General features: G+C 61.2%; 52 protein-coding genes and 1 other RNA gene (2 of these 53 only partly in view). 29 read left to right on the forward strand and 24 right to left on the reverse strand.

Annotated features, from left to right (window positions below):
- The 11 genes from AB4Z19_RS25485 to gyrA form a co-directional block, all read right to left on the reverse strand.
- Positions 1–52, reverse strand: partial view of a LapA family protein gene (locus AB4Z19_RS25485; protein WP_442022263.1) — the start only. It extends 254 nt beyond the left edge of the window; 52 of the gene's 306 nt are visible here — the first part of the coding sequence; its start codon is at positions 50–52; its stop codon lies beyond the left edge, outside the window.
- Between the two features lie 176 nt (positions 53–228).
- On the reverse strand, positions 229–534 hold the full coding sequence (locus AB4Z19_RS25490; RefSeq protein WP_107141261.1) for an integration host factor subunit beta: 306 nt from the start codon (positions 532–534) through the stop codon (positions 229–231).
- 16 nt (positions 535–550) lie between these two features.
- Complete coding sequence (gene rpsA / locus AB4Z19_RS25495) at positions 551–2,227, reverse strand: 30S ribosomal protein S1 (protein ID WP_442022265.1); 1,677 nt, start codon at positions 2,225–2,227, stop codon at positions 551–553.
- An 86-nt stretch (positions 2,228–2,313) separates the two neighbouring features.
- Positions 2,314–2,982: a (d)CMP kinase gene (gene cmk, locus AB4Z19_RS25500; RefSeq protein ID WP_442022267.1), complete on the reverse strand. Its 669-nt coding sequence runs from the start codon at positions 2,980–2,982 to the stop codon at positions 2,314–2,316.
- A gap of 85 nt (positions 2,983–3,067) precedes the next feature.
- A complete protein-coding gene (aroA, locus tag AB4Z19_RS25505; RefSeq protein ID WP_442036470.1) occupies positions 3,068–4,417 on the reverse strand; it encodes a 3-phosphoshikimate 1-carboxyvinyltransferase in 1,350 nt (449 codons plus the stop codon).
- A 15-nt stretch (positions 4,418–4,432) separates the two neighbouring features.
- A complete protein-coding gene (locus AB4Z19_RS25510) occupies positions 4,433–5,410 on the reverse strand; it encodes a prephenate dehydrogenase (protein WP_442022271.1) in 978 nt (325 codons plus the stop codon).
- A complete protein-coding gene (hisC, locus tag AB4Z19_RS25515) occupies positions 5,403–6,521 on the reverse strand; it encodes a histidinol-phosphate transaminase (RefSeq protein ID WP_442022273.1) in 1,119 nt (372 codons plus the stop codon). Before hisC ends, AB4Z19_RS25510 begins: the two co-directional genes overlap by 8 nt.
- Positions 6,522–6,538: 17 nt before the next feature.
- Entirely contained in the window at positions 6,539–7,612 is a 1,074-nt protein-coding gene (pheA, locus tag AB4Z19_RS25520; RefSeq protein ID WP_442022275.1) for a prephenate dehydratase, read from the reverse strand.
- A 108-nt stretch (positions 7,613–7,720) separates the two neighbouring features.
- A complete protein-coding gene (gene serC / locus AB4Z19_RS25525) occupies positions 7,721–8,803 on the reverse strand; it encodes a 3-phosphoserine/phosphohydroxythreonine transaminase (RefSeq protein WP_442022277.1) in 1,083 nt (360 codons plus the stop codon).
- A 17-nt stretch (positions 8,804–8,820) separates the two neighbouring features.
- The gene (locus tag AB4Z19_RS25530) at positions 8,821–9,372 is read right to left on the reverse strand and encodes a DUF2059 domain-containing protein (RefSeq protein ID WP_442022279.1); all 552 of its coding nucleotides are present in this window, start codon (positions 9,370–9,372) and stop codon (positions 8,821–8,823) included.
- Positions 9,373–9,440: 68 nt separating this feature from the next.
- Positions 9,441–12,077: a DNA gyrase subunit A gene (gene gyrA / locus AB4Z19_RS25535; protein WP_442022281.1), complete on the reverse strand. Its 2,637-nt coding sequence runs from the start codon at positions 12,075–12,077 to the stop codon at positions 9,441–9,443.
- Between the two features lie 274 nt (positions 12,078–12,351).
- Between gyrA and ompA the strand changes: the two genes are divergently transcribed.
- The 6 genes from ompA to AB4Z19_RS25565 all read left to right on the forward strand — a co-directional run bounded on the left by ompA (position 12,352) and on the right by AB4Z19_RS25565 (position 17,356).
- On the forward strand, positions 12,352–13,071 hold the full coding sequence (gene ompA, locus AB4Z19_RS25540) for an outer membrane protein OmpA (RefSeq protein ID WP_442022283.1): 720 nt from the start codon (positions 12,352–12,354) through the stop codon (positions 13,069–13,071).
- A gap of 171 nt (positions 13,072–13,242) precedes the next feature.
- The gene (locus tag AB4Z19_RS25545; protein WP_442036472.1) at positions 13,243–13,977 is read left to right on the forward strand and encodes a MerR family transcriptional regulator; all 735 of its coding nucleotides are present in this window, start codon (positions 13,243–13,245) and stop codon (positions 13,975–13,977) included.
- A 77-nt stretch (positions 13,978–14,054) separates the two neighbouring features.
- Positions 14,055–14,753, forward strand: coding sequence for a DUF899 family protein (locus tag AB4Z19_RS25550; RefSeq protein ID WP_442022287.1), 699 nt, complete (start codon positions 14,055–14,057; stop codon positions 14,751–14,753).
- Between the two features lie 118 nt (positions 14,754–14,871).
- Positions 14,872–15,567, forward strand: a complete 696-nt coding sequence (gene ubiG / locus AB4Z19_RS25555; RefSeq protein WP_442022289.1) for a bifunctional 2-polyprenyl-6-hydroxyphenol methylase/3-demethylubiquinol 3-O-methyltransferase UbiG — start codon at positions 14,872–14,874, stop codon at positions 15,565–15,567.
- A 3-nt stretch (positions 15,568–15,570) separates the two neighbouring features.
- Positions 15,571–16,263: an HAD family hydrolase gene (locus tag AB4Z19_RS25560; protein ID WP_442022291.1), complete on the forward strand. Its 693-nt coding sequence runs from the start codon at positions 15,571–15,573 to the stop codon at positions 16,261–16,263.
- A gap of 121 nt (positions 16,264–16,384) precedes the next feature.
- Positions 16,385–17,356, forward strand: a complete 972-nt coding sequence (locus AB4Z19_RS25565; protein ID WP_442022293.1) for a hypothetical protein — start codon at positions 16,385–16,387, stop codon at positions 17,354–17,356.
- Between the two features lie 10 nt (positions 17,357–17,366).
- On the opposite strand, the gene AB4Z19_RS25570 is transcribed toward AB4Z19_RS25565, so the two are convergent.
- On the reverse strand, positions 17,367–17,774 hold the full coding sequence (locus tag AB4Z19_RS25570) for an STY0301 family protein (protein ID WP_442022295.1): 408 nt from the start codon (positions 17,772–17,774) through the stop codon (positions 17,367–17,369).
- 24 nt (positions 17,775–17,798) lie between these two features.
- Positions 17,799–18,185, reverse strand: a complete 387-nt coding sequence (locus AB4Z19_RS25575) for a BPSL0067 family protein (protein ID WP_442022297.1) — start codon at positions 18,183–18,185, stop codon at positions 17,799–17,801.
- A gap of 137 nt (positions 18,186–18,322) precedes the next feature.
- Between AB4Z19_RS25575 and ssrA the strand changes: the two genes are divergently transcribed.
- From ssrA to AB4Z19_RS25590, 3 genes are all read left to right on the forward strand, one after another.
- Positions 18,323–18,681, forward strand: a transfer-messenger RNA (tmRNA) gene (gene ssrA, locus AB4Z19_RS25580).
- A gap of 381 nt (positions 18,682–19,062) precedes the next feature.
- The gene (locus AB4Z19_RS25585; RefSeq protein ID WP_442022299.1) at positions 19,063–19,419 is read left to right on the forward strand and encodes a hypothetical protein; all 357 of its coding nucleotides are present in this window, start codon (positions 19,063–19,065) and stop codon (positions 19,417–19,419) included.
- A gap of 392 nt (positions 19,420–19,811) precedes the next feature.
- Positions 19,812–20,948 (forward strand): TIGR03118 family protein, encoded by a 1,137-nt coding sequence (locus AB4Z19_RS25590; protein ID WP_442036474.1) that lies wholly within the window; start codon positions 19,812–19,814, stop codon positions 20,946–20,948.
- A 53-nt stretch (positions 20,949–21,001) separates the two neighbouring features.
- Here the strand turns inward: AB4Z19_RS25590 and AB4Z19_RS25595 are convergent, their stop codons facing one another.
- On the reverse strand, positions 21,002–21,232 hold the full coding sequence (locus AB4Z19_RS25595) for a hypothetical protein (RefSeq protein ID WP_442022303.1): 231 nt from the start codon (positions 21,230–21,232) through the stop codon (positions 21,002–21,004).
- A 55-nt stretch (positions 21,233–21,287) separates the two neighbouring features.
- Between AB4Z19_RS25595 and AB4Z19_RS25600 the strand changes: the two genes are divergently transcribed.
- The 4 genes from AB4Z19_RS25600 to AB4Z19_RS25615 all read left to right on the forward strand — a co-directional run bounded on the left by AB4Z19_RS25600 (position 21,288) and on the right by AB4Z19_RS25615 (position 24,935).
- Positions 21,288–21,980 (forward strand): alpha/beta fold hydrolase, encoded by a 693-nt coding sequence (locus AB4Z19_RS25600; RefSeq protein WP_442022305.1) that lies wholly within the window; start codon positions 21,288–21,290, stop codon positions 21,978–21,980.
- A gap of 161 nt (positions 21,981–22,141) precedes the next feature.
- Positions 22,142–24,112, forward strand: coding sequence for a thiamine pyrophosphate-dependent enzyme (locus tag AB4Z19_RS25605; RefSeq protein WP_442036476.1), 1,971 nt, complete (start codon positions 22,142–22,144; stop codon positions 24,110–24,112).
- Positions 24,113–24,122: 10 nt separating this feature from the next.
- Positions 24,123–24,608, forward strand: a complete 486-nt coding sequence (locus tag AB4Z19_RS25610) for a hypothetical protein (RefSeq protein ID WP_442026677.1) — start codon at positions 24,123–24,125, stop codon at positions 24,606–24,608.
- A gap of 3 nt (positions 24,609–24,611) precedes the next feature.
- On the forward strand, positions 24,612–24,935 hold the full coding sequence (locus AB4Z19_RS25615) for a hypothetical protein (protein WP_442026676.1): 324 nt from the start codon (positions 24,612–24,614) through the stop codon (positions 24,933–24,935).
- 17 nt (positions 24,936–24,952) lie between these two features.
- Here the strand turns inward: AB4Z19_RS25615 and AB4Z19_RS25620 are convergent, their stop codons facing one another.
- Together AB4Z19_RS25620 and AB4Z19_RS25625 are read right to left on the reverse strand one after the other, a co-directional pair.
- Positions 24,953–25,306 carry a nuclear transport factor 2 family protein gene (locus tag AB4Z19_RS25620; protein ID WP_442026675.1) on the reverse strand — a complete coding sequence of 118 codons (354 nt, stop codon included), beginning with the start codon at positions 25,304–25,306 and terminating at the stop codon, positions 24,953–24,955.
- A 15-nt stretch (positions 25,307–25,321) separates the two neighbouring features.
- A complete protein-coding gene (locus AB4Z19_RS25625) occupies positions 25,322–26,083 on the reverse strand; it encodes an SDR family oxidoreductase (protein ID WP_442026674.1) in 762 nt (253 codons plus the stop codon).
- 127 nt (positions 26,084–26,210) lie between these two features.
- Here AB4Z19_RS25625 and AB4Z19_RS25630 point away from each other — a divergent pair, with 127 nt between their 5' ends.
- From AB4Z19_RS25630 to AB4Z19_RS25640, 3 genes are all read left to right on the forward strand, one after another.
- Complete coding sequence (locus AB4Z19_RS25630) at positions 26,211–27,122, forward strand: LysR substrate-binding domain-containing protein (protein WP_442026672.1); 912 nt, start codon at positions 26,211–26,213, stop codon at positions 27,120–27,122.
- A gap of 90 nt (positions 27,123–27,212) precedes the next feature.
- A complete protein-coding gene (locus AB4Z19_RS25635; RefSeq protein WP_442026671.1) occupies positions 27,213–27,920 on the forward strand; it encodes a DNA-binding protein in 708 nt (235 codons plus the stop codon).
- A 90-nt stretch (positions 27,921–28,010) separates the two neighbouring features.
- On the forward strand, positions 28,011–28,418 hold the full coding sequence (locus AB4Z19_RS25640; protein ID WP_442026670.1) for an ACT domain-containing protein: 408 nt from the start codon (positions 28,011–28,013) through the stop codon (positions 28,416–28,418).
- A gap of 59 nt (positions 28,419–28,477) precedes the next feature.
- Here the strand turns inward: AB4Z19_RS25640 and AB4Z19_RS25645 are convergent, their stop codons facing one another.
- Positions 28,478–29,161, reverse strand: a complete 684-nt coding sequence (locus tag AB4Z19_RS25645; RefSeq protein ID WP_442036478.1) for a PEP-CTERM sorting domain-containing protein — start codon at positions 29,159–29,161, stop codon at positions 28,478–28,480.
- Between the two features lie 88 nt (positions 29,162–29,249).
- On the opposite strand from AB4Z19_RS25645, the gene AB4Z19_RS25650 reads away from it, so the two are divergent.
- The gene (locus AB4Z19_RS25650) at positions 29,250–30,797 is read left to right on the forward strand and encodes a GH39 family glycosyl hydrolase (RefSeq protein ID WP_442029179.1); all 1,548 of its coding nucleotides are present in this window, start codon (positions 29,250–29,252) and stop codon (positions 30,795–30,797) included.
- A gap of 2 nt (positions 30,798–30,799) precedes the next feature.
- Here the strand turns inward: AB4Z19_RS25650 and AB4Z19_RS25655 are convergent, their stop codons facing one another.
- A complete protein-coding gene (locus tag AB4Z19_RS25655; RefSeq protein ID WP_442036480.1) occupies positions 30,800–32,455 on the reverse strand; it encodes a methyl-accepting chemotaxis protein in 1,656 nt (551 codons plus the stop codon).
- A gap of 395 nt (positions 32,456–32,850) precedes the next feature.
- Here AB4Z19_RS25655 and AB4Z19_RS25660 point away from each other — a divergent pair, with 395 nt between their 5' ends.
- Both AB4Z19_RS25660 and AB4Z19_RS25665 read left to right on the forward strand, forming a co-directional pair.
- Positions 32,851–33,834 carry a TauD/TfdA family dioxygenase gene (locus tag AB4Z19_RS25660; protein WP_442036482.1) on the forward strand — a complete coding sequence of 328 codons (984 nt, stop codon included), beginning with the start codon at positions 32,851–32,853 and terminating at the stop codon, positions 33,832–33,834.
- Between the two features lie 3 nt (positions 33,835–33,837).
- The gene (locus AB4Z19_RS25665) at positions 33,838–34,755 is read left to right on the forward strand and encodes an AEC family transporter (RefSeq protein ID WP_442027946.1); all 918 of its coding nucleotides are present in this window, start codon (positions 33,838–33,840) and stop codon (positions 34,753–34,755) included.
- On the opposite strand, the gene AB4Z19_RS25670 is transcribed toward AB4Z19_RS25665, so the two are convergent.
- The 4 genes from AB4Z19_RS25670 to AB4Z19_RS25685 all read right to left on the reverse strand — a co-directional run bounded on the left by AB4Z19_RS25670 (position 34,741) and on the right by AB4Z19_RS25685 (position 44,133).
- Entirely contained in the window at positions 34,741–36,351 is a 1,611-nt protein-coding gene (locus AB4Z19_RS25670) for a glycoside hydrolase family 43 protein (RefSeq protein WP_442027945.1), read from the reverse strand. The genes AB4Z19_RS25665 and AB4Z19_RS25670 overlap by 15 nt on opposite strands.
- Complete coding sequence (locus AB4Z19_RS25675) at positions 36,348–39,542, reverse strand: glycoside hydrolase family 2 TIM barrel-domain containing protein (protein WP_442036484.1); 3,195 nt, start codon at positions 39,540–39,542, stop codon at positions 36,348–36,350. Before AB4Z19_RS25675 ends, AB4Z19_RS25670 begins: the two co-directional genes overlap by 4 nt.
- A 136-nt stretch (positions 39,543–39,678) precedes the next feature.
- Positions 39,679–42,594 carry a TonB-dependent receptor gene (locus AB4Z19_RS25680; RefSeq protein WP_442036486.1) on the reverse strand — a complete coding sequence of 972 codons (2,916 nt, stop codon included), beginning with the start codon at positions 42,592–42,594 and terminating at the stop codon, positions 39,679–39,681.
- 84 nt (positions 42,595–42,678) lie between these two features.
- Positions 42,679–44,133, reverse strand: coding sequence for a hypothetical protein (locus tag AB4Z19_RS25685; RefSeq protein ID WP_442022839.1), 1,455 nt, complete (start codon positions 44,131–44,133; stop codon positions 42,679–42,681).
- Between the two features lie 295 nt (positions 44,134–44,428).
- Here AB4Z19_RS25685 and kduI point away from each other — a divergent pair, with 295 nt between their 5' ends.
- From kduI to AB4Z19_RS25730, 9 genes are read left to right on the forward strand one after another with little or no spacing between them, the layout of a single operon-like run.
- Positions 44,429–45,277: a 5-dehydro-4-deoxy-D-glucuronate isomerase gene (gene kduI, locus AB4Z19_RS25690; RefSeq protein WP_442022840.1), complete on the forward strand. Its 849-nt coding sequence runs from the start codon at positions 44,429–44,431 to the stop codon at positions 45,275–45,277.
- A 10-nt stretch (positions 45,278–45,287) separates the two neighbouring features.
- Positions 45,288–46,043: a 2-dehydro-3-deoxy-D-gluconate 5-dehydrogenase KduD gene (kduD, locus tag AB4Z19_RS25695; RefSeq protein WP_442022841.1), complete on the forward strand. Its 756-nt coding sequence runs from the start codon at positions 45,288–45,290 to the stop codon at positions 46,041–46,043.
- Positions 46,040–47,035: a sugar kinase gene (locus AB4Z19_RS25700; protein WP_442022842.1), complete on the forward strand. Its 996-nt coding sequence runs from the start codon at positions 46,040–46,042 to the stop codon at positions 47,033–47,035. The genes kduD and AB4Z19_RS25700 overlap by 4 nt, the downstream gene beginning before the upstream one ends.
- On the forward strand, positions 47,022–48,038 hold the full coding sequence (locus AB4Z19_RS25705) for a hypothetical protein (RefSeq protein ID WP_442022843.1): 1,017 nt from the start codon (positions 47,022–47,024) through the stop codon (positions 48,036–48,038). The genes AB4Z19_RS25700 and AB4Z19_RS25705 overlap by 14 nt, the downstream gene beginning before the upstream one ends.
- A gap of 11 nt (positions 48,039–48,049) precedes the next feature.
- Positions 48,050–49,264, forward strand: coding sequence for an AGE family epimerase/isomerase (locus AB4Z19_RS25710; RefSeq protein ID WP_442036488.1), 1,215 nt, complete (start codon positions 48,050–48,052; stop codon positions 49,262–49,264).
- The gene (locus AB4Z19_RS25715) at positions 49,261–50,172 is read left to right on the forward strand and encodes a carbohydrate kinase family protein (protein WP_442036490.1); all 912 of its coding nucleotides are present in this window, start codon (positions 49,261–49,263) and stop codon (positions 50,170–50,172) included. The genes AB4Z19_RS25710 and AB4Z19_RS25715 overlap by 4 nt, the downstream gene beginning before the upstream one ends.
- Positions 50,169–52,058: a glycoside hydrolase family 97 N-terminal domain-containing protein gene (locus tag AB4Z19_RS25720; protein WP_442036492.1), complete on the forward strand. Its 1,890-nt coding sequence runs from the start codon at positions 50,169–50,171 to the stop codon at positions 52,056–52,058. Before AB4Z19_RS25715 ends, AB4Z19_RS25720 begins: the two co-directional genes overlap by 4 nt.
- Before the next feature lie 10 nt (positions 52,059–52,068).
- Positions 52,069–53,319 (forward strand): oligosaccharide MFS transporter, encoded by a 1,251-nt coding sequence (locus AB4Z19_RS25725; protein ID WP_442022847.1) that lies wholly within the window; start codon positions 52,069–52,071, stop codon positions 53,317–53,319.
- Positions 53,316–54,494: a glycoside hydrolase family 88 protein gene (locus tag AB4Z19_RS25730; protein ID WP_442036494.1), complete on the forward strand. Its 1,179-nt coding sequence runs from the start codon at positions 53,316–53,318 to the stop codon at positions 54,492–54,494. The genes AB4Z19_RS25725 and AB4Z19_RS25730 overlap by 4 nt, the downstream gene beginning before the upstream one ends.
- Before the next feature lies 1 nt (position 54,495).
- Here the strand turns inward: AB4Z19_RS25730 and AB4Z19_RS25735 are convergent, their stop codons facing one another.
- Positions 54,496–55,539: a LacI family DNA-binding transcriptional regulator gene (locus AB4Z19_RS25735; protein ID WP_442022849.1), complete on the reverse strand. Its 1,044-nt coding sequence runs from the start codon at positions 55,537–55,539 to the stop codon at positions 54,496–54,498.
- A 37-nt stretch (positions 55,540–55,576) separates the two neighbouring features.
- Positions 55,577–55,951, reverse strand: a complete 375-nt coding sequence (locus AB4Z19_RS25740) for a four-helix bundle copper-binding protein (protein WP_442022850.1) — start codon at positions 55,949–55,951, stop codon at positions 55,577–55,579.
- A gap of 139 nt (positions 55,952–56,090) precedes the next feature.
- Between AB4Z19_RS25740 and AB4Z19_RS25745 the strand changes: the two genes are divergently transcribed.
- Positions 56,091–56,565, forward strand: the start of a protein-coding gene (locus tag AB4Z19_RS25745; protein ID WP_442036496.1) for a methyl-accepting chemotaxis protein. 1,130 nt of this gene lie beyond the right edge of the window; the window shows 475 of its 1,605 coding nt (coding positions 1–475); the start codon lies at positions 56,091–56,093; its stop codon lies beyond the right edge, outside the window.

The following is a 56,565-nucleotide window of genomic DNA, read 5'->3' on the forward strand; positions in this document are numbered from 1 at the left end:
CGAAGAACAGGACAAATACAACAACGCCAATGGCGGTGGAAATAAATTTCATCGTCGTTCCAGTTAAACCCACTTCAAATGCAGGTGGCAGGCACGGCGTGCCAGCCCCCCTCGTCGGCGCCAATACAGGTGGCGGGCACCTCGTGCCTGCCACCAGCTTTTGCCGCTGGTTTTCTCAACAAAAAAGGGGCAGGCAAAAGCCCGCCCCTCCATTCTCCTTGCAGAGACTCAGTCCTCGATGATCGGTTGCCCGACCATCGCATCGACCCGCTCGCGCAATTGCTTGCCTGGCTTGAAGTGCGGCACCCGTTTTTCAGGGACCATCACTTTGTCGCCGGACTTCGGATTGCGTCCAATGCGCGGCGGCCGCGAATTCAGAGCAAAGCTGCCAAAACCGCGGATCTCGATGCGCTGGCCGCTCGCGAGAGCGGTGGTCATTGCATCGAGAATGGTCTTGACGGCGTACTCCGCATCTTTGGCCACCAGCTGAGAATAACGCTCAGCCAGGCGGTTGATCAATTCGGACTTCGTCATCTAAGCGCTCGGTAGATTAGTTCTTGTTGTCGAACTTGGCCTTCAGCAGTGCGCCCAGGCTGGTGGTGCCGGAAGCAGCGCTGGAGTCAGCGGACAGCTTCTGCATCGCTTCAGCGGTGTCAGCATTGTCTTTAGCCTTGATCGACAGCTGGATCGAACGTGCCTTGCGATCGATGTTGATCACCAGGGCTTCCACGGAATCACCAACCTTCAGGTGGGTGCCGGCATCTTCCACGCGGTCGCGGGAGATTTCGGAAGCGCGCAGGTAGCCTTCAACTTCTTCGGACAGCTGGATCACGGCGCCTTTAGGCTCAACAGCCTTGACGGTACCGGTTACCAGGGAGCCCTTGTCGTTCATGGCTGCGAAGTTGTTGAAAGGATCACCTTCCAGCTGCTTCACGCCCAGGGACACGCGCTCGCGTTCCACGTCGATCGCCAGAACAACAGCTTCCAGCTCGTCGCCCTTCTTGAACTTGCGCACGGCTTCTTCGCCAGCTTCGGTCCAGGACAGGTCGGACAGGTGCACCAGGCCGTCGATGTTGCCTGGCAGGCCGATGAACACGCCGAAGTCGGTGATCGACTTGATTGCGCCCTTGACCTTGTCGCCCTTCTTGTGGCTCATGCCGAAGTCGTCCCAAGGATTGGCCTTGCACTGCTTCATGCCCAGCGAAATACGACGACGCTCTTCGTCGATTTCCAGAACCATGACTTCCACTTCGTCGCCCAGTTGAACAACTTTGTTTGGCGCCACGTTCTTGTTGGTCCAGTCCATTTCGGACACGTGAACCAGGCCTTCGATGCCCTGTTCCACTTCAACGAACGCACCGTAGTCGGTCAGGTTGGTGACTTTACCGAACAGGCGGGTGCCTTGTGGGTAACGACGGGACAGACCGGTCCAAGGATCGTCGCCCAGCTGCTTCACGCCCAGGGACACACGGTTCTTCTCTTGATCGTACTTCAGGACCTTCGCGGTGATCTCTTGACCAACGGTCAGCACTTCCGATGGGTGACGCACACGACGCCATGCCAGGTCGGTGATGTGCAGCAGGCCGTCGATGCCGCCCAGATCCACGAACGCGCCGTAGTCGGTGATGTTCTTCACAACGCCGGTCACCACGGTGCCTTCTTTCAGGGTTTCCATCAGCTTCTGACGCTCTTCGCCCATCGATGCTTCGATGACAGCGCGGCGGGACAGCACGACGTTGTTACGCTTGCGATCCAGCTTGATGACCTTGAACTCCAGGGTCTTGCCTTCGTACGGGGTGGTGTCTTTCACCGGACGGGTGTCTACCAGCGAACCTGGCAGGAAAGCACGGATGCCGTTGGTCAGAACGGTCAGGCCGCCCTTGACTTTGCCATTGACGGTACCAACGACGATCTCGCCGGATTCCATTGCTTTTTCCAATGCCAGCCACGATGCCAGGCGCTTAGCCTTGTCACGGGACAGGATGGTATCGCCGAAACCATTTTCCAGCGATTCGATGGCCACGGAAACGAAGTCACCTACTTTGACTTCCAGTTCGCCTTGGTCATTCTTGAATTCTTCAACAGGGATGAAAGCTTCCGATTTCAGGCCGGCGTTGACGATAACAAAGTTGTGGTCCAAACGCACGACTTCAGCGGAGATCACTTCGCCAGAGCGCATGTCTTGACGCGACAGGGACTCTTCGAAGAGGGCTGCAAAACTTTCCATTGTTAATTCCAGGTTAGCCAGTAAGGCCCGCACGATGCGGCTTCAACTGGGTTGAGGGTTGAACAAAACTGCGCACAAACAGCTACTTATTTGCTGCCGGCTGCATACCATTTCAAGACCTGCTCGACCGCTTCATCAGCCGTCATCGCAGAGGTATCCAGCACATGGGCATCCGCCGCCGGCGCCAGCGGCGCGATGGCCCGGTTCATATCCCGGTCGTCGCGCGCTTTCAAATCCGTCAGCAGATCTAGCATATTAGCAGAAATTCCCTTACCGATCAATTGCTTATAGCGACGTTCGGCCCGCGCTTCGACGGAAGCGGTCAAAAACACCTTCAAAGGGGCGTGCGGGAAGATCACCGTGCCCATGTCGCGGCCGTCCGCCACCAGGCCCGGGGTCTTGCGGAAGCTCAGCTGCAAGCCATACAGCGCCTGGCGCACGGCGGGCAGCGCCGCGATTTTCGATGCCGTATTGCCAACTTCTTCCGCGCGGATGGCGTCAGTGACGTTTTCTTGCGACAGGAAGATGGCTTCGCCCGTGAAATGGATGTTCAGGTGCTCGGCCAGCTTGGCGATGCCGTGTTCGTCGTCCAGCCGGGTGCCGCGGCGCAGGGCTTGCAGCGCGGTCAGGCGGTACAGGGCGCCGGAATCAAGAAGGTGGAAACCCAGTTTGTCCGCGACCTTGTGGGCCACGGTGCCCTTGCCGCTAGCGGTAGGGCCGTCGATGGTGATGACAGGGATGTGGGATGTCGGCATGAATGTCAATATATCAAACTAAAACCCAAGGCTTGAACCTGGTGGCTGCCACGGCGTGGCAGCCACCCGTTTTACGCCTCTGGTTTTAAAAACTTTCGCGGCGCGCAATGGCGGCGAAGGCGGCGAAATACTCAGGGAAAGTCTTGGCGACGCATTTCGGATCGTTGATACGCACCTCGGTGCCGCGGCGGATCGCGCCGTCCAGCGAAGCGAGGGAGAAGCACATCGCCATGCGGTGGTCGTCGTAGGTGTCGATTTCGGCCGGCTGCATGGATGGCGGCGGCGTCACTTTCAGGTAGTCGGCGCCCTCCTCTACTTCCGCGCCCAGCTTGCGCAGCTCGGTCGCCATGGCCGACAGGCGGTCGGTTTCCTTCACGCGCCACGAAGCGATATTGCGCAGAGTGCTGGGGCCATCGGCATACAGGGCGGCGACCGCAATGGTCATGGCTGCATCAGGAATATGGTTGAAGTCCATGTCGATGGCCTTCAGCGGGCCACTCGGTGCACGCGATTCGATCCAGTTGTCGCCCATGGTGATCTGCGCCCCCATCTTTTCCAGCGCATGCGCGAAACGCACATCGCCCTGGATGGAGTCGCGGCCGACGCCTTCCACGCGCACCGGACCACCGGCAATCGCGCCGGCTGCCATGAAGTAGGACGCGCTGGAGGCGTCGCCTTCCACGTGGATATTGCCGGGGCTCTGGTACACCTGGCCTGCGGGGATGGTGAACGATTCCCAGCCATCCTGCTCAACGGTGACGCCAAAGCGGCGCATCAGGTTCAGGGTGATTTCGATGTAAGGCTTGGAAATCAGCTCGCCCTCAACCGTGATGGTGATGGCTTTATCGCGCGCCATCAGCGGCGACACCATCAGCAGCGCCGTCAGGAACTGGCTGGACACATTGCCGCGCACCGACAGTTTATTGGTGGTGAACGCGCCGGTGTGGATGTGCAGCGGCGGGAAGCCTTTGTTGCCGGTGTATTCGATGTTGGCGCCGACAGCATTCAGCGCGTCCACCAGGTCGCCGATCGGGCGCTCGTGCATGCGCGGCACACCGTGGATCTTGAAGTCGCCGCCAATCACGGCCAGGGCCGCAGTCAGCGGACGGATGGCGGTGCCGGCATTGCCCATGAACAGATCGGCAGTGCGGTTCGGGAAGGACCCGGCCACGCCCTGTACGCGGTGAATGGTCTGCGCGTTGCCGTGCACGGCGGACGGCGCTTCTTCCTGCCATTCCACGCCCAGCGAACGCAGTGCGGCCAGCATCACGGCGGTGTCATCGGACGCGAGCAGATCGACGATCTTGGTCTCGCCTTCCGCCAGCGCGGCCAGCAGCAGGATGCGGTTGGAAATACTTTTCGAACCTGGCAGGCGTACCACGCCTTCAACGTGGCTGACCGGCTGCAGGTCGAGGTAATGCGGGTAATCGGTCATGCTTGTTCCTTGCGTTTATTCAGCGGCCGAATCCTTCGGCTGCGGCGTTTCGGCGGCCTCGATGGCTTCGATCCATTGCTTGCGCGCACGTTGCGCGCTGGCATACACGGATTCGAGGGAGGCGGCGTCGCCGGCGGCCAGGCTGGCGCGCAAACGGGTTAATTGTGCCAGATATGCATCCAGCTCAGTCAGGAGAGCGGCCTGGTTGGCGAGGCTGATGTCGCGCCACATTTCAGGCGAGCTGCCGGCGATACGGGTGAAGTCGCGGAATCCGCTGGCAGCATATTGGAACAGCAGGCCTGAGTGGGGCTTGTTCGCAATGTCATCCACCAGCGCGTAGGCCAGCAGATGGGGTAAGTGGCTGACGGCGGCGAAGACTTTGTCGTGCTCCTCCGGCGTCAAGGTATGGATGATCGCGCCGCAGGCTTTCCAGGCGGCGGCGACGCGGTCGACGTCTTCTTGCGCGTTTTCGGGCAGCGGCGTCAGCACGGCTTTTTTGCCGACGTAGAGGTTGTCGATGGCGGCATCCGGGCCGTTGGTTTCGCGGCCTGCGATCGGGTGCCCGGGGACGAACTGGCGCACACGCTCGCCCAGCGCGCGGCGCGCGGCGGCGACGACGTCGGACTTGGTGCTGCCGCCGTCGGTGACGATGGTGCGTGCGTCCAGGTGCGGCAGGATGGCGGCCAGGATGCGCTCGGTCTGCGCGACCGGCGCGGCGAGGAAGACCAGGTCGGCGTCCCGCAGCGCTTCTTCCAACCCAAGTCTTAAACCTGGTGGCTGCCACGTCGTGGCAGCCACCTGCTTCACGCCGCTGGTTTCGGTTTGAGCCGGCAGCACGCAGCTGTCGATGATGCCCAGCTCCAGCGCGCGCCCCAGGAAAGCGGGCGAACGGTCAACGCCGACGATATGCTTTGCTGCGCCGGCCTTTTTCAGCGATCGCGCAAACGATCCACCGATCAGGCCGACGCCGAAGATGACTACCTTGTTAAGCACGGTCCTCCGCCAGCGCCTTCTGCAGCGCGGTAATCAGCACCGCGTTCTCCTGCGGCAGGCCGATGGAGATGCGCAGCCACTGCGGCAGGCCGTAGTTGCCCACCGGACGAACGATCACGCCCTGCTTCAGCAGCGCCAGGTTCACGCGCGCACCAGCGCCAGCGTCGTTGCCGACTTTGACCAGCACGAAGTTGCCGTGCGAAGGCACGTACTCCAGGCCCAGCTCCTTGAAAGCCTGAACGAACTGCTCGTAACCGGCAGCGTTGTTCTGCGCCGACTTGGCCAGGAATTCCTTGTCGTTCAGCGCCGCAATCGCAGCGGCCTGCGCCAGCGAGTTCACGTTGAACGGCTGGCGGATGCGGTTCATCAGATCGGTCAGTTCCGGCTGCGCCAGCGAGAAGCCCACGCGTAAGCCTGCCAGGCCGTAAGCCTTGGAGAAGGTACGCGACACCAGCAGGTTTGGATACTGTTTCACCCAGACCGCGGACTCGTACTGGTCCTCAGCGGACAGGAATTCGTTGTAAGCCTCGTCCAGCACTACCACCACATTCGACGGCACCTTCTTCAGGAAGGCTTCGATCTGCGGACCAGGAATAAACGTGCCGGTCGGATTGTTCGGATTAGCGATGAAGACAACCTTGGTGTCGGCTTCAATGGCAGCGGCCATGGCATCCAGATCATGGCCATAATCCTTGGCCTTCACCACGATGTGGCGCGCGCCAACACCCTGGGTCGCCAGTGCGTACACTGCGAAGGAGTATTCGGAATACACGATCGACTGGCCGCGTTCGCAGAAAGCGTGGGCCGCGATTTCCAGAATATCGTTGGAGCCGTTGCCCAGGGTGATCCAGTCCATTGGCACGTCATAGCGCTTGGACAGAGCAACCTTCAGATCGTAGGCATTGGCATCAGGATAGCGGCCCAGTTCCGCCGCAGCGGCGACCATGGCCTTTTGCGCCGATTCCGGCACACCAAATGGATTTTCGTTCGAAGCCAGTTTAACGATGGCTTCTTCGTTCAGGCCAAACTCGCGTGCCACTTCAGAGATGGGCTTACCTGCTTGATAGGGAGCGATTGCACGAACGTATTCAGGACCGTATTGCTTGGACATGTTCAATTCTCTTGGTTTCAGGTGAGGCTGGTCGGGTAAGAGCCCAGCACTTTGAAGAAGGCGGCGTTGTCCTTGAGTTCAGCCAGCGCCTTGGCCACGGCCGGGTTCTGGACGTGTCCTTCGATATCAACGTAAAAATAATACTCCCAGGTGCCCATGCGGGCCGGGCGGGATTCGAAGCGCGTCATCGACACGCCGTGCGTGGCCAATGGCGCCAGCAGCTGATACACGGCACCCGCCTTGTTCGGCACCGCCAGCACCAGCGAGGTGTGGTCGCTGCCGGAAGGACCGGTCTGCAGCTTGCCGATCACGGCGAAACGCGTGCGGTTGTGCGGGTCGTCCTGGATATGGCCTTTCACCACACCCAGGCCGTACTTGCCGCCTGCCAGTTCGCTGGCAATCGCCGCGATGCTGGCGTCGTCGCCCGCCATGCGCGCCGCTTCCGCGTTGGACGCAACGGCACGGCGCTCGATGTTCGGGTAATTCTGGTTCAGCCATACCTGGCATTGCGCCAGCGCCTGCGAATGAGCGCAGATGGCGGTGACGCCGTCCATGGTGCCGGTCTTCGACATCAGGCTGTGGTGCACGGCAATCGCCACTTCGCCACTGATGATGCAAGGCGTCGTCAGCAGCAGGTCCAGCGTGCGGTTGATGGCGCCTTCGGACGAGTTCTCGACCGGCACCACGCCGAAATCGGCGGTGCCGGCTTCCGTCGCTCGGAACACTTCATCGATGGACTGGCAAGGCAGGCCTTCCACGGCCGTGCCGAATTGCGCATACACCGCTTGCTCGCTGAAAGTGCCGGCCGGGCCGAGATAGGCCACGGTCACGCGGCGCTCCAGCGCGCGGCAGGAGGACATGATTTCGCGGAAGATGGACTGCACTTCCTTGTCGCCCAACGGACCCGGATTGCGCTCGGCCACGCCGCGCAGCACCTGGGCTTCGCGTTCGGGACGGAACACAGGCGCGTTGGTTTCGGCCTTCACATGGCCGACTTCCTGCGCGACTTTGGCCCGCTGGTTCAATAAATCGAGGAGCTGCGCGTCGATCGCATCGATCTTCTCGCGCAGGGGCTTCAGTTTGTCTGTCATTCGTTAACGTATTTAAAGTGCCGTTGGCTTCTTTTAAAACCCACGGCTGAAACCTGGTGGCTGCCACGCCGTGGCAGCCACCTGCTTTACGCCGTGGGTTCTAAGAACTCAGCGGCCCGCAAACTCATTCAGGTAGTCGACCAGGGCTTGCACGCCCTCGATCGGCATCGCGTTATAGATCGATGCCCGCATACCACCGACGGACTTGTGGCCCTTCAGCTGCAGCAGCCCGCGCGCCTTCGCGCCGGCCAGGAATGCTTCGTTCTTCGACTCGTCACGCAGATAAAACGGTACGTTCATCCGCGAACGGTTCTCTTTCGCGACACGATTCTGGTAGAAGTCGTCCGCGTCCAGTGCCGCATACAGCAGCTCTGCTTTTTCAATATTACGCTTTTCCATAGCCGCTACACCACCCTGCTGCTTCAGCCATTTGAAGACCAGGCCCGCAATGTAGATGCCGTAGGTAGGCGGCGTGTTGAACATGGAGTCGTTCTCGGCCACCGTCTGGAAGTTCATCGCCGCCGGCGTAATCGGCAGCGCTTTACCCAGCAGGTCGTCGCGGATAATGACTACCGTGACGCCAGCCGGACCGATATTTTTCTGCGCGCCGCCGAAGATCACGCCGTACTTGCTGACGTCCACAGGGCGCGACAGGATGTGCGAAGACATGTCCGCCACCAGCGGCACATCGCCCTGCACGGTCGGGACGAAGTTGTATTCGACGCCGTCGATCGTCTCATTGGTGCAAATATGCACGTACGCGGCATCGCGGGAGAGCTTCCACGATTCCTGCGGCGGTACGCGCGTGAAGCTTTCCGCCTGGGCCGATGCCGCCACGTTCACCGTCGCATAGCGCGCCGCCTCCTTCAGCGATTTGCCGGACCAGGAACCTGTGTGCACGAAATCGACCGTGCGGCCGGCCGTGCCGACCAGATTCATCGGCACAATCGCGTTCTGCGACAAGCCGCCGCCCTGCATGAACAGGATCTTGTAATTGGCCGGCACCGACAGCAGCTCGCGCAAGTCGTGTTCGGCCTCGCGGTAGATGGACAGGAACTCCGGACCGCGGTGGCTCATCTCCATGACGGACATTCCGCTGCCATGCCAATCCAGCATTTCGGCAGCTGCCTGCTGCAGCACTTCTTTCGGCAGCACGGCCGGACCAGCAGAGAAGTTGTAGATGTTCGTCACGTCAAATCCTCGTCAAATCATTTGTTGTTCTTCAACTGCTGCAAAGCCTTCTGGATGCGTGGACCAGCAATGCGCTGGCCGATGCTCATCGCTTCCTGCATGATCTGCGGGATCACCTTCAGGGTCTTGGCGCCGACCGGGGTGCGGTAGAAAGCGGCCATCTGCTTCAGTTCATCCACGGTGAAATGGCGGGCATACAGCGGAACCATTTCCTTTTCCATGTCTGCCACCAGGCTCGGATCGGCGAACACGGTCTGCAATGCCGAAGACACTTTTGGCAGCTCGGCTTCCACGGATGCCAGCTTCTCGGCCTTCTGCTTGTCATCCAGCTGAGGGTTGGCCTTGATGGCCGCTTCGGCCTGACGATGCATCATTTCCGGCATGGACTTCGCCATCTGATCGAAAGCGGCGCGCGTGGTTTCCTTGTAATGCATGGCATCCATCAGGTCGCGCACGGCGGCGATGGTCTTTGCATCAGCCTGGGGCTGGGGTGCGGCCTGCTGTGCTGCGGCAGGGGCGCCATATGCGATGGACAGAGAAGCGAACAGGATTGCGGCGATTTTTTTCATAATGTCGGTCCTAAAATGATTAACGGGCCCGGTCCGATCACTCAGACGGGGCCCGCCGGGCTACTGCTTTATTCGGCTTGCGGTTCGGGCGCGCCGCCGGTATCTCCGGCTTCCACTTCCGGTTCGTCCAGGTCGGCTTCCACAATACGCTGCAGGCCGGACAGCTTGGTACCGTCCTCCACTGCGATCAGGGTCACGCCCTGGGTCGCGCGGCCCATCTCGCGGATCTCGGAAACGCGGGTGCGGATCAGCACACCGCCGGTCGTGATCAGCATGATCTCGTCCGCCGAATCGACCAGGGTCGCGGCCACCACCTTGCCGTTACGCTCGGAAGTCTGGATCGCGATCATGCCCTTGGTACCACGGCCGTGGCGGGTGTACTCGGTGATCGGCGTACGCTTGCCGAAGCCGTTCTCCGTCGCGGTCAGTACGGACTGCTGCTCGTTTTCCGCAACCAGCAGCGCGATCACGTTCTGGCCTTCTTCCAGGTTCATGCCGCGCACACCGCGCGCGGTACGGCCCATCGGACGCACATCGTTTTCGTCGAAGCGCACTGCCTTGCCGGCGTCGGAGAACAGCATCACGTCATGCGCACCATCGGTCAGCGCGGCGCCGATCAGGAAGTCGCCCTCGTCCAGGTCGACGGCAATGATGCCGGCCTTACGCGGGTTGCTGAAGTCCTTCAGCGGCGTCTTCTTCACGGTGCCCAGGCTGGTAGACATGAAGACGTAGTGATCTTCCGGGAAGGTGCGGTTTTCGCCGGACAGCGGCAGCACCACGGTGATCTTCTCGTTGTCCTGCAGCGGGAACATGTTCACGATCGGCTTGCCGCGCGACGTACGCGAGCCTTGCGGCACTTCCCACACCTTCAGCCAGTACAGGCGGCCGCGGTTGGAGAAGCACAGGATGTAGTCGTGCGTGTTGGCGATGAACAGCTGGTCGATCCAGTCTTCGTCCTTGGTCGCTGCCGCCTGCTTGCCGCGGCCGCCGCGCTTCTGCGCTCGGTATTCGGACAGCGGCTGGGCCTTCATATAGCCCATGTGGGACAGGGTCACGACCATGTCCTGCGGCGTGATCAGGTCTTCGGTTTCCAGATCGGTCGCGTTGTTCTCGATGTTCGAACGGCGTGGGTCCTTCTCGCCGTATTCGTTCTTCGCCAGGGTCAGTTCGTCGGTGATGATCGCGGTCACACGGGCCGGCTTGGCCAGAATGTCCAGCAGGTCGGCGATCAGGGACATCACGTCCTTGTATTCGTTAACGATCTTGTCCTGTTCCAGACCGGTCAGGCGCTGCAGACGCATTTGCAGGATTTCGCCTGCCTGGTCATCGGACAGCTTGTACAGGCCATCGGCCTGCATGCCGTAGTGCTTCGGCAGGTGCTCAGGACGGAAGGCGTCGATGCCCGCCTGGCCTTCTTCGCCGGTACGCGCCAGCATCTCGCGCACCAGGGACGAATCCCAGGCCTTGGCCATCAGCTCTGCCTTCGCGATCGGCGGCGTTGGCGCAGCCTTGATGATGGCGATGAATTCGTCGATGTTGGCCAGCGCAACTGCCAGGCCCTCCAGCACGTGGCCGCGTTCGCGCGCCTTGCGCAGTTCGAACACGGTACGGCGGGTGACCACTTCGCGGCGGTGCGAGAGGAAGGTCGCCAGCATGTCCTTCAGGTTCATCAGCTTCGGCTGGCCGTCCACCAGGGCGACCATGTTCATGCCGAAGGTGTCCTGCAACTGGGTCTGCTTGTACAGGTTGTTCAGCACCACTTCCGGTACTTCACCGCGCTTCAGCTCGATCACCACGCGCATGCCCGACTTGTCGGACTCGTCGCGGATGTCGGAAATGCCTTCCAGCTTCTTGTCGCGCACGTTCTCGGCGATGCGCTCCAGCAGGGACTTCTTGTTGACCTGGTACGGCAGCTCATCGACGATGATCGCGATGCGGCCGCCTTCCTTGCCGTATTCCTCGAAGTGGGTCTTGGCGCGCATCACCACGCGGCCACGGCCGGTGCGGTAGCCATCGCGTACGCCGGACACGCCGTAAATCGTGCCGCCGGTCGGGAAGTCCGGCGCCGGGATCAGTTCGATCAGTTCGTCGATCGAGCAATCCGGGTTGGACAGCACGTGCAGCGCGCCGTTGATCACTTCCGTCAGGTTGTGCGGCGGGATGTTGGTGGCCATACCCACGGCGATACCGGACGAACCGTTGATCAGCAGGTTGGGCAGGCGGGTCGGCAGAACGGTCGGCTCTTTTTCCTTGCCGTCGTAGTTGGGCGCGAAATCGACGGTTTCCTTGTCGATGTCGGCCAGCAGTTCCTGCGAAATCTTGTCCAGGCGGCACTCGGTGTAACGCATTGCCGCCGCGTTGTCGCCGTCGATCGAGCCGAAGTTACCCTGGCCGTCCACCAGCATGTAGCGCATGGAGAAGTCCTGCGCCATACGCACCAGCGTGTCGTAAATCGACGCGTCGCCGTGCGGGTGGTACTTACCCATGACTTCACCGACCACACGGGCACATTTCACGTAAGGGCGGTTCCAGACGTTGTTCAGTTCGTGCATCCCGAACAGGACTCGGCGGTGTACCGGCTTCAGGCCGTCGCGCGCATCCGGCAAGGCTCGGCCTACGATCACGCTCATGGCGTAATCGAGGTAGCTCTTGCGCATCTCTTCTTCGAGGGAAATAGGGATTGTTTCTTTTGCGAATTGATCCATTGGCGGGTCGATCTGTTGTCTAGCGTTAGTTAGCGTTGCTGCGAGGATGCATGGCACACAACCCTACGATTTTAGCACGTGGGATACCGCACCGGACGAAAGTAACCGTATTGACACATTTAGCAATTATTATGTTGCATTGGTTGCAAGAAAACAACGTTTTGGTCGAACCAGCCAATCGGCCCTTTTGCGCCGCTTTTTTTGGGATTTCTGGAAATGTGGCAAAATGGACGAGAAATTAATTAGTTTCACCCCAAGAAAGGATAATCAAAATATGAAAAAACTGATCACTACGATGTTCGCCGCTTCGGCCCTGCTGGCTGGCTCCGTGCTCGCACAGGAAAAGCCGACCGCGCCGCCGTTCGCGCCTGTGACCCAGGACATCAAGGCCCCGACTCCTAAGAGTGCCTATGTGCAAGATGCCCGCGGCATTATCGCCCGTGATCCCTTCGGTCTGTGCTGGCGCACCGGCTACTGGACTCCGGCTGACGCCGTGCCAGGCTGCGATCTGCCGCTGTGCACCCCGCCGGAAGAACTGAAAGACGGCAAGTGCGTTGCTCCTCCACCACCACCAGCACCGGAACCAGTTGCACCAGCACCGGCTCCTGCGCCAGTGGTTGCGGCTCCAGTTGCCACTTCCGAGAAAGTGTCCTTCGCTGCTGACGCATTCTTCGACTTCGACAAAGCTGTTCTGAAGCCAGAAGGCAAGGCCAAGCTGGACGACCTGTCCTCCAAGCTGGGCGGCATCAACCTGGAAGTGATCATCGCTGTGGGTCACACCGACTCCGTTGGTACCGACGCTTACAACGACAAGCTGTCCCTGCGCCGCGCTGAAGCTGTGAAGTCCTACCTGCTGAGCAAGGGCATCGAAGCGAACCGTGTGTACACCGAAGGTAAAGGCGAGAAGCAGCCAGTAGCGGACAACAAGACCGCCGCCGGCCGCGCGCAGAACCGTCGCGTGGAAATCGAAGTCGTGGGTACCCGCTCCAAGTAATACCCTGCGCGAATCCGCGCATACGACTCAGCCCCGCCTCCGAGCGGGGCTTTTTTTTGCGTAGAACCCACGGCAATCCCAAGTGGCAGGCACATCGTGCCTGCCACTCGCTTTACGCCTCGGGTTTTAATTGCTTGACCTTCACGTTACGTGAGCCTTGAAGATGCAGTCATGTACACCGTAAAACAGCTCTCGCGCATGACGGGCGTCACCACCCGCACCCTGCGCTACTACGACGAAATCGGCCTGCTGAAGCCCACCCGCATCGGCGACAACGGCTATCGCTACTACGACGACAAGGCCGCGCTGCGCCTGCAGCAGGTACTGTTCTACCGGGCGATGGACGTGCCGCTGGCGGCGATCTGCAGCATCATGTCCGATCCCGGTTTCGACGTGCTGGCGGCGCTGCAAAGCCACAAGGCCGAGCTGAATGCACGCCAGTCGCACCTGGAGCAGCTGATTTCGACGGTGGACCAGACCATCCTCCATCTGAAAGGACAGCAAACGATGAAAACAGCACAACTCTTCGACGGTCTGCGCGAGCAGCACAATCCCCACCAGGCCGAAGCCGAAGCCAGATACGGCAAGGAAGCAGTGCAAGCCTCCGCCCAGCGCTGGCAGAGCCATTCGAAAGCCCAGCAGGAAGAACTGATCGCGGAGGGCAATGCCATCTTCTCCGAACTGGCCGCCGTCATGCACCAAGGCGCCGGCAGCCCACCGGTGCAGACCCTGGTCGCGCGCTGGCACCAGCATCTGCGGCATTTCTGGCCGGCCGAGAAAGAGCACTTACCTAACCTGGCCGCCACCTACCGCGACGACGTCCGTTTCCGTAGCAATTTCGACAAGATCGATCCCGATCTGGCCCCGTTCATGGTGGAAGCGGTCTGCCTCTATGCCGCAAGTTGAAGCTGAGGCTGAAGCGCGCGCCGCTGCCGGGCGGGCAATGTTAAAACGGCGGCATCTCAAGACAAGGAGATGCCACCATGCCTACACTGACACCAGCAGCCGAACTCGCCGCAGCCAATAGCCATCCTTATCCAAACGACAGCGCCGACTACCGCGCCGCCCGCACTGCCCTGCTGGCGGAGGAAATCGAACTGCGCCGCCACATCGAGCGCGTGGCAGAACAACGCCGCAAGCTGCCGATGGGCGGCGAAGCACGCAATTACACCTTCCTCGATGAAAACGGTAAAACTCTCACTTTGGCCGATATGTTCGGGCGGCACGACACCCTGCTCACCTACTTCTGGATGTTCGGCCCGCAGCGGGAACGGCCCTGCCCCATGTGCACATCCTTCCTCGGAGGCCTGGACGTCCCGTCCGCCGACCTGACGCAGCGCATGGCGCTGGCCATCATTGGCCGCTCCCCGGTCGCCCGCCAGTTGGCCTTCGCGCGCGAGCGCGGCTGGCGCAACTTGACGTTCTACCAATGCGTCGGCGACGACTTTCCGCGCGACTACCGCGGCATCGCCCCGGATGGCAGCGAGTGGGCAGCGATGGATGTTTGGGTCAAACGCGACGGCAAAGTGCTGCATTTCTGGGGTGGCGGCGAAATGGGCGGCACACAGGACCCCGGCCAGGACCCGCGCGGCGCGCCTGATCCGACGATCTTATGGCCCCTGCTCGACCTCATCCCCGCCGGCCGCGGCACCGACTGGTACCCCAAGTTGTCTTACACCTAAGCGCATGCAGGCGGCGGATCAATGATCCGCCCTACGCCCCGGCGCACTGTTGCAGGGCGGGTCATCGATCCGCCGTGCGTGCTTGGGACAGCGCAAATGTCCTGCTATGATGCGCCCTATGAACGCCGATCCATTAGAACTGCAAAAATTCAGTGAGCTGGCCCACCACTGGTGGGACCCCACGTCCGAATTCAAACCACTGCACGAGATCAATCCGCTGCGCCTGGAGTGGATTAACGCGCGTGCCCCGCTGGCGGGCAAGAACGTGATCGACATCGGCTGCGGTGGCGGCATCCTGTCCGAATCCATGGCGCGCAAAGGCGGCAAGGTAACGGGCATCGACCTGTCCGAAAAAGCGCTAAAGGTGGCCGATCTGCATAGCCTGGAATCCGGCGTGCAAGTGCGCTATAAGCTGATCGCCGCCGAAGACATGGCCGCTGCCGAGGAAGGCCAGTTCGACGTGGTCACCTGCATGGAAATGCTGGAACACGTGCCCGATCCGGGCGCCATCGTGCGCGCCGCCGCCAGGCTGGTGAAGCCGGGTGGCAAAGTGTTCTTCTCCACCCTGAACCGCAATCCCAAGGCCTACCTGTTCGCCGTGATCGGCGCCGAGTACCTGCTGCGCATGCTCCCCAAGGGCACGCACGATTACGAAAAATTCATCACCCCAGCCGAGCTGTCGCAATACATCCGCAGCGCCGGCCTGCAGGTCGATGCCATGAAAGGCCTGGGCTACAACCCGCTGACCAAGGTCTACTCGCTGAACGACGACACCAGCGTCAACTACATGGTGGCGTGCACTCGCACTGAATAAAGCATGAACCTGACATCCGTCCCGCGCGCCATCCTGTTCGATCTGGATGGCACCCTCGCCGACACGGCGCCAGACCTGGCTGCCGCGATCAATCTGCTGCGCACCGTGCGCGGGCTGGAACCGACGCCGTATGAGCTGCTGCGTCCCGAAGCATCGGCGGGCGCGCGCGGCATGATTGGCGTGTCCTTCGGCCTTAAGCCGACGGATGACGGCTTCGAGGAACTGAAACAGGGCTTCTTCAACAACTACGAAGCCGCGATGGCCGTGCACAGCACCCTGTTCGACGGAGTTGCCGAACTGCTGGCAGGCATTGTGGATGCTGGCCTGTGCTGGGGCATCGTCACCAACAAGCCGGCCCGTTTCACCGATCCGCTGGTGCCGCAGATCGGCCTGGGACTGGCCGGCTGCATCATCTCCGGCGACACCACGCCTTACGCCAAACCGCACCCTGCTCCGCTGCTGGAAGCGGCCACCCGTCTCGGCATCGCGCCGCAGGACTGCTGGTACGTGGGTGACGATCTGCGCGACATCCAGGCTGGCCAGGCTGCCGGAATGGCAACTGTCGCCTGTCAATGGGGCTACTGCGGCACCATCGAACCGGCCAGCTGGGGCGCCGACCATTTGCTGGCAACGCCCGCAGATTTGCTGGCGTTGATACGCGCGACTGTACCATCTCCGACACCATTAGCCGCCTAAAGTTTGCGATTTCGCAAGACTATACAATTTTAGTATTGCCCCTCGGCAACCGGCAGGCGTACCATAAGAAGAACGTTTCTTAACTACAAGAAGAAAACCGACTCTTATTCGGAGACCCTGCATGACCGGCGATGAACCAAGCGAGCTAGCACTTCCCCCACGCGCAACAGCACCACAGCGCTGGGAAGCCACGGTCGCCGAAGCCAACTTTTACTGGTACGACTTGCTGGTGAACGACCCGCAAGTGCCTGATTTCCGTGATCCGATCGGCCGCTACCAGCGCCGCATGCAGTTCGCGCTCGACGCGACGATGGAAAAGCGACTGCTGTTCTTCCTGGTCGGCCGCGAGCGCCTGCGCTTCGACGTCAAGAAAGGCACGAGCTGGGGCTTCTTCGGCCTGAAACTGTCGGTGCCTGTCCTGATCGGCAAGGACGAGCGCAAGCAGAGCTTCAACATCGAACTCAAGCCGCCGTTCGAAGCCACTTTCAAGAAACCGCTGGTCACGCTGAACGACAAATACCTGTCCCTGAACTGGGGTTCACTGACCGAAGTGTTCTCGGTGCACGACCTGGTCCAGCAATTCGACACCGGCCTCTCCTTCCCCAGCAAAGTGCTGATGATTGGCCAGACGCGCGACCCGGCCGCCAAGCTGGCCAAGGGCCGCCACATGGCCATCAACCGCGTCTGCGAAGAGGTGGAAACCGAACTCGACTGCTTCCTGCTGATCAAGCGCATGAACGTGGCGGTTGAGACGACGGCCACCGACATGTCCGAAGAGGCCTCGCAGCGCACCCACGTGGACGTGCTGGAAGCCGTCCTGATCCGCTACTTCGAAGGCGAAAAGCCGCGCGGCCGTAGCGTAATCGACACCAGCACCCGCACCGAGCGCCTGAAAACGCTGGTCGATACCTATCAACTGGAAAACCTGGTCATCGACCTCGGCTTCAAGGACGCCGACGACTTCCACGACCTGATGTCCGCGGAAGTCCCCAAATCCCGCCGCCACCTGCTCGACTGCGCCTTTGCCGACGGCGAAATTTCCATCGCCACCCTGCCGGAAAAATCCCGCCCGCTGGTCGAGCTGGAGCACTGAAACAGCAGGGCTAAGGCTTGCAGCGTATTTGAATGTCGTGCTGCCCGACGTATTGCCCCTTGCGGTAGACGAAGGTACACGACTTCACCGACTCGGGCAGTCTCATCCCCAGGCTGACCTGATCGCCCTCCCCGTACATACAGGCCAGCCATTTACCGTTGGGGAATTGCCCGTCCAGCTCATAGGTGCGCGACCACTCTCGCTTGGCGCTGCGCTCTGTAAAATCAGCCAACTCTCCCAACTGCTCGGGTGGTCCATTCGTTGGCGCCGCGGAGTGCAAGTACAAGGGCGCGCCAACGTATACCTTCCATTCCGGCGCGACGTCCGTTAAGTGAATCGACTTTTCCGGAATTGACGCTGGGCACTCAAACACCTGTGCACTCGTTGTCCCCACGGCAGCGCATGCCAGCGCCAGCATTAGAACGCCTCGAATTTTCATCACTCACTCGATGACAAAGAACGCGTCGGCGTTGTCACTCGGGTGCCTGAAGTTGCCATTCTTGTCCTTGCCTAGCGACGAAATATGGAGCATCGAAATCTTCGTCTTGCCTTCAGCCTTCCATTGATCGACAACATAGATTCCGCCAAGACCCTGCCTCACGTACAGCGCGGCATGATTGCCGTGCGAACGGTTGGCATATCGTCCCTTCACGAAGGTAGCGATTGCGGTGCCGGTCTTCAGCTGCTCGTTGCCGAGCACCGCTTCGCCCTGGCGCCATCTGGAGGTTACTGGCGCTCCCGCATATTCCTGAACCAGAGCCACGCACTGGCGAGTCCCCACGACCGGCTTACCCTTCAGTTCCGCTGCTTTCGAGTAGACATAGGCCATGATCGAGCTCCGGTATCTGCATATAGGAACTCGACTTTAGGACTGCTCAGTTTGCGGCAATTTGCCAAGCCGCAAAGTTCAAGCACTCTGCGGCCGTCGACTTGATGGAAATCATGTAGAATAGAGCTTCCTTCTGTGGGGACGACCTGGTTTCGACGTGGGTTGCAAAGCAGAACAGGGCATACCGAGGGCTGGTTACCTCGTAAATACACCCAGAAACAAACTAACTGCAAACGATTCTTCGTACGCACTGGCTGCTTAATGCACCAGCTCAACAACACCTCGTCCTTAGGGTGTGGCCGCAAGGCCGGTTGAGTCATTTATAAGGACTCGGACTACGAGGGGTCACTTCGAGTAGTCCTAAATCTAAGGTGAATCGCCCGTCCAAAGCGTGCTCGTCCGCGTTGTACGGGTTAAATTAATTGGCAGAGCTAAGTATGTAGAACTGTCTGTAGAGTGCTTGCGGACGCGGGTTCGATTCCCGCCGTCTCCACCACCGAACAAAAAATTAGGGCTCCAAGCGCAAGCTTGGGGCCTTAATTTTTTGTTCGGCAGCGCAGAGTTGGCGGAATCAAATCCGCGGCCGGCACGGGCGCGGGGCGAGGCGGGGAATTCGGCTCGCATGCGAGCCGCCCGCGAAGCGACTTGCGCTTGCAAGCGCAAGGCTCTCCGATTCGCCCATTCTCGAAATCGCGTCGCGATTTCGCGCCGCGTCAGCGGCTCACGGCAAGCTCAGCCGCAGTAACTTGCAGATCCCTGTCGTCTTCCACCAACACGATCCCCGCTCATTGAAATCCTCAATCGCTACAGCAAAGCAGGCGTGGTAAGGTAAGGGACACACCTGATAAGTCGCCGGGCCAATCGCAGCCAGGCGAAAATGGAGACAGTCGTGCTTTTAAATCTTCAGGAACGCCGTATGTGCGTTGGTCTGGCAGGTGTCATTGATGACGCCCTCGATTTGGCCGAGGAATGTGGATGGCGCTACGCAATCGCCTACCTCATTAGCGAAAGAGTTCCCTCGCCAATCATTCAACGGCTCCTTTCGGGAAATGGTCGCGTTCGGCGCACCGCCGAAACGAGCCGCGAAGAATCTCCTTCGTGGCATGGGTCCAACGCCGATGAGATGAACCGTTTGTTCGACTGGTTGCAGCAGCGCAGGTCGGGCCAGACATGCCGTCAGAACAGCACGCCGCTCGCTTCGCGCGCAAGCGAACAATACGACGAAATCTGCTGACGCCGCCCGGCATTTCTACCGGGGCTCTTTCCTTCGATCGCCGGAGCGCTTTAGCGGCAGCTGGAATTCGCGCGTCTCGTGAATGGGCCTGGAAAAGATTGACGTGATCAGGTTTGCGGGTAGCCCTGCACTCCAGGCAGTGCGGTAGGCAAAGTCGTCGCCAAACGCGGCTCTGGCTGATATGGCGACTGCCACTTTTGAAGCCGTCAAGTCATCATTACGTCTCACAACACTGTTCATTCACTGCCCCTGCGCTAAGTCCTTGGAGAAGCCTAACGTCTCCCAGCGCAGATTGGCGCACGGATTCATTCCATTCGACGACGTCGCAAATTCAATTGAACCTTTCAAGCGTGACGTGGAATAAACCTCCACCACCATCGAAAGGAACAGCCATGAATCTCCGACCCTTGCTCGCCGAAAAGTTTGCGACTGGCATCGCGGCCATTATCGTGGGCGCGGTGTTAGTGGCTTGCGGTGGCAGCGACAACAATATGTCGCCGACGCCGATGCTTACTCCGACACCGACTCCAACGCCAACGCCAACGCCCACCGTACTGTCGAACTTCAAGACCACTAGCCTGGTGGCCGACACTGCCGCGGCTGGCGCGGCACACACCGATCCCAAGCTCGTCAATGCCTGGGGCATCGCCTTCAATCCAACAGGTTTTGTGTGGGTGGCCAATAACGGCACCGCCAGCTCAACGCTGTATGACGGCAACGGCGTGCCGCAAACGCTGATTGTCACGACACCTGACGATCCGACCGGCATCGTCTTCAACAGTACGCAAGACTTCAAGATCACCCAGAACGGTGTGACCGCGGCCAGCCCATTTGTCTTTGCGACGGAAGGCGGCATGATCGCGGCGTGGTCGCCAACGGTGAATCGCACCGCCACTGTTACCGTGTACGACGGCAGCTCGGCCAGCAAAGTGTACAAAGGCATTGCCATGGCAAGCTATCTTGGCCTGAACTACCTGTATGCGGCGGACTTCCACAACAACGCGATCAGCGTCTTCGATAGCAACTTCGCTCCGGCCGTGCTGCCGGGCCAGTTTAAGGACCCCAACCTGCCGGCTGGCTATGCACCGTTCAACATTCAGGCAATTGGTGGCCGCCTTTACGTGACATTCGCAAAGCGTCCTGCCACGGGTGATGATGAGGTGCACGGGGCTGGTTTAGGTGTTGTCAGCGTATTCGACACGAGCGGTAATTTTGTGATGGAGCTGACGACAGGCGGTGCGCTGAATGCGCCATGGGGTTTGGCAATGGCGCCTGCCAACTTCGGCGGGGCCAGCAATATGCTCCTCGTGGGGAACTTCGGCGATGGCAAGATCAACGCCTACAATCCGACTACTGGCGCGTTTGCCGGGACGCTGGCTAAGTCGGACGGCACACCCATTGTGATTGATGGCTTGTGGGGTATCGCGTTTGGTCCTGGCGTGAACAGCCAGCCGACTAATACTCTCTTCTTTACGGCTGGCCCTGGCGATGAAGCCCACGGGCAGTATGGCCGCATCGATATGCAGTAGGCACCATTACACGGCGCGTCTCCGAGCTTGAACCAGGAGCGCGCCGGCGGCGATTATTCTGCGTCAAATTCAGCGGCGGCTTTGGCTGACCACAGCGCCTGGTTGTAAGTAGGGAATGGGATGTCGTATTTGTCGACGCTGCCGTCTTCGGCGATGAAGTAGGTCCACCAGCCTGCGGGGTCAGGCACGATCGCGATGTCTTTCGGCTTGCAATGCTCCATGAGATCGTCGCCCTGTTCGAGGGTGACAATGCGCGTTTTGCGGTGACTGATCAGCGTGGCCATGCACGCATTGTATGCCAATTCCTAACCTTGTCTCATCATTTAAAATACTGATGAGATGACTGCCCTAATACTTCTACCCGGAATGGATGGGACCGGCACTTTGTTTGCCGATCTCGTGTCGGTGTTACCGCCGGATTTGCGGCCGGTGGTAGTGGCATATCAAGTACACCGTCCGCTCAACTATGCGGAGCTAACGCAATTTGTCAGCGCGCAGTTGCCGAGCAACGAACCTTACATACTGCTCGGCGAATCGTTTTCTGGGCCGGTCGCCATTAGCCTTGCGGCCAAGCGGCCTGGCGGGCTAGCCGGCCTCGTTCTGTGCGCTACGTTCGCCAAAAACCCACGGCCTGAATTAGCGCCACTGCGCCCACTGCTGGGTATTCTGCCTTTTCCATCGTGGTTGCTGTCCTTAGTTGCTCCATTCCTACTGTCCTCGAATCGTGATAAACGATTGATGCGAGAGCTGCGTAACGCTGCCGCATGCGTCGATGCACGCGTATGGCGCGCACGTTTACGGGCGGTGTTAGATGTTGATGTATCCACTGAGCTTAGGAGTATTGAGGTCCCGATTTTATATTTGCAGGCAGCGGATGACCGGCTCGTGCCTTCTTCGGCTGCACGGTTCATCGCAGATCAAGTACCGTCGGTGGAAGTTCTTCAGATTGACGGTCCGCACTTACTTTTGCAGACGCAGCCGCGTGCATCAGCGGCCGCAATCAGCGCCTTTATGCGTCAAATCCCCGCCTGACAGTAAGGGCATTTTGCCCATCAGTACGGGGAATTACGTACATTCATTTATGGTACTCATTGACTATACTCAAGTATTAGTGACAGGAAATCTGACCTGCCTAAAATACAGAAAGCTCGTTGCGCTGACGGGCTTCAAGGACAACGTACGAGGATGAGACCATGAACGAGACAGATCCAAAAAACACCCCTCCCAGCGCCGGCGAGCCTGCCGACCACCGCGTACCATCGCGACGCAACTTCCTGAAAGCTTCCGGCCTGTTGGCTGCAACCGCGGCATCGGCAGGCGTTGTGTCGCAAGCTGCTGCGGCGGTGAAGGACTCCGAAGGCAAGCCCCTGCCGCTGCCTGACGCTTTCGGCATCGCGGCCAAGACGCCTGGTGAAATGCCCAAGCTGCCGATGAACGGCGCTACGCTGTTCGCCAAGGCCTGCCAGTCTGAAGGCCTGGCTGCGTTGTTCTGCTGCCCAGGTAACTACACGGTGACCCACGCGCTGGCGGCTATCGGCATCCCGACTTATACGGGCCGCGACGAGCGTTCCATGTCCCACGCGGCGGACGCGTTCACGCGCGTGACGGGCGAAGTATCCGCAACTTCCGGTACCGAAGGTCCGGGCTTTACCAACCTGATTTCCGGCCTGGCCAACGCCAAGGCTGCGCGTACGCCTGTACTGTTCATGTCGTCGAACAAGAGCGTGCGTGAAGAGGACACCGAGGCTGCGATCCAGCTGATGGAGCAGCAGTCCGTCACTGCGCACCTGGTCAAGTGGCAGAAGCGCCTGGTGAACGCGCGCCGCAATCACGAATACGCGGCCTACGCCTTCCGCCAGCTGAAGACCGGCATCCCAAGCCCGGTGCACCTGGACTTCGCCGCTGAAGCAGCCGACGGCAAGATCACCAAACCAGGCGACATCGCCTACAACTTCGACAAGAGCCTGTACCGCACCGACGCCAAGCCGAATCCATCGCCAACCCACGTAGCCAAGGCAATCGCCCTGCTGCAACAGGCGAAGCGCCCGATCATCGTGTCGAGCACCGGCGTGTTCTACTCCAAGGCCTGGGACGCCCTGCGCCAGTTCGCCGAGAAGACTCAGATCCCGGTGGTGGAGTCGGGCGCCATGCGCGGCCAGTTCCCGGACGATCACCCGCTGTCCGCCACCACCGGTCCAGATGCGCTGGCCAGCGCCGACGTGGTCATGCTGGTCGGCCAATACTGCATGCCGAACGTTGGCGAATATGCCTTCGGTCCTGATGCACGCTATATCCGCATCGACCCGGCGGCAGAAGACATTGGCCGCAACCTGCCGATCGAAGTGGGTATCGTCAGCGATGAGAAAGCCGCACTGGAAGTGCTGACGCGCGAAGCGCCAGCCATGAAGCATGACGAATGGCTGGCCGAAATCGACAAGGCCCGCAAGAAGTTCGAAGCGGAAAACGAAGAGATGTACAAGCAGGTGCTGGCCTACAAGGACGCCGTGCACCCAGCCGTCATCGCGAAAGAGCTGTCCGACTTCCTCTACAAAGGCAACATCCCGAAAGAGCAGACCCTGGTCGGTTCCGGTGGCTTCGGCGTGGCGCGCTACACCCGCCGCTGGCTGCGCGCGTATCGTCCTGCGCAGATCATGAACGGCCAGTACCAGTTCGGCACCGTTGGCGCGGACGTGGGTTATGCCGTGGGCGCCGGCGTGGCGGTCAAGGAAGGCATTGGCGCACAGGCCAAGTACAAAGGCCATCCGACCATCACCATCATGGGCGACGCTTCCTTCGGCTACTCCGGCATGGAAGTGGAGACGCTGGCCAAGTTCCGCATCCCGGCCATCATCATCGTCTACAACAACAATGCCTGGGGCACCTGGTATCTGCAGGACGACGAACCGAAAGTGCTGCCGATGCACCTGTTCCAGGAAAAGATCCGCTACGACAAAATGGCGGAAGCACTGGGCGGCCACGGCATGTACATCACCAAGCCGGAAGAGTTCACGCCTGCATTGAAGAAGGCGTACAAGCTGGCTTCCGAAACCAGCATGCCGGTGGTGCTGAACGTGCAGGGCAAGCGCGAGTTCTGGCAGCGCGAGAAATATCCACCGGGCTTCCTGGGCAAAGTGGAACCTGGCGTGACTTCGTACTACCACTAAGGCGCAGTGCATGGACGACCTTTTCACCGTCGATGCGCCACCAGCGATTGGCGCGGTCCTGCGGGACTACGCCAGCCGCGGCGTGTTCCAGGACTTCCGCGTGGAGCCGCGCAAGAACGGCGTGGACTTCCACTTCGGCTGGCTGTACGGCCAGCCTTTCACGCTGGGCTGCGAGCCCAAGGCGCGGCGCCTGTCGCTGGTTGATCTGCTGCCCAATGTCGAAGCCAATTCGATGATGCACAAGGAGATCAAGGCCTGGCTCAAAGGCCGCGCCGACGCTGACGTGCCGGAACACCGCCGCGTCGATCCTGCCCGCGCACACGCTGCCGTGCGCCTGCGCGGCGGCACGCTGTCGCTGGCGCTGGAAGCGGAGCGCGACGACGATTACGAATACTGCACCCGCAAGATCATCAACCTCACTCACGAGTTCTTCCTGTTCATGAACGAATACTGGGCAGACTATATGTCGGAGAACTTCCAGATGAATATGGAGTAGACCATGAAACGGACCAAATACATCCTCGCTGCCCTGCTGGCATTAGGTACGGCGCAATTCAGCCATACGGTCTTCAGCGCCGAGCAAACGCCTGCGGCGCCAGCGGAAACGGGCGATCCATCGCCCTTCCCTCCTGGCCCGAATGCGATGCTGGTAAAGGAAACCTGCTCGAAGTGCCATTCGCCGAACGTAGTGGTCACGCAGACTTTCAACGAAAAGACGGCACGCAAGATTTATCAGAAGATGCTGGGCGAAAGCCCGGATACTGAGCGCGGCAAGAAAATCGTGGAGTACCTGTACACGGTACTGGGCGAGAAGTCCGAGTAACTTCCCGCCCTGCCCGCTCAATCAAGGAAGACATACAGCGCGGCGATCTTGCCGTCGCGCGTAGTGATCACATCCACGCCGGTGTATTCCGGCTCTCCTCCCCGCGGGCCGGATGCCCAGGCCAGCCGGCCCGCGTTGTGCAGCGACTGCGGTTCACCGATCCCGGTGTACGCGAAATGCGGGTGCGTTGCGCGCAAATCTCCTGCAAATTTATCGAGCGCTTCGCGTCCAACGATGACGCCCGGCGGCACATACAGTTCGCAATCTTCCGTAAAGAGCTCGTTGATTGCCGCGCGCCGGCGCGTTGCGTCGCCCTCGCCAAACACTTCCTGCAGATTACGGTGCAGCAGCTCGTGAATATGGTCAGCCATGAGCATTCTCCCTGATCAGATTTGCGCCACGCCGCCATCAACGAACAGTTCTGCGCCGTTGACGAAGCTGGATTCGGACGACGCCAGGAACACCACGGCCTTGCCCACTTCTTCCGGTTCACCCAGGCGTCCCACGGGAACTTGCGAAGCCAGGTAATCCAGCAGTCCCGCTTGCGCTTCCTTGCTTTCACCGGCCAGTTCGGCCAGGCCGGTGGTGCGGATCGGACCAGGGCTCACCACGTTGATGCGGATGCCGCGGTCTTTCAGATCCAGCAGCCAGCTGCGGGCGAAGTTGCGCACTGCCGCTTTCGACGCGCTGTAGACGCTGAACGCTGCCGTGCCTTTCGCGCCGGCCGTGGAGCCGGTCAGGATGATCGAGGCGCCTTGCGTCAGCAGCGGCAAGGCTTTCTGCACGGTGAACACCACGCCTTTGACGTTGCGGTCGAAGGTGTCGTCGAAGTGCTCTTCGCTGATCTGGCCCATCGGCGCCATGGTACCGCCGCCGGCGTTGACGTGCACCACGTCCAGACGGCCGGCAGCCTCTTTGATTTGCGCGAAGAGCTGGTCCAGCTCATCCAGTTTGGTGACATCGCTGCGGATGCCAACTGCGCCATTGCCGATGGCCTTCACGGCCGCATCGAGTTCGGCCGGGCGGCGGCCGGTGATGAACACGGTCGCGCCTTCGCTGGCGAGTGCCTGCGCCGAAGCCAGGCCGATGCCGCTGGTGCCACCGGTAACCAGTGCTACTTTGCCTTCGAGACGATTGGATTTAGACATGACAAGCTCCTTAATTGAAAAGTTTTTGGTTTAAGTTGTTGCTCAGTGGTTCCCATCTTATTGAGACAACGATCCCCTGCATATCTCCTGTTTTGCAATGAATCATTGCTTCCAATAGAATGATCGAATGGACCAAATCTCAGACCTGAATGACCTCCGCCTGTTCTCCGAAGTGGTTGAGCGCGGCAGCTTTACCGCCGCCGCCCGCGCTCTGGGCTTGCAGACCTCAAAACTGAGCCGCCGCGTTCGCGCGCTGGAGGAGGAACTTGGGGTCCGCCTGCTGAATCGCACCAGCCGCCGTCTGTCGCTGACCGAAACCGGACGGCAGTTCCAGCAGCATTGCCTGGCGCTGGTGGCGGAAGCCAGGGCCGCCAAGGAAATCGTGGATCAGACCCGCACGGAACCTCAGGGCACAGTGCGCATCAGTTGTCCCGTTGGATTGCTGAATTCGGGCGTCGCCGAGATCATTGCGCGCTATCTGGCCGATCACCCGCAGGTGCAGGTGCTGGTCGATGCGACCAATCGCCGCGCCGATGTGATCGAGGAAGGGCTGGATTTTGCGATCCGCGTGCGCCAACCGCCGCTTGAAGATACCGATCTCGCGGTCCGCCAGCTGGGGCTATCGACCTTGATTCTGGTCGCCAGTCCAACTTTGATAAAACGGCATGCCGCACCGGCATCGATCGACTCCTTGAAGGAGTGGCCAACAATCGCCAATTCCAACGCGAGCGAAAAATACACCTGGCATCTGGTCGATGAGCAGGGACAGGTCGTCTTGCTGCAACACCGGCCACGCCTGGCGACTGACGATATGACCAGTCTGCGGAAGGCTGCGACGCTGGGCCTGGGCGTGGCCATGCTGCCGCGGGATCTGGTGGAGGAGGAATTGCGGACCGGCCGGCTGCAGCGCGTGCTGCCGAACTTGTCATCCAGAACAGCGCTTGTTCATGCGATATTCCCGACGCGGCGAGGCATGGTGCCGGCCGTGCGACAATTGCTGGATGCACTCGTTGCGGGATTTGCTCAAATGTCGCCCTAAGTTCACGGGAGTGCTGGTTCGATATTGCCCGGCGCCAGCCAACTTGGGTATGATGTTGATCTCTGGAAACAACATCCCACCTCGCCTCTTATGAAAACGGTCACATTCGAAGACGTGACAGCCGCGGCCTCCACGCTGCAAAGCAACGGTCAAGCAGTCTCCATCGAAGCAGTTCACGAAGCACTGGGCGGCGGCTCGGTCGGTGCCATCACCAAACATCTTCAGGCCTGGCGCGCCAGCAACGTGAAACCCGTTGAGCCTCCGAAGGCCGTCCTGCCGGACGCGCTGCTGGCCGAGTTGGGCCGTTGGGCGCAGCAGTATGCCGAACAAGCCGGCGGCTCCGCGCGCGACGCACTGGCGCAGTCGGAAGACGATATGGACGCCTTGCTGAAGGCTGGCGAAGAACTCGAATCCGAACGCGACGAGCTGCAAGGCCAGGTCGCCACCGCCAGGGCCGAGCGCGAAGAACTCGACGAACAGATCACGCGCCTGCAGGCCGAGCTGCGCAACGCGCGCCAGGTCGCCGCTGACGCCCTGGTCGGCAAAGCCAAAGACCAGCTGGCGATCGAAGGCAAGGACGCGCAAATCGCCGACCTGCGCAACCAGCTGGAGCGCTACGTCGCCACCGCCGCCAACGATTCCGACGCCCGCCTCGCCGCGCAAATGGAACTGGTCGGCGCCATCACCGCCCGCGACACCCTCGCCTCTGAGCTCCAGGAAGCCCGCGCCCAGCTCGAAAACGCCCGCACCGAACGCACTTCTTTGCGCGCCGAAGTCGAGCGCCTCCGTGCCAAGTAACGTCCTCCTTCTTGAGGGCGATAAGCTGTCATCGGGCTACGCTCAAGCAAGTGATATGCTTGCATGATCGTTTCCAGTTGGAGCTCCGCCATGCACGCAGCCAGCAGCTTGACGCCGAAAATGAATCTCTCGCTTGGCAAGTCCACGCTTGCGGTGGCGCGGCTGGCTGTGGACGCGGATATTCCGCAGTGGGCGCTGGGCAAGATGGAGTTCTGTTCCATTTCGCGTACGCAGGATGAGCTGTCCATCGTCTGCGACGAGAACGCCGTCCCCGCAGGCATGAAGGCGGAGATGGGCTGGCGGGCGTTGAAAATTGATGGGCCGCTGGACTTTGGATTAACCGGCATCCTGGCCTCGGTCGCCACGCCGCTGGCGAAAGCGGGCATCAGTATTTTCGTCGTCTCGACCTTCGATACCGATTACGTTCTAGTGAAGCAGGACCGCGTTGCCGCCGCCGCAGTGGCCTTGCGAGGCGCCGGCCACACCGTCCGTACATGACGGTTGCCGGCATGGGCCAAACGAAAACTGGCGCAGCGCCGACCGCTGCGTGAAGGCGGCTACGTCTTCGTCCCCCGCCGCCTGTAGCAAACCAGCGTCAGCCCGGACAGCATCAGCATCCACGCGCCCGGCTCCGGCACAGACGGCGGTTGAGAGTGGAAGCTGATGTCGGGATTTTGCAAGGCGACCATAGCGGAATCCGCCGGGTCGTCTATATCGGTCAGGAAGTAGGCATCCACATGAACGTGGGCGCTACGGCCGGAGCCCACGGCAAAGCGGCCGATCAAGCCGACATCCAGCCCGCCGCCATCGTCCTCCGTGAAGTCCCGATACGAGACTTTTTCGTACTGCTGTTCAGGAGGCATCGGGTCCACCAGCATCTGCGCCGATAGGAAGTTAGTTCCCTTGCCGGAGCGCGAACCGATTGCGCCGCTGTTAAACCATGGCCCCCACACCGTGTAGCCTTCAACCGGCTGCATATCGAAATCCAGAGTGTAGGTGCGTGTCATGTGCGTGGTCCCGGCCTGGACCAAACGCGTGGCATCGGTGACGTTAGTGAGCCTCAGGGCGCCACCGTCCGGGCCGCCGTAGAAGATGGTCATCTCATTGGCGAAGGGCACGCCGTCGATCGTTTGCCGGAAGTTCGTCAAGCTGAACCCCGTGAACTCAATTGTCGATACATCGGCGCGCGCTGCGCCGCAGAACACTGCCAACCACCATCCCAACACCAGAAATCGCCTCATGATTACCTCCTGCCCGGGTTGAACAACAAGAAATGTTAGCGCTATTCATTTTGTGTTATAAAATGTTCAAAACATCCCGGAGACAGTAATGAGCAAGTCCCTCATCGCATTGTATGTCGCGGCTGCGTTTTCGCTGCCAGCGTATGCCGAACGCCACATTCAGCTTGACGTCACTCAGGCCACGCAGCCGCTGGATCGCTTTTATGATTACAGCGTCGGCTCCGATTTCCCCGGCACGCTGCTGCGCGATGACAGCATGGCGCAGCTGACCACGGCCGTCGATGAGCTGGGCTTCCGCTATCTGCGTTTCCACGGCATCTTTCATGATGTGTTCAAGACCGTGCAGGTGAAGGACGGCAAGTACGTCTACGACTGGACCAAAATCGATGAGCTCTACGATGCGCTGCAAAAGCGCGGCATCAAGCCTTTCGTGGAACTAAGCTTCACGCCATTGGCGATGGCCACGTCCGGCAGCGAAATTTTCTACTGGCATGGCAACACCTCGCATCCGAAACTCGATCCGTGGAGGGATCTGGTGCACGCCTTCGTCACGCACATCATCGAGCGCTATGGCGCGGAGGAAGTGCGCAAGTGGCCATTCGAAGTGTGGAACGAACCAAACCTGGACATCTTCTGGGAGAAGGCCGACCGGCAAGCCTACTTCGATCTGTACGACGCGACCGCGCACACGATCAAGGCCATCGATCCGCAACTGAAAGTCGGCGGCCCGGCAACGGCGGGCGCCGCCTGGGTGCCGGAATTCCTGGCGCATGCGAAAGCGCAGAACACGCCGGTGGATTTCGTCACCACGCACACCTACGGCGTGGACGGCGGCTTCGTCGATGAGAAAGGCAATGCAGACACCAAGCTCTCCCCTTCGCCGAACGCCATCACCGGCGACGTGCATAAGGTGCGCAAGGAGATTGAAGCCTCGTCCTACCCCGGCCTGCCGCTCTACTTCACGGAATGGAGCACCAGCTACACGCCGCGCGATCTGGTGCACGATTCCTACATCAGCGCGCCCTACATCCTGTCCAAGCTGAAGGCCAGCCAGGGACAGCTGCAAGGCATGAGCTACTGGACATACTCGGATCTGTTCGAGGAATCCGGCCCGCCGCCAACGCCTTTCCACGGCGGCTTTGGTCTGCTGAACCGCGAAGGCGTCCGCAAGCCGGCCTACTTCGCCTACAAATACCTGCACGCCCTGAACGGCAACAGTCTGCCGGTGCAGGACGCGCAAACGCTGGCCTCTTTCGACGGCCAGTCGGCAACAGCCTTGCTGTGGGATTTTGTGCAGCCGGAACAGAAGGTCAGCGATCGCCCCTTCTACAGCCGCATCGTGAAGAACAAGGATGCGGAAGCGGCGCAGCTTAGTTTCAGCGGCTTGCAGCCGGGCCGCTACCAGCTAACGGTGAAGCGCACCGGCTTCCGCAGGAACGACCCTTATTCGGCCTACATCGACATGGGCGCGCCGGCGAAGCTGACGCAGACGCAGTTGCAGCGCCTGCAAAGCCTCACCGTCGACAAGCCTGAACTGCAAAAGCAGCTAAGCGTGGGTGCCGACGGCAAGGCGGCGCTGACGCTACAGATGAAGACCAACGACGTGGTGCTGGTCAAGCTGCAGCGCGCCAAGTAAGATCAGCGTCCGTTTGCCAGGCGCTTTTGCACGGCGGCTGGCGCCTTCACTTCAAAGCTGCGCGCGCTGGACGGGACACGCGACAAGGTCTGGCCTTTCTGTGCGCCCAGCTTGAAAGTGCTGACCAGCTGCGCCAGGTATGCAGCCTGTTCCTGCATGCTCTGAGAAGCAGCAGTCGCCTCCTCCACCAGCGTCGCATTATGCTGGGTCACCGCATCCATCTGCGAGATGGCCGAGTTGACCTGCTCGATGCCGGCACTCTGCTCCTGTCCTGCGGAAGTGATCTCGCCCATGATATCGGTCACGCGGCGCACGCTGACCACCACGTTTTCCATCGTCGTACCAGCCTGGTTCACCAGCCTGGTGCCGTTTTCCACCTGCTCCACGGAGTTGCCGATCAATTCCTTGATCTCCTTGGCGGCAGAGGCGGAACGCTGCGCCAGATTACGCACTTCCGACGCCACGACGGCGAAGCCGCGGCCCTGTTCACCTGCACGCGCCGCTTCCACTGCAGCGTTCAGCGCCAGAATATTGGTCTGGAACGCAATGCCATCGATAACGCCGATGATGTCCACAATCTTCCTGGCCGATGCGTTGATCGAACCCATGGTGTTCACCACTTGCGACACCACCACGCCACCTTCCTGCGCGATGGTGGATGCGTTCACCGCCAGCTCATTGGCCTGACGGGCGCTGTCCGAATTCTGCTTGACGGTCGACGTCAGTTCTTCCATCGACGCAGCGGTTTCTTCCAGCGAGCTTGCCTGCTGTTCGGTACGCGAGGACAGGTCCAGGTTACCGGCCACAATCTGATCAGAAGCGGTGGCAATGGTATCGGTCGCGGAGCGCACTTCGCCAACCAGGCGTGCCAGACTATCGCGCATCTGCTTCATGGCGAACAGCATGCTGTCCTTGTCGCCATCCCTGGTTTCCACTTCAACGGAAAGGTCGCCCGATGCGATCTTGCTGGCGATGGAAGCCGCATAGTCAGGCTCGCCGCCAAGGCGCTTCACCAGCCACGTGGTCAGCAGAGTCGCACCCAGCGCGCCCAGTACGGCGCTGGCGGCCAACAGCGAAATGATCCACACGCGCGAAGACGCATAGATTCCGGCGCCCTTCTGCTCTTCTGCTTCAGCGCCATCGCTATAGAGCTTGACCATCTTATCGACCTGGCCGCGCAGGGCCACAATCAGCTTGTTCGATTCGCCACGAATGAGCGACTTGGCCAGATCGTCGTCGGCAGCGCGGGAAGCGGCGCGGATCTTCGCGTCTTCATCCATATAGCGCGCCCACATTTTCACGAAGCCTTCGTACAGCTCCTTCTCTTCCGGTGTAGTGGCCAGCTTCACGTATTCGGCCTGCATTTTCGACAGGTCCACCAGGTCGTTCGCAATGACCTTGTCGTACTTGTCCATCTCCTCCGGCTTGGTGGAGATGATGTACTGCAGCTCCCGGGTGCGCACGCGGGCAATCTGCGACTTCAGGTCCTGCGCCACACGCATGGCTGGCATCCAGCGCGTCGAGAGCTGGCTGGCGGTCGTCCGCACGGTCGCCAGCTGCACGATCGAAAAAATGCCAACGCCGATGGTCAGCACCAGCACGGCGGCAAATGCCAATGCCAGCTTGGTGGCGAGTCTCATGTCACGTAGCCAATTCATTTGTTTCTATCCTCTGAAAAATAAGTGGTGATTGCCACACGGAAAGCATTCTACCGCAACGCAATATTTTTAGCTGCAAACACTCCTATTTTTAAATCCTTACCGCAACATAAATTTGCATATTGTTAATTTTCGTAAAGTTTGCCATGGACAGGGTTATTCCGGCATATTTTTACGTACAACTACGTATTTTCTCGTCATTGAACTGTAATACATGAAACTACCAGAAGTAAATTTTGTCGAGTAAATCTAAATTACGACCAGCCTGACAAGTAATTAGCGCGAAGAATATTCAATGTTGCAACGCAACATATTCTTCTTGATTTCGACAAATTAAGTAGGAATAATGTGCACTGTTATTACCATGAGGCAAGTTTAATAACAGGAGTCCAGCCATGTTTTCCTCCATTGAAAAGTCCGGTAGTGTTCAAATCGTCAAGCGTAATTTTTCCTGGGGCGAGGATCTGACGCGCATCATTCGCGTCGTCGAAAACCATTTCGAAGATTTCAACGGGAATGGCTTTTATCCGCATCCGCAAGAAGAGGGATTGCAGCGCGAGCTGCTTGCCATTCCCACCTTGCGCGATCTCGGTGAAGCCATCGGCAGCCAGAACGTGCGCGGCGTCGCCATTACGGATCTGGGTCTGAGCCACCTGAGCGAAGCGCATCGCAATGCGGTGCTGTATGCCATCGCGCTGACGCGCGGCTTCCCGACGTCGACCGACCAGCGCACCAAACGTGTCGCTTGGGACGTGCGTGCCAAGAAGGTGGACCCGCAAACTGCGCGGTTCACCACATTTTCCGAACGTGTCGGTAGTGCGGAGATGCACACCGATTCATCCTTCTACCCCATGCCGGAAGAGCAATTCCTGCTGTATGTGGTTGCCGCAGCGCGCTGCAATGGCGGCGAGTCTCTGCTGATCGATGTGAATGACATCTACCAGGAGCTGCAAAAAACCCGCGAAGGCCGCATCGCCTACAGCCTGCTGACCACGCGCGAAGTCCCCTTCCGCGTGCCGGCGGTGTATGCTGCCGGTGATGACAAGGTCGAGTATTATCTTGCTCCAGTGTTCCATCACGACGGCGGCCTGAAGATCCGCTGGCGTTACGATTCCATCATGAAGGGACTCGCAACGCGCCCGGATCTGAGCAGCCCTGAACTGGTGGATGCGGTGGAGCTGGTGAATGAAATCGTCGAACGCGATGCGCCGCGCTTCCAGCGCCATCTGCCGGACGATACGCTGCTGTGGGCCGACAACCACCACACGCTGCATGGACGTGCGGTGTACACGGACCCGGACCGTCATCTGATTCGCATCCGTATTTCCAATACGCCGAACGCGCGCCGCATTGGTCCGTCCGGCATTTCGGCTGACTGATAAATGCTTGCTTCGATTATTCCTGTTTTTCTGGTCATTCTGCTCGGCGTAGCGATTCGCCAGTTCCGCTGGCTGCCGGACGAGTTCTTCCCCAACGTGGAGAAGTTCTCGTACTTCATCGCCTTCCCTTCCCTGCTGTTCATGGGAACTTCGCGGCTGGACTTCCACGGCAGCATGGTCGGCGAGCTGGCCCTGGCGACGCTGCTGCCGACCTTTATCGTGGTTGCCTTCACGCTGGTCGCCATGCTGTTTTCGCGCGGCTTGCCGGGCGCCGCCCGTTCGTCCATCGTGCAGGGATCGATGCGGCCAAACAGCTATTTCGGCATTGCCGTGTCGTCGATGTTTTTCCCGCCGCAGACGGCGTCGCTGGTGATGCTGGCGCTGGCCTTCTGTCTGCCGGTGGTGAACGTGATGTCCATCCTGGCGCTGTCGTGGTGGAGCGGCAGCAAGCCTGATCCGATCAAAGTAGTGAAGACGCTAGCGTCCAATCCCATCATTCTGTCGACCATGGCGGGCGTTGCGGCCAGCCTGACCGGCCTCGCACTGCCGGCGCCGCTCTCCAACACGCTGGATATCCTCGGCAAATCGGCACTGGCGCTGGGCCTGATCTGCGTCGGCAGTGGCCTGGTGTTTTCGCGTGAAGGTCTGCGTCCGGTGGCGCTGGGCTTCACCTCGGCCGTCAAGCTGCTGGCATTGCCGCTGATTGCGGCCAAGGTGTGCCTGATGTTTGCGGTCTCCGCGCCCGTCGCGCTGGCGGCTTGCTTTTATTGCGCTCTGCCGACGGCGCCCAATGCTTACATCATGGCGCGGCAGATGGGCGGCGACGCACGGCTAATGGCGTCGCTGATTACCTTGCAAACCTTGCTGGCGGTCGTCACCGTCCCCGCCAGTAAAGGCTTTCTGGCTTTAGTCGGCGCCTGAGGCCGGCGGATCAATGATCCGCCCTACGAAGCCTGAGGTGGGCGGATCATTTATCCGCCTCACGTTGAAGTCGGCGACGTCGAGGTAACCTGGCCCTATGCTGAACAGGCCTATACGGGCGCCAACCCAGCGGCCGGCGGCGGCGATGAATGGCGCGCCAATCGGCGTGAAACGCTTGCCGTCGGCGCTATACGAAAATTGCGTGCGGCCGCCCTCTTCCACTTTCATACGCAGGCTGAGCGTGGCCGCCGACAGGGGTGCGCTGGCCTGCGTCTTTTCTTCGCAACCTGTCATCGCGCCAAGGCAGCTGGCCAACACCAGCGTGTTTGTACCGTCCTTGCGGCGCACGCCGAGCCAGGCGTAGTCCATGCCATACATGACCAGGCCTGCGCTGGCGCCATCGGCCAGCCCGCGCAGATCGACGCGCGTCGTGGTGGTGAAGCGCTCGGCGGGAAGCTTTTGCAGCAGCATTGATGGCAGATTCCAGAGATTGTCCGGCTGCTGGCCGTACAGACGTAGATAACCCCTGCGCGCGGTGAGCGAATACCAATCCGGCTTCCAGTTGGCGTTCCACTGCCATTGCAGGCCAAGCGCAGGCTGCGAGAAGTCGTCACTGGTGGGCGGAGCCACCACCGCGAGCTTGCCGGGGACCGGCTGCTCGTAGCTTTGTACCGGCTGGCCGGTGATGTTGCCGGGATTCGCTTCGCCGATCACGGGCCAATCGTCCTGCCAGCGCATCGGCTGCAGATGGACGATGCGTCCGTATGCCCCCTTGTGCTGGAAGTGATAGAACCAGTCGCTGCCTTCCTGCGTCTTCACCCACGCGCCCTGGTGCGGGCCATTGGTGTTGCTGCTGCCTTGCGCCATCACGATACGCGCCTCATACGGCCCTTCGATGCTGCGCGAGCGGAACACGGACTGCCAGCCATATTCCACCCCGCCGACCGGCGCGAACACGTAATAGTAGCCGCGCGCCTTGTACAATTTAGGGCCTTCCAGCGTGTGGTAGCCGGTATAGGCGCCGCCGTCGATGATCGTCTTGCCCTGATCGTCGAGCAGGCGGCTGGCGTCCGGCGCCATGCTGCGCAGGGTCAGGATATTGTTGATGCCGGCACGGCTCCTGGCCCAGGCGTGAATCAGGTAGGCATTGCCGTCGTCATCCCACAGGGGCGCGGGATCGATGATGCCTTTGCCCGGCAGGAGCAGATGCGGAGCGGACCAGGGACCGCGGAAGTTCGTGGCTGTGGTGACGAAGATGCCCTGGTCCGGGTCGGGATAGAAGATCCAGAACTTCCCGTCATGGTGGCGCAGCGCCGGCGCCCACACGCCTTTGCCGTGCTGGGGCTTTTCGAACATCTCCAGTGGCACTAGCTGCGGCAGCGCGTGGCCGACCAGCTCCCAGTGCGCCATGTCGCGCGATTCCAGCAGCGGCAGCCCCGGCGCGCTGTTGAAACTGGACGCGGTCATGTAGTAGGTCTGGCCTACACGAATCGCGTCCGGATCGGAGTAGTCGGCATGCAGCACCGGGTTGCGGTATTCAGCCGCTCCGGCGCACGCAGTGAATGCGAACACCAGAGCACACAGCAATCGCTTCATTCAGCTGCCTTGATCGTAAAGCTGTACGAAGCTGGTTGCAATTTGATGCGGTACTTCACCAGCGGGCGTCCGTCCAGGCTCCATCCGGTGTCGCCTCCGACTCCGGTCTGCGCCAGATCAATCAGCAGCGTGCCGTCGCCGCGCGGGACGACGTCGGAAGTCTTCCACGTGCCGCGTGGACGCAGATACAGGTCTTCATAGGGGAAGGCCAGCGCGTTCACGGACAGCGCTTGCGCGCCGGTTACCTTCAGGCCCGCATTGGCGCCCGTCAGCGAGATCCAGCGCACGCCGGTCTTGTTGCCACTTTCCTGCGGACGCATGTAGGCGTGGTACTGGTCAGCGACCTTGCCGGAATAGAGCCCCAGCGCGGCGCCGGTGTAGCGGTCCGCGTAGTTTTCCTGTGGACCGCGGCCGTACCAGCTGACTTTGTCCAGCGACGGGTCGCTGTCAAAGCGCAGGCCCAGGCGCAGCGGATCGGGCAAGTCGTCGCGCAGTGGAGTGAAGTCTGCTTTCACCTGCACCGTGCCGTCCGTTGTCATGCGGTAGGTGGTTTCCCAATGCACGGCGCCGGCCCCAAAGCTGTACAACACACGCACGGCGTTGGCGTCGACATTCAGCGCACGCAGCTGGCGGTTGTCGGTGAAGGTCTGCCAGACTTTGTGGCTCTTGTCGACGCCGGTGCCTTCATCGTTATCCGTCATCCCGCGCCAGAAGTTTGGCGTGCCGCCTTTCAGGAGCGTTTTTCCTTTCGCGCTGTAGCGCACCTGGCCAGTCGCCGCGTCAATCACGAGCGTCGCACCAGCTGCCGCCAGCCTGATCTCGTCGCCTTCGCGCACCGGCTTGACCAGCGCGCCAGCCGCAACCTTCGCTGCTACATTCGCGCCTGCCGTAGCGTTCCCACCTGCCGCAGCGCCCGCGCCGGCTGCGCGCGCTGTTGCCGGGCCGGCGGTCCACGCGATCGCGTTGGCTTTCGCGCCTGGCGACGACAGCACGAACTGCGTCCAGCCGACTACTGCACCTGCCGGCACGCCTTTGGTGGCGCCCTCCTTCGCCTTCGCGCGCAGCGTCAGCACCAGCTCGCCGCCATTTGCCGCCACCGCAGGCGGCTTGAACGCCACGGGACGCGAAGTCCCGGCAGCAGCGGCGACACCGGCCAGTGAACCACCAGCCACCTGCACGCCATCCCGCGCCAGCGTCCAGTCGAACTCCATGCCCGACAAATCACGGAAGTCATAGCGATTGACCACACGCAGCTGTCCCCTGGAAGGGTCGCCCTCAAACACCACCGGCGAATACACCTTCTGCAGCTCGTAATATTCCGGGTCAGGCGTGCGGTCCGCCTGAACCACACCATCACCGACCACGCTGTTATCGCCATGCTCCGGATTCAGATCAAAGCCGGAAGCCCAATAACGGCGGCCCTTCTCGTCCTTCGCTGCCACGCCCTGATCCACCCAATCCCACACAAAGCCGCCCTGCAGCTTTTTGTAAGACCGGATGGTCTGCCAGTAGTCCTCAAAATTGCCCAGCGAATTGCCCATCGAGTGCGCATACTCGCACTGAATCATCGGCTGCCTGTAACGCGAGTCCTGCGCATAATCGGCCAGCTTGTCGATATCGTCATACATCGGCGCATAGATATCGACGTAAGGATTCGGCAAATGCTCCTCGCCGATCGTGCCGTGGCCGAGATAACTCACCAGGCGGGTCGGGTCGTTCTGGTGAATCCAGTTCGCGGCGTTCTCGAAATTCGGCCCTGTGCCCGCCTCATTCCCCAGCGACCAGAAAATGATCGAAGGATGGTTGCGGTCGCGCTGCACCATGCGCGACACGCGGTCCAGGTGCGCCAGCTTCCAGTGCTGCTTGTAGCCAAGCTGGAATTCCTCGCGGTGCGCCGGATCGTGGTCGCCCTTCTGCATGTACTCGTGCGACTCGATATCCGCTTCGTCCATGATGTACAAGCCGTATTCATCGGCCAGATCGTACCAGCGCGGATCGTTCGGATAGTGCGAAGTGCGCACGGCGTTGATATTCGCCTGCTTCATCAACTCGATATCCTTGCGCATCAGGTCCATCGACATCACACGGTAGGTATTCGGATCATGCTCATGGCGGTTCATGCCCTTGATCATGATGCGCTTGCCATTCACGCGTACCTCGCCATCGGCAATTTCCACTGTGCGGAAGCCGATGCGTTTCGACGTGGCCGACACCAGCTTGCCCTGCGCATCGTGGTACTCCAGCACCAGACGGTAGAGATTCGGTGTTTCAGCGCTCCACGGTTTCACATTGGCGATGCGGCCTTGCAGCGTGGTGCTGGCCGAAATCGGCGCACGGCTGGTCAGCACGGCACGGTCGCCGTCATACACGGTCGCCACGACTTCGCCAGCCGCCGGCTGTCCCGCAAAGTCGGCGCGCAGTGACAGTTCGCCGTCGCGGTAGCCGTTCTTGTCCAGCAGTGCGTTGACCGTGAAGTCGCGCAAGCGCGCTTTCGGTTCGGCATACACATACACGCTACGTTCGATGCCCGAAACGCGCCAGAAGTCCTGATCCTCAAGATAAGAGCCGTCCGCCCAGCGATACAACTCGATAGCGATGGTATTGCGGCCAGTCCGCACGAAGCGCGTGAGATTGAACTCGGACGGCAGCTTGGAGTCTTCCGAATAGCCCACCTTCTCGCCATTCACCCAGATGTAGTAAGCCGCGCCAGCCGCGCCAATGTGCAGGAAGATATCGCGGCCGTCCCAGTTGGCCGGCACATCGAAGTCGCGGCGATAGGACCCGACTTCGTTCGAGTCGTGAGGAATGAAAGGCTCGTTGGCCGGGAATGGATATTTGATGTTGGTGAAAACGGGCTTGCCGAAGCCCTGCGACTGCATCATGCCCGGCACCTGGATCGTCTTCCAGCCGCTGACGTCAAACGAAGGCTTGTAGAAATCAGTTGGACGCTTGTCCACGCCCCATGTGTAGGCGAAAGACCATGTGCCATCCAGCGAAAGATAATTCTGCGACGTGGCCATATCGCCCGCAACGGCCTTTTCCACGCTCTCGAAATTGAAGAAGGTGGCCTTCATCGGTTCGCGGTTGACCGCGACAACCTCTGGCTGTTCCCATTCCGGCGCTGCGGCATGCGCAGCGCAGCAAAGCGCAGCTGCCAACGCGAGCGGCGCAAGTTCAAAACGAATTTTCACTGAAAGCTCTCCTCACTGTTGTTATTAGAGCTATGCTAGGTGAACTCTCAACAGGAAGTTATCAAAAAAACTGCCGAACCCATATCGATTCGATATAGGTCCGGCACAAGGAAGGTGCATTCGCACCGGGAGATCGTTACTTGCCGCCGAATTTGTAGCGCAGGCCGACGCTGAAAGTGCGGCCGTTGGCGTAGTGCTGGCGCTCCAGGCCCGTCTGATACGTGCCAGGCTCGCCCACGAAACGGTTCAGGGCTTTGTCCGTCAGGTTGGAACCGTTGAAGGCCAGGGTCAGGTCCGGCATGATTTCGTAGTTGATGGACGCATCCAGGATGCCGTAGGAACCAATGTAGCGTCCATCGATCGGATTGGTCGACACACCAAACAGGATGGACGGCGAACGCCAGGTGTAGACCACGCGCGCCGACAGCTTCTTGTCCTCATACATGCCGGAGATGCTGAAGTTGTGTTTCGACTGGAACGGCTGCGGCGTATCGACGATGCGCGGTGCGGCCGCAGTGCCGAAGTTGATCGGATTCGAGGTCTTCACATAGGTATAGGAACCGGACAGGCCGAAGTTGTTCAGCATGCCGTAGTTCTGGTCGAAGAAATACTGGCCCGACAGCTCCACGCCGCGCGCGTAGCCCTTCTCCGAATTGACGGACTTCGAAATCATGTACTGGCCGTTGGAGCAGCCGTTCAATGGATTTTTGGTCGCATCGTAAGCCGGCGCAAAGCCTACCGTCTCGCACTCCACGATGGCATTGAAGAAGCCGTCGATCTCCTTGTCGAAAATCGCCGCCGCTGCATAGTTGGTTGGGCTGAAGTAGCGCTCCAGCGAGAGATCGAAGCTGTTGGCTGTTTGCGGACGCAGGTCCGGATTGCCCGCGCTGCCGGTGCCGGTGGTGGTGTTGACGACCACCGTCGGATTCAGATCGCTCAAACCGGCGCGGGTCAGCCCTTTGCCATAGCCGAAGCGTGCCAGGAAGTCCTTGCTGATTTCATAGGTTACGTTCGCCGACGGCAGCACATTGTTGTACGAGGTATCGCGCACATTGTCGACCAGCGCGCCGCCCTTGGTCAGGTCCACCACCTTGGCGATGGCGCGGCCTTCGGTACGCACGACGCGCACGCCGACATTACCCTTCAGGCGGTCATCCATCGCGGCGAATTCGCCCATGCCGTACACCGCTGCCGTATTCTCGCGGATGAAGCGGCGCTGATTCAGGTTCTCCACATAAGAGCCCTGGGCCAGGATGCCCGCATTCGGGAAGGCGCTCATGACCTGGTTGCCCAGCAATGCGTCCGGTTGATAGACCACGTAGCCGCCGGAGTAGCCGGCATCGCCGTTCATGAAGTTGGTCGGCGCCAGCTGCCACAGGCTGGTGCTGCCGACGTTGATGCCGTTACTGCGGTTCGCCGTCAGTGCTTTGCCATCGGTCGTCAATGGGCGGCCGGAGAAGCTGAAGTTGGTGTAGTCGCTTTGCTGGTGGGCGTAGCGCGTGCCGAACTTCAACTTGTTGAAGAAGCCATCCAGGCTGTAGGCGCCGCTGAAGGCCGCCGCGTAGCCGCTATCGTTCCAGGTCTGATTGGTGCCGTTGGCATAGTCGCGGAACACATAGTTGTTCGGATCGCTCAGGTTTGGACCACTGAAAGTCAACTGGTGCGGCGCGCCATCCGCCAGGCGCGTGGTGGACCAGAACAGGCCCGGCGCCGAATCCATATTGACGGAGCGATTGTCCTGGGTCTGGTCGGACTTGATGTACGAGAGGTCCAGCTTCATCGACAGCTCGGAGGTCGGGCTCCACTCGGCGCCGCCCGCACCGACCCAGGTGGTGTAAGGACGGTGCTCATCGCCGCCCACCGTGCTGACGGCGGAGTTGAGGAAAGTACCGCCGAGCAGGCGGCGGCTGACCAGCACATCGTCGCTGCCGCCATTGAGATTGCGGTTGACCAGACCCTCCGTCAGTGCAAACGGCGTGGTTTGCAGATTCTGCACATTGCCGCCATCCACCGAGTTCAGACCGCGGTAGTTCTGGTGATACAGGTAGTAGATGTAATTGGCTTCAGTGTAGAAGCGCAGCGTGTTGGACACGCGCCAGTCGGCAGCCAGGCTCAGACCCTTGCGCTCGCGCATAATGGTTTCCTGGAAGGCGTTGCTGGTCAGCGCCGGTGCGGAAACCAGGTTGGCGTCCTGCCCTGCCGCAGTCGGCATGGTGCCTGCCGCCAGATAGCTGATGTCGCTGCGGCCCACATAGCTGGACATCGGCAGGGCTGGATTATTGCTGGTGTTCTGCGCCGCCAGGCCGGCGTATTCCGCGCTGTCGGCACGCACTACGCGTTTCAGATTGGCGCCGCCGTTGGCCGGGTTGTTGTCCGAACGGCCGGTGCTCTTCTGGTACATCGCCGCCGCCATTACGCCGATGCGCTGGCCTCCACCCAGATCAAAGCGGTTCGCCACCAGGCCAAACAGCTCGGGATCGGTCTTGCGCGCCAGGTCGTTCCAGCGTCCGTTCACGCCCAGCGAAACGGTGAGGCTCTTGAAGTCGCTCGGGTTGCGGGTACGGATGTTCACCAGGCCGCCGATGCCGCCCTCGATGTGTTCCGCCGTCGGATTTTTGTAGACATCGATGCCCGACACCATCCCGGGGATCGCGCTCTCGATATTGAATTCGCGGCTGCCCGCCGTGAAGAAGGCGCGGCCATTGACCTGGGAGCCGGTCTGGTTGGACAGGCCACGGATGGTCAGGCCCGAACCCGCGCCCACTGGCGATGCGCCCTCGCCGCCATAACGGTAGCCCTGCACACCTGGAATGCGGGTCAGGGTTTCGGCCACGTTCGGGTCAGGCAGTTTGCCGATGTCTTCGGCCGTAATGGAGTCCACCACTTCGGCCGAATCGCGCTTGATGGCGACCGAAGAACGCGCACTGGCGCGGATGCCGGTCACCACCACGGTTGGACCTTCGGCCGAGCTGCTGTCCTGCGCATATGCCATCGGCGCGAACGCCTGGCTTACCGCAAGGGCCACCCCGGTCAGTACAAATCGCTTGCTCATCTCAACATCTCCTCTGGCTATATTTTTCTGGTTATCGATAACAAACTTGTAGGTGACGAAGCCCGAAGGCCATCGCCTCCCGGCTTATTTGAAGCTGATGCCTTCCGTATGCGGTCCGATCTCCAGCACATTCGGTTCCGCACCCTTGAGTCGTTTGCCCTCCACGGTCACATTGTCGATAACAATGTCCCTGACCTTGCGATCCTGGCTGTAGCCATAAATCGCCGATGCACTGGGCGAGCCTTTGCCGCTGAAATGGATATTGCGCAGCGTGACATTTTCGATGCCGCGGCCCGGGCTGGTGTTGTACTTCGGCGTGTAAGCGATGTGCAGGTTGAACAGCTTGCCCTCCTCGATGCGCTCCACGCGGATGTTTTCGAAGATCACGTCGCGCACCAGGTTATCGTCGCCGGCCATGATGCCGATCGCGCCTTCGTACTCGGGTTCATCCTCGTCATGCTCAAGGATGTCGATATTGCTAAAGCGGATGCGCTCCAGCACTTCCGGCTCCGGATGCTCCGGCGTCGGCGTATTGCCGTGGATGCCGATCATGACCGCATGCGCCACATCGGCCCACAGCGTGCTGTCGCTCACGCTGATATCGCGCGTATTGCCCCAGATATCCCAGCGATGGTTGTACAAGGTGATGCTGTCGTCCGAAGTGCGGATAAAGCTGTCGCTGATTTTCACGCGCTCGCAAGCGAAGTGGCCCAGGCCATCGGACCACTGCCCTGCGCCGATGCTGCGGATGCTGCGTTCCTCCACGTCCTGCGAATTAATGCAGCGCATGGTGCCGTGCGGCTGGTTGAAGAAGATCGGCCCGTCGATCAGGATGTTTTTCGCATTGCGGATGGTGAGCATGTCCACGCTGTCGAACAAGCCGTCGCTGATCACTTTCACGTTTTCCACGCCCTCGATGATCAGCGGACTTTTCAGCATCGCCGAACCGTCGATATAGACAGTCGTGTTGGAACGCAGGCGGAATTCGCCACTGTGGATGCCGGGTCCGAAATACACCACAGGCCTTGTCAGATCAGGTGTTTTGCCTTGCGCGATGTCGTAGCTGCTCAGGCCCGCCGGCTGCGCAGGCATATCCTGGCGAATGGCGTGGCTGAAGAGATGCAGATTGTGCAGGCGGTCTTCGTCGAATTCAATGCTCAGGTTTTGCGGGCGGTCCAGGGTGAAGTAGACGATGCCGTTGCGGACGGTGTGCTTGATGCCCTTTGATTCTGGACGCACCGCCACCTTGCTGAAGCTGCCGTTATTCTTCTGCACCGCCACTTCGACCGTGCCGTCGAAGTTGAAGTAGACCATGGATGCATTCTGCTTGGTGTCCAGGTCCACCTTGACGTTGTATTCGTACAGGTCCTGCCACACGCCGCCCGGCGTGCGAACGCGCACCGTGAAGTCGTCGTTGTGGTGGCTGTAGCGAACCGGCTGCGGGAAAGCGAATACCTGCAGTCGATCCGTTGCGGCAGCGTGGCCGGTGCCCGTGAACGCGCAAGCCAGGAGGCCTAGCGCGGCATACTTCCTGATCACTTCCGTCTCCTTTTATTGCCCGCTTTGTGCGGTGCGTGTTATCGATATCAGGATTGATGTTAGGTCAATCGTTCCGACGGGTCAAGGCCATGCTGGCAGAATGCGACACCTTAAGTTATCAAATTTCTCGCAGCTAGCATATCGATTCGGCATAGCTCCTCTGTTTTCATTCTCAGGAAGGCATAATTCATCAATAAATTCATGCAAAAGCGCTTTGCTTTTGTGCGAAATCCGCTGCTATACTTGTTATCGATAACAGATATTTTCAAAACATAGAGGAGATCTTCATATGTGCATGTTCGAGAAGACCTATCACGCCACGCACCCGGATATGATGGCCGGCGCCAGCAATGAACAGCTGCGCGAGCGCTACCTGATCGGCGGCCTGTTCACGCCCGGCCGCATCGCGCTTAACTACTGCCACAACGAGCGCTTCGTAATCGGCGGCGCTGCGCCGCTGGATAAGCCGCTCGCCCTGCCCCGCCAGACAGAGCCGGCATCCGCAGCCGGCCAGCCCTTCCTGGTGCGCCGCGAATTGGGCATCATCAATGTGTCGGGCGGCACCGGCCGCGTTACCGTCGATGGCCAGGCATTTGAACTCGCCCCGCGCGACGGGCTCTATGTTCCGATGGGCAGTGCAGATGTCAGTTTCGAATCGCTGGATGCGGCCAATCCTGCGCGCTTCTATCTCGCGTCCACGCCGGCCCACGCACGCTTCGAGCTGGTGAAGATCAATCACTCGCAGGCCATTCCACTGGAGCGCGGCAGCCTGGAAACGTCCAACGCCCGCACCATCTATCAGTATGTGATTCCCGGTGTATGCCAATCGGCCCAGCTTCTGCTTGGCCTGACCGTGCTGAAGACAGGCAGCGTATGGAACACCATGCCACCGCATCTGCATGAGCGCCGCTCCGAGGTCTACTTCTATTTCGACCTGAAAGAATCGGAACGCGTGTTCCACTTCATGGGCGAACCGGATGCGGCGCGCCATATCATCGTCGCCAATGAGGAAGCGGTGGTATCACCGCCATGGTCGATCCACATGGGTTCCGGTACCGCCAACTACGCCTTCATCTGGGCCATGGGCGGCGAAAATCTGGACTATACCGATATGAATGTGCTGGATATCTGCCAGCTCAAATAAGGAATACGCCATGTCCAATCTATTCGACTTGACCGGGCGCACTGCGCTGGTTACGGGCGCCAATACGGGCCTGGGCCAGGGTATTGCCGTAGCGCTGGCCCACGCCGGCGCCGACATCGTGCTGGCTGGCCGCAGCGACCCCGGCGACACCATCCAGCAGGTGCAGAATGCGGGCCGCAAGGCGCACTTCGTCTCCGCCGATTTCGGCAGCACGGCCGATGTGCAGCGCGTGATCGGTTCCGCCCTGGAATTCAGCGGCCGTCTGGATATTGTGGTCAACAACGCCGGCATCATCCGCCGCGCCGACAGCATCGACGTCACCGAGGAAGACTGGGACGCGGTGCTGGACACCAATCTGAAATCGCTGTTCTTCCTGTCGCAGGCCGCAGCACTGCATATGGCCAAGCATGGCGGCGGCAAGATCATTAACATCGCCTCCCTGCTCTCCTTCCAGGGCGGCATCCGGGTGCCGGCCTACGCGGCCAGCAAGAGCGCCGTGGCAGGACTGACGCGCGCGCTGGCCAATGAATGGGCTGCGCTGGGCATCAATGTGAATGCCATCGCGCCCGGCTACTTCGAAACGAATAACACAGCGGCGCTGCGCGAAGACGCCAATCGCGCACCGGCCATACTGGCGCGTATTCCCGCGGGCCGCTGGGGTGTGCCGGACGATCTGTCTGGCGCCGCGGTTTTCCTCGCCAGCGCTGCCAGCGATTATGTGCACGGCATCGTATTGCCGGTTGACGGTGGATGGCTCGCACGATGAAAACCGTCTGCTTTGGCGAAATTCTGCTGCGCCTTTCTTCACCTGCCGGCCAACTGCTGCTGCAGTCGCCCACACTGGACACCTGCATCGGCGGCGCGGAGGCCAATGTGGCCGTGTGCCTGTCGCGCCTCGGCCACGACACCGCCATGGTCAGTGCGCTGCCCGATAACGCCCTGGGCCATGCAGCGCGCGACGCGGTGCGCGCGCATGGCGTGGACACCCGCGCCGTCCGTTTCTCCCCGGGCCGCATGGGGCTTTATTTCCTCACGCCAGGCGCCGTGATGCGTCCATCGGACATCATCTATGACCGCGCCGCCTCGGTCTTCGCGCAGACGGCGCCCGCTGCCTACGACTGGCCTGCTTTACTGCAGGGCGCCAGCTGGCTGCACATTTCGGGGGTATCGCCTGCCGTCGGTCCGCAAGCTGCCGAAGCCACGCTGGCCGCCGTGCGCGCCGCCCGGACGCTGAACATTCGCGTTTCCTACGACGGCAACTACCGCGCCTCGCTGTGGGCGCAGCAAGGCAACGACGGCGCCGACGTGCTGCGCGAGCTGATGGCGCATGCCGACCTGGCCTTTGTCGACCAGCGCGACGTCGCCCTCGTACTGCGCCGCCCCGAACTGGCGCAGGACCGCGCCGCAGCGATGCAGGCTGCATTCGCGGCCTTCCCGCAACTGCAGCGCGTGGCCGCCACCGTGCGCGTGCAGCACAGCGTGGACAACCACGCCCTGTCGGCCACGCTGTTCACCCGCATCGGCGTATTGGCAAGCCGCAGCTATGAGGTGCACGCCATCGTCGACCGCATCGGCACCGGAGACGCTTTCGCAGCAGGCGTTCTGCATGGGCTGCAATCCAGCTGGGACGATGCGCTCGCGCTGGACTTCGGTCTGGCAGCCGCTGTGCTGAAACACTCGCTGGAAGGCGACTTCTGTCCGGCCAGCGAAGCACAGGTCAAGGCCATCATGGCTGGAGGGCTGGATGTCCGCCGCTGAAGGTTCCTGGCGTTTGCAGTGGCAGCACGGCAGCGCCGAAGTGCAGGCGCTGGGCGGCATGCTGGGTCCCGTCACCTTGCGCCTCGGCGAAGAGCGCGAACTGGACGTGATGCATGTCGCACCCTGGGCGGGCATGACGCGCGCCCTGACCCTGCCTGGCCTGCTGCGCCGCCTGCGCGGCGAGTGGCCCTGCATTCCCTTCGGCCGTACCGATTTTCCGCCCGATCTGCCACAGGACTGGCATTCGCGCCAGCCGGATGACGCCTGGCCGCACGGCTATGCTTCGAATCACCGCTGGCAATGCATTTCCGCCACGCCGCAGCGCGTGCATCTGGCCATCGACTATCCGGCTGATGCGGCGGTGGAGCGTATTGAACGTGTGATCGAAGCCGATCCCGCAGCACCGGCGCTGAATATTTCACTGACTGTTCACGCGCGCCGTGCCGGCAGCCTGCCGGCCGGCCTGCATCCGACTTTCCGCCTGCCGCCTGCGCCGGGCCGCGTGCGCGTGCTGCTGGGTGAGCATGAGGGCATCCACAGCTACCCCGCCAGCCCGGCGGGCGCCGTTTCGCGCCTGGTGCCGGACGCGCCATCGGCCAGCCTGGCGCAAGTGTCCGGCGTCGACGGCCCGCTCGACCTTTCGCGCCTGCCGCTACCGGTCGCCGGCGAAGAACTGCTACAAATAAAAGGCTTGCGCGGCCGCGATGGCCAGGCGCCTTTCGCCCTGCACTATCTGGATTACGACGCCTGCGTCGGCCTGTGGTGGGAGCCGCAAGACCTGCCCGACCTGCTGCTGTGGATCAGCAACGGCGGGCGCATCAACTTCCCCTGGATGAGCCGCCACTTCGCGCTGGGCGCGGAGCCGGTCAACAGCCTGTTCGATCTTGGCCGCGTCGCCGTACCGCCGCCCGGCCATCCGCTTGCCGCGCGCACCGGCATTCCACTCAGCCCCGCGCAACCCTGGCACACCCGCTACCGCATCGCGGCCTGGCCGCAAACCTGACGAGACTAATCATGCTGCCTGACTTCCACAAGCCCGAGACCCTGTTGGCTCACATCAGCCATACCATGCAGTTCTACCATCCGCGCTGCATGGACCCGAGCGGCGGCTTCTATCATTTCTTCCGCGACGATGGCTCGGTCTACGATCGCCACACCCGCCATTTAGTCAGCAGCACGCGCTTCATCTTCAATTACGCCATGGCCAGCCGCCACTTCAGCGACTCCGGCTACAAACTGGCGCTGCGTCACGGCCTGACTTTCCTGCGTGACGTGCACCGCAATCCGGCGACGGGCGGCTATGCCTGGATGCTTGACTGGCGCGGCGGCCGCAAGGAGGTGCTCGATGGCGACAACCACTGCTACGGACTGGCTTTCGTGCTGCTGGCCTATTCTCACGCCTATGCCGCCGGCATTGATGAAGCCCTGCCCTGGATCGATGAAACCTTTGACTTGATGGAGCGGCGCTTCTGGCAGGCCGATTACGGGCTATACTCGGACCAGGCCAACGCCGACTGGTCGGCGCTGGATGCCTATCGCGGCCAGAACGCGAATATGCACGCTTGCGAAGCAATGATTGCGGCATACGAGGCCACCGGCAATCAGCGTTATCTGCTGCGCGCCGAAATCCTGGCCCACAACGTCACGGTGCGCCAGGCCGCGCTGGCCGACGGCATGGTATGGGAGCACTACAAGTCCGACTGGTCGGTGGATTGGGACTATAACCGCGACGACAAGACCAATATCTTCCGTCCCTGGGGCTACCAGCCGGGCCATCTGACGGAATGGGCCAAGCTCCTGCTGCTGCTCGAACGCCACGCGCCCAACCTGGCGGGCTCGCCGGACTGGCTGGCGCCGCGCGCGGCCCAGCTGTTCGACATCGCACTGGAACGTGCCTGGGACCAGACCCACGGCGGCATTCATTATGGTTTCGCGCCGGATGGCGGCATCTGCGATGGCGACAAGTATTTCTGGGTGCAGGCCGAAAGCCTCGCCACCGCGGCAGTGCTTGGCGCACGCACCGGCCAGCAGCGTTACTGGGACTGGTACGACCGCATCTGGGCTTACAGCTGGCAGCACTTTGTCGATCACGCGCATGGCGCCTGGTATCGCATCCTGAGCCCGTCCAATGAAAAGCTCACGGACGAGAAGAGCCCCGCTGGCAAGGTCGATTACCACACCATGGGCGCCTGCTATGAAGTGCTCAACGTGATCGGACGCGCACCATGAGCGAGCTGCCCTGCTTTGTGGCGGCCGGCGAAGCTCTGACCGATCTGCTGCGCACCGGCCAGTCCAGCTGGGATAGCCAGCCGGGCGGCTCTACCTGGAATGTGGCGCGGGTGATGGCCCGTCTCGGTATGCCGAGCGCCTTTGCGGGCGCAGTAAGCAGCGACGTCTTCGGCCGCGCGCTGGCCGCCGCCAATGCCGATGCCGGCCTCGATCCGCGCTTCCTGCAGCAGGTGGGCCGCTCGCCGCTCCTGGCCGTGGTCCACGAACGCAATCCTCCCTCCTATTTCTTCATCGGCGACGACAGCGCCGACCTGCATTTCGACGCAGCCAGGCTGCCGGAAGGCTGGCAGGCCAGAGCGCGCTGGGTACACTTTGGCGGCATCAGTCTGGCGCGCGAACCGCTGGCGGGCAAGCTGGTCGCGCTGGCTGAAGACCTCAGGCAGCGCGGTGTGCGCATCAGCTACGATCCCAATTTCCGCGTCCTGATGGATGAGCGCTATGACGCCACGCTGCGCCGCATGACGGCATTGGCCGATGTGATCAAGGTTTCCGACGAAGACTTGCGTGGCTTGTTCCGCACCCATGACCTGGATGCCGCGCTGACGGCGCTGCGCGCGCTGAATCCGGCCGCCCGCGTGCTCTACACGCAGGGCGAGCGCGGCGCGCAGCTGCTCGATGGCGAGCGCGCCTGGCACGCCTCCGCGCCGCGCGTGCGCGTGGCCGATACCGTCGGTGCCGGCGACGCCAGTATCGGCGCCCTGCTCTACAGCCTGATGACCTGGCCGCAGTATGACAATAGCGCCCACCTGCAATTCGCGGTCGCCGCCGGCGCAGCAGCCTGCATGACGGCCGGCGCCACGCCGCCAACGCTGGCCAGTGTGCTGTGCCTGTTGCGGGAGGCCGCATGAGGCGCCTGGCGCTCACGCTGCTGCCATTGCTGGCGTCCCTGCTGCCGCCGCTGGCCGGCGCGCAGGAAGCCACCGTGCAGTCACCGGATGGCAAGCTACAGCTCGAGATCCACCAGCAGCGCCTGACGGACGGCAAGCGCGAGCTGCGCTACTCCGTGCGCTATCGCGGCCAGCCCGTCATCCTCGACTCCCTGCTCGATCTGCAGCTGGACAATCACCTCTCCGAAAGCGCGATGGCGCTGCCGGTCGACCGCCACGAAAAGTGGTTCGAGAACCTTGCCGTCACCGGCTTCCGGCATTCGCAGGCGGACCAGCGCTGGCGGCCTGTCACCGGCGAACGCGCCGAAATCCGCGACCACTACAACGCGCTGGCGGTCGATCTGGTGAAAGACGACAACCCGGTCTACAAGCTGGCAGTGGAAGTGCGCGCTTACGACGAAGGCGTGGCGCTGCGTTACGTATTCCCGGAAAATGAAAAAGGCAGCTATTACCGCATCACGCAGGAGAATACGGAATTCGCGCTGCCTGCCGGGACCAAGGCCTGGTTCCACGGCTGGGCACAAGCACCCTACAAGCTGCTGCCGCTGTCGAACTGGCCGGATGAATCGGAACGGCCCCTCACGCTGGAACTGCCCGGCGGCCTGCACGCTGCCTTGCTGGAAGCCCGCATGGTCGACTACTCGCGCACGAAATTCAGACTGAGTAAAACCCGGCCGGACACCATCGTCACTTCCATGCACGACCCGGCGGATCTGATCTCGCCCTTCGCGACGCCCTGGCGCGGCATCATGGTGGCTGAATCCGCAGCGGCGCTGGCGCAGAACAGCCAGTTCATCCTGAACCTGAACGAGCCCTCGCGCATTGCCGACGAAAGCTGGATCAAGCCGGGCAAGATCATGCGCGTGATGAGCCTGACCACGGCCGACGCCAAGGCCAACATCGACTTCGCTGCGCGCCACGGCTTGCAGTACATCCTGTTCGACTGGAAGTGGTATGGCCCGGCGTTTTCCTTCGATTCCGACGCCAGCAAAGTGGCCATTCCCGACTTCGACCTGCCCGCCATCATCGCCTATGCCAAACAACACGGCATCGGCGTGTGGCTGTACGTGAACCAGCAAGCCTTGCTGATGCAATCGGATACCCTGTTCCAGACCTACCGCGCCTGGGGCGTGCAAGGTGTGAAGTTCGGCTTTGTGCAGGTGGGCTCGCACCGCTGGACCAGCTGGATCGAGAAAGCCATCCAGCAGGCTGCTGACGCGCACATCATGGTCAACGTCCACGACGACTGGCGCCCCACCGGCGAGCAGCGTACCTGGCCCAATCTGATGACGGCCGAAGGCATCCGCGGCAACGAGGAAATGCCGGACGCCACGCACAACACAGTATTGCCCTTCACCCGTTTCCTGGCCGGTGCCGCGGACTACACGATCTGCTACTACAGCCCGCGCATCCGCACCACGCATGCGCATCAGCTGGCACTGGCGGCGATTTATTACAGCCCGCTGCAAACGCTGTATTGGTACGACAAGCCCGCCGATGCGCACGATGAACCGGAGCTGGAATTCTGGGACCGCATCCCAGCCAGCTGGGACGAGACGCGCGTCCTGGCGGGCAATCCGGGCCAGTACATCAGCACCGCAAGGCGCAAAGGCGAGCAATGGTTTATCGGCAGCATCACCAATAACGAAGCGCGCACGCTGCAGATCCGGCTGGATTTCCTGAAGACGGGCCAGCGCTACGCAGCCACCATTTATGCGGACGATCCGCGAGCACCGTCCCGCACCAGGGTCGGCATGCGCACCATCACCGTGGACGCGCATACTGTGCTGGAAGCGCCGCTACAGGCGTCCGGCGGACAAGCGGTCTGGATTCGTCCGCTGCAATAAGGAGGAGACAATGACAAGCAAGCAGCTGCACTTCCGCTTCCTGTGCGGATTCCTGTATATCTACTTCTTTGCGCAGGCGATGAGCGTGTCGCTGCTCGCCTTGTGGCTGCGCAGCGCGCTCAAGCTGTCCGGCACCGAAACCGGCATCGTCTTCGCAGCCAACTTCATCGCGGCCATGTGCTCGCAGCCCATCTACGGCTTCGTTTCGGACCGCGTGGGCATGCGCAAGCACGTGCTGTGGACGGTGGCCGCGCTGGTTTCCTGCTGCGGCCTGTTCTTCACTTACGTCTACGCGCCCCTGCTGCAAACGAATATCTACCTCGGCGCGGCGGCCGGCGGCGCCTACCTCGGCATCACCTTCATCGCCGGCAGTTACGCCATCGAGTCTTATGTGGACCGCATCGGCCGCCGTCACGGCTTCGAGTACAGCCGCGTAAGGCTATGGGGCTCGCTCGGCTTCGCCAGCGCGGCCTTCATGAGCGGCCGGATTTACAACGTCAACCCGGGCATCAATTTCTTCCTGGCCTCCGCAGCGGGCCTGTTGCTGCTTGCCCTGCTGGCCCTGACGGCTTTCTCGCGCAGGGGGGGCGATGAACAGGACACTGCACCGGCCAGGGCCGTGCACCTGTCGGAAGCGCTGGCGGTGCTGCGCCAGCCGCAGTTCTGGCGCTTCATGGTCTTCATTCTGGGCGTCACCAATCTCTATCTGGTGTTCGATCAGCAGTTCCCCAGCTATTTCACCTCGCTGTTCCCGGACCCGCAAACCGGCGCCGCCATGTTCGGTTATCTGAATTCGCTACAGATCTTTATCGAAGCGGGTGGCCTGTTCCTGGCGCCACTGCTAGTCAAACGCATCGGCGCCAAGAACGGGCTGCTGCTGGCGGGCGCCATCATGCTGGTGCGCGTGGCGGGTTCCGGCCTGGCGGTAGGGCCAGCGTCGATTTCGGCGATGAAGATGCTGCACTCGATCGAGCTGCCGATCCTGGTGGTGTCCATCTTCCGCTACATCGCGCGCCATTTCGACAACCGTTTCGCTTCCACCATCTACATGGTTGGCGTCAGCTTCGGCCATTCGCTGGGCCTGGCCATTCTGTCGCCCGTTGCAGGCCTCAGCTATGACCTGATCGGCTTCCCATCCACCTATTTATGCATGGCGGGCATGGGCCTGGTGTTCCTGCTGCTGTCAGCCTTCTTCCTGTCGCCCACGCCGCCCGAAATCACGCGGCAAGCGGCGGCTGCACCCAAGGAGTTATCTGCATGATGATTGAACCGCTGCGCGGCAACGCGCTTCCCGCGCATTGGACTGGCAACGCCGACACCGCCCTGCTGGACAAAGCCATCGAACGCGCGCTGGCTTCCATCGACCGCAACCTGGCGCATTTCGGCGATGACTTCCCCGCCCCATCCAGCGTGGGCGGCGTCTATCCCGCCATCGGCAATATCGAATGGACCAATGGCTTCTGGACCGGCATGCTGTGGCTGGCCTATGAACTGTCCGGCGAGGCGCGCTACCGTGAGACGGGCGAGCGCCATGTGCGCAGCTTCCACACGCGCCAGGCCGAACGCATTGCGACCAACCACCACGATCTTGGTTTCCTTTACAGCCTGTCCTGCGTGGCGGGCTTCAAGCTGACCGGCGATCCGCTGGCGGCGGATGCGGCCATGGGCGCAGCGCGCCTGCTGCTGGAGCGCTTTCTGCCTGGCGCAGGCATCATCCAGGCCTGGGGCGAGTTGAGCGATCCGGCCCAGCGCGGCCGCATGATCATCGACTGCAATCTGAACCTGCCCCTGCTCTACTGGGCCAGCAAATACAGCGGCGATCCGGCCTTCGGCGACGCGGCCGACCAGCACATTGCCGCCGCGGCGCGGCATATCGTGCGGCCGGACGGTTCCACCTTCCACACCTTCTTCTTCGATCCTGCCACCGGCGCGCCGCGCGAGGGCAAGACGCACCAGGGCTTTGCCGACGATTCCTGCTGGGCGCGCGGCCAGGCCTGGGGCATCTCTGGCTTCCCGCTGGTGTACCGCCACAATGGGGACACCCGCCTGATCGCGCTGTCCAAAGTGCTGGCCAACTACTTCCTGAATCGCCTGCCGCAAGACGGCATCTGCTATTGGGATCTGATCTTTACCAAGGGCCAGGAGCCGCGCGACAGCTCCGCCGCGGCAATTGCGGCGTGCGGACTGCTGGAACTGGCACGCCATCTGCCGCTGGCCGATCCCCTGCGCACGCAGTACGAGCAGGCGGCGCAGGGCATGGTGATGGAACTGTCGAAGAATTACGCAACCGGGAACATGCCGGGCGGCGGCCTCCTGGCACATGCGGTCTATCACAAGCCGAACAAGGTCGGCATCGACGAGTGCTGCATCTGGGGCGACTACTTCTACCTGGAAGCGCTGGTGCGCCTGACGCGCACCTGGCAACCCTACTGGTAACTTATTGATCCGACGTGGAGGATTCGCGGCAAATCAGGGTATAGGGCAGCAGCCGGTGCTGCACCAGCTTGGATTCGCCCGCGCGGCGGCGGCGGATCTGCTCCACCAGCAGTTCGACGGCGGAACGCGCCATGTCGCCGATCGGCTGGTGAATCGTGGTCAGTTCCGGCCACACCGTAGTCGCCACCGGCGTATCGTCGAAGCCCGCCACGGCCAGGTCGTCCGGCACTTGCAAATGCATGCCATGCGCCACTGCGATCACGGCGGCGGCCATGTCGTCGTTACTCGCAAAGACGGCGGTTGGCCGCGTCTTCTTGTTCAGCAGCTCGCGCGCCGCCTCCAGGCCGGAACGATAGGTGAACAAGCCTTGCGCCACGCGGTCCGGCGGCACTTTGATGCCCGCTTCGGCCATGCCATCCATGAAGGCCTGGCAGCGCAGCTGGGCCGGCGTGTGCTTCGGGTCGCCCTTGATGAAGGCGATATCGCGGTGGCCAAGCGACAGCAGATAACGCGTCATGGTCAGCGCGCCATCGTAGTCGTCGATGCGCACGGCGGACATGGAGGACACCGGCTTCGCCGTCGCCACCGCCACCGTGGGCATGCCGATTTCGTCCAGGTGTTTGAGCGCGGTGCGCGAGTCGCACAGGGGCGGCGGCACCAGCACGCCGTCCGCGCCGTTGGCAATCAGCCGGTCGATGGCGCTGCGCTGGCTGCGCTGGTCGGCGCAGTTTTCGAGGATCAGCGTGGCGCCGCTCTGGCTGCACTGGTCCATGGCCCCCACCAGGAAGGCGCTCAGGAAGGCGGCGCTGGGATTACTGTACAGGAGGCCAACGCGCAAAGTGCCCACGCGCGCGGCGCGGGCGGCGACATTAACTTGGTAATTGAGGGACTGGACGGCCGCCATCACCTTTTGGCGTGTGGTGTCCGTTACGTGTGCGCTGCCGTTGATGACGCGCGAAACCGTCATAGCCGAGACGCCCGCCAGCTCAGCTACATCGTAGACGGTGGCGTTGCCCTGGATTCGGCCGTTTTGCTTTTCTCCCATTCAAGGGATCTTAACTCATCTTCAGCCCCCGCGCTACTCAGTGCGGCGAAACTCCGCTGGGGACCGGACGCACCTGGGCCTGGGCCATGCTGCTCATGCGGCGGCACTCATCGGCGCAGCGGTGGCAGGCCGCGGCGCAAACGCGGCAATGGTCGTGCTGGTGCTGGTCGCACTCGGTGCCGCAAGCATCGCAAATCTCGGCACAGGCACGGCACAGTTCCGCCGCTTCAGTACTGCCGCGCTGCATGAAGGCTGCGGCCAGGCGGCAGACCTGGGAACAATCGATGTCCAGCGCGATGCAGCGCGCTAGCATTTGCACATCGGACTCCTGCAGGCAGGCGCCGGCACAGTTTTCGCAGGCGGCCGCGCATTCGTTGCAGGCATCGATACAGGATTGATAGTGTTGCTGCATGCCAGTCTCCTTTATACAAAGGCCAACAGGCTACTCCCACCCGCCCGGGTTTGCCACACGATACCCTGAGTCAAACTTGCTTCCACTTTGCCGTGCAAGGTCTATAGTCGGTATAACTACAATCAAAATGGAGGCGGCCATGAATCGGTTCTACGATCTGCGTATCGGCACCAAATTGAAGATCTCGTTTGCAATTGTCCTGGCGCTTTGCATTGCGCTGGGCGTGTTCGCCACAGTACAACTGGCGCGGGTTAATCAGACCGCAACAGACATGGGCACTAACTGGATGCCCAGCGTGCGCACCCTGCTCGAGATCAAATACGATCTGGCCCGCTACCGCTCCCAGGAAGTGCAGCACATTCTCTCCACCACCGACAGCGAATTCACCACATACGAACAACGCATGCAATCCATTGGCGAGCATCTGGCCAAGACCCGCGCGGAATACGAAAAGCTGATCAGCGAACCAGAGGAGCGCACCGGCTACGCGGAATTCAGCCGCCTGGCCGACCAATATTTCAGCGACAGCAAGCAGCTGCTTGCGCTCTCCCGCGCCAACAAGAATGAGGAAGCGCGCGCCATCTTGCGCGGCGATTCGGCCAAGACCTTCACGG

Origin of the sequence: Pseudoduganella sp. RAF19 (assembly GCF_052114165.1) — a bacterium.
GTDB lineage: Bacteria > Pseudomonadota > Gammaproteobacteria > Burkholderiales > Burkholderiaceae_D > Rugamonas.

What these genes read in the sequence shown, in the direction of transcription:
- AB4Z19_RS25630 (WP_442026672.1), top strand. Translation starts at nt 26,211, where the DNA reads ATGGACCAAATCTCAGACCTGAATGACCTCCGCCTGTTCTCCGAAGTG.
- AB4Z19_RS25720 (WP_442036492.1), top strand. Translation starts at nt 50,169, where the DNA reads ATGAGGCGCCTGGCGCTCACGCTGCTGCCATTGCTGGCGTCCCTGCTG.
- AB4Z19_RS25590 (WP_442036474.1), top strand. Translation starts at nt 19,812, where the DNA reads ATGAATCTCCGACCCTTGCTCGCCGAAAAGTTTGCGACTGGCATCGCG.
- ubiG (WP_442022289.1), top strand. Translation starts at nt 14,872, where the DNA reads ATGAACGCCGATCCATTAGAACTGCAAAAATTCAGTGAGCTGGCCCAC.
- AB4Z19_RS25625 (WP_442026674.1), bottom strand. Translation starts at nt 26,083, where the DNA reads ATGTCTAAATCCAATCGTCTCGAAGGCAAAGTAGCACTGGTTACCGGT.
- rpsA (WP_442022265.1), bottom strand. Translation starts at nt 2,227, where the DNA reads ATGGAAAGTTTTGCAGCCCTCTTCGAAGAGTCCCTGTCGCGTCAAGAC.
- AB4Z19_RS25560 (WP_442022291.1), top strand. Translation starts at nt 15,571, where the DNA reads ATGAACCTGACATCCGTCCCGCGCGCCATCCTGTTCGATCTGGATGGC.
- AB4Z19_RS25550 (WP_442022287.1), top strand. Translation starts at nt 14,055, where the DNA reads ATGCCTACACTGACACCAGCAGCCGAACTCGCCGCAGCCAATAGCCAT.
- AB4Z19_RS25565 (WP_442022293.1), top strand. Translation starts at nt 16,385, where the DNA reads ATGACCGGCGATGAACCAAGCGAGCTAGCACTTCCCCCACGCGCAACA.
- AB4Z19_RS25490 (WP_107141261.1), bottom strand. Translation starts at nt 534, where the DNA reads ATGACGAAGTCCGAATTGATCAACCGCCTGGCTGAGCGTTATTCTCAG.
- AB4Z19_RS25665 (WP_442027946.1), top strand. Translation starts at nt 33,838, where the DNA reads ATGCTTGCTTCGATTATTCCTGTTTTTCTGGTCATTCTGCTCGGCGTA.
- AB4Z19_RS25575 (WP_442022297.1), bottom strand. Translation starts at nt 18,185, where the DNA reads ATGGCCTATGTCTACTCGAAAGCAGCGGAACTGAAGGGTAAGCCGGTC.
- gyrA (WP_442022281.1), bottom strand. Translation starts at nt 12,077, where the DNA reads ATGGATCAATTCGCAAAAGAAACAATCCCTATTTCCCTCGAAGAAGAG.
- AB4Z19_RS25645 (WP_442036478.1), bottom strand. Translation starts at nt 29,161, where the DNA reads ATGAGGCGATTTCTGGTGTTGGGATGGTGGTTGGCAGTGTTCTGCGGC.
- AB4Z19_RS25650 (WP_442029179.1), top strand. Translation starts at nt 29,250, where the DNA reads ATGAGCAAGTCCCTCATCGCATTGTATGTCGCGGCTGCGTTTTCGCTG.
- AB4Z19_RS25670 (WP_442027945.1), bottom strand. Translation starts at nt 36,351, where the DNA reads ATGAAGCGATTGCTGTGTGCTCTGGTGTTCGCATTCACTGCGTGCGCC.
- AB4Z19_RS25610 (WP_442026677.1), top strand. Translation starts at nt 24,123, where the DNA reads ATGGACGACCTTTTCACCGTCGATGCGCCACCAGCGATTGGCGCGGTC.
- AB4Z19_RS25620 (WP_442026675.1), bottom strand. Translation starts at nt 25,306, where the DNA reads ATGGCTGACCATATTCACGAGCTGCTGCACCGTAATCTGCAGGAAGTG.
- AB4Z19_RS25600 (WP_442022305.1), top strand. Translation starts at nt 21,288, where the DNA reads ATGACTGCCCTAATACTTCTACCCGGAATGGATGGGACCGGCACTTTG.
- AB4Z19_RS25710 (WP_442036488.1), top strand. Translation starts at nt 48,050, where the DNA reads ATGCTGCCTGACTTCCACAAGCCCGAGACCCTGTTGGCTCACATCAGC.
- AB4Z19_RS25640 (WP_442026670.1), top strand. Translation starts at nt 28,011, where the DNA reads ATGCACGCAGCCAGCAGCTTGACGCCGAAAATGAATCTCTCGCTTGGC.
- AB4Z19_RS25635 (WP_442026671.1), top strand. Translation starts at nt 27,213, where the DNA reads ATGAAAACGGTCACATTCGAAGACGTGACAGCCGCGGCCTCCACGCTG.
- AB4Z19_RS25730 (WP_442036494.1), top strand. Translation starts at nt 53,316, where the DNA reads ATGATGATTGAACCGCTGCGCGGCAACGCGCTTCCCGCGCATTGGACT.
- AB4Z19_RS25725 (WP_442022847.1), top strand. Translation starts at nt 52,069, where the DNA reads ATGACAAGCAAGCAGCTGCACTTCCGCTTCCTGTGCGGATTCCTGTAT.
- kduD (WP_442022841.1), top strand. Translation starts at nt 45,288, where the DNA reads ATGTCCAATCTATTCGACTTGACCGGGCGCACTGCGCTGGTTACGGGC.
- hisC (WP_442022273.1), bottom strand. Translation starts at nt 6,521, where the DNA reads ATGTCCAAGCAATACGGTCCTGAATACGTTCGTGCAATCGCTCCCTAT.
- AB4Z19_RS25655 (WP_442036480.1), bottom strand. Translation starts at nt 32,455, where the DNA reads ATGAATTGGCTACGTGACATGAGACTCGCCACCAAGCTGGCATTGGCA.
- AB4Z19_RS25715 (WP_442036490.1), top strand. Translation starts at nt 49,261, where the DNA reads ATGAGCGAGCTGCCCTGCTTTGTGGCGGCCGGCGAAGCTCTGACCGAT.
- AB4Z19_RS25530 (WP_442022279.1), bottom strand. Translation starts at nt 9,372, where the DNA reads ATGAAAAAAATCGCCGCAATCCTGTTCGCTTCTCTGTCCATCGCATAT.
- AB4Z19_RS25680 (WP_442036486.1), bottom strand. Translation starts at nt 42,594, where the DNA reads ATGAGCAAGCGATTTGTACTGACCGGGGTGGCCCTTGCGGTAAGCCAG.
- aroA (WP_442036470.1), bottom strand. Translation starts at nt 4,417, where the DNA reads ATGACCGATTACCCGCATTACCTCGACCTGCAGCCGGTCAGCCACGTT.
- AB4Z19_RS25585 (WP_442022299.1), top strand. Translation starts at nt 19,063, where the DNA reads ATGGAGACAGTCGTGCTTTTAAATCTTCAGGAACGCCGTATGTGCGTT.
- AB4Z19_RS25740 (WP_442022850.1), bottom strand. Translation starts at nt 55,951, where the DNA reads ATGCAGCAACACTATCAATCCTGTATCGATGCCTGCAACGAATGCGCG.
- kduI (WP_442022840.1), top strand. Translation starts at nt 44,429, where the DNA reads ATGTTCGAGAAGACCTATCACGCCACGCACCCGGATATGATGGCCGGC.
- AB4Z19_RS25700 (WP_442022842.1), top strand. Translation starts at nt 46,040, where the DNA reads ATGAAAACCGTCTGCTTTGGCGAAATTCTGCTGCGCCTTTCTTCACCT.
- AB4Z19_RS25545 (WP_442036472.1), top strand. Translation starts at nt 13,243, where the DNA reads ATGTACACCGTAAAACAGCTCTCGCGCATGACGGGCGTCACCACCCGC.
- AB4Z19_RS25570 (WP_442022295.1), bottom strand. Translation starts at nt 17,774, where the DNA reads ATGCTGGCGCTGGCATGCGCTGCCGTGGGGACAACGAGTGCACAGGTG.
- pheA (WP_442022275.1), bottom strand. Translation starts at nt 7,612, where the DNA reads ATGACAGACAAACTGAAGCCCCTGCGCGAGAAGATCGATGCGATCGAC.
- AB4Z19_RS25605 (WP_442036476.1), top strand. Translation starts at nt 22,142, where the DNA reads ATGAACGAGACAGATCCAAAAAACACCCCTCCCAGCGCCGGCGAGCCT.
- AB4Z19_RS25735 (WP_442022849.1), bottom strand. Translation starts at nt 55,539, where the DNA reads ATGGGAGAAAAGCAAAACGGCCGAATCCAGGGCAACGCCACCGTCTAC.
- AB4Z19_RS25660 (WP_442036482.1), top strand. Translation starts at nt 32,851, where the DNA reads ATGTTTTCCTCCATTGAAAAGTCCGGTAGTGTTCAAATCGTCAAGCGT.
- cmk (WP_442022267.1), bottom strand. Translation starts at nt 2,982, where the DNA reads ATGCCGACATCCCACATCCCTGTCATCACCATCGACGGCCCTACCGCT.
- AB4Z19_RS25595 (WP_442022303.1), bottom strand. Translation starts at nt 21,232, where the DNA reads ATGGCCACGCTGATCAGTCACCGCAAAACGCGCATTGTCACCCTCGAA.
- AB4Z19_RS25615 (WP_442026676.1), top strand. Translation starts at nt 24,612, where the DNA reads ATGAAACGGACCAAATACATCCTCGCTGCCCTGCTGGCATTAGGTACG.
- AB4Z19_RS25705 (WP_442022843.1), top strand. Translation starts at nt 47,022, where the DNA reads ATGTCCGCCGCTGAAGGTTCCTGGCGTTTGCAGTGGCAGCACGGCAGC.
- ompA (WP_442022283.1), top strand. Translation starts at nt 12,352, where the DNA reads ATGAAAAAACTGATCACTACGATGTTCGCCGCTTCGGCCCTGCTGGCT.